Raw genomic sequence first — 57671 nt, 5'->3', positions numbered from 1 at the left:
GCACCACTGCCTCGCCTACACGGCCACGCAGGCCATCGTCGCCGGGGCCGGCGCCCGCGCGCTCGGCATCCGCGTGCACCCGGCCGCCGCCGCGGCCGCGCTCGCCATCTCGTTCGGCACCCACTACGCCGCGGACCGCCGCGTCCCCGGTAAGGGTTTGCTGGAGCGGATCGCCACCAAGACCGGAAAGGGCGGCTTCTACAAGCTCGCCGACTTCGGCATCAACGGGGCGTTCCACCTGGACGGTGCCTGGCATCACGGCTGGGAGACGGCCGCCGCGCTGGTCGCCACCATCGGGGCGAAGACCCGGTGACCGCACGCCCGGGCACGCGCCTGGACCGGGTGCGCGCCTCGCTCGGCATCGCCCAGCTCGCCCTCCAGCAGGCCGAGGACGACCTGAGCGCCGACGACATCGACGCCCCCGAGCTCGCCGCGATCCTGCGCGAGCTCCAGAAGGACATCGACGTCCCCGGCGGCCTCTTCCCCGCGCTCGCCCAGCTCGTCAGCACGGCCGCCCGCCGGGCGGAGCAGTACGAGCCCTACCGCGACGGCGTCGCCTCCCGCTCCCTGCACGAGGCCGCCGCCCTGATCACCGACAACGCCGGGCAGCGCATGACCTGGGCCGCCCGCGCCCTTGAACCGCAAGGAGACGACACGTGAGTCAGACGCACCCGCGGCTTCCGGAGAACGCGCTCGTCGTGCTGATCGGCGCCGGTAAGAGCACCCTGGCCCGCACCTGGCCGGCCTCCCAGGTCCTTTCCCTCGACGCTCTGAGGGGCACGGTCAGCGACGACCCGGGCGACCAGGCCGCCACCGCCGACGCCGCCGATGTCCTCAAGCTCATCCTGGAGCGCCGGATGGCCCGCTGCCTGAACACCGTCGTCGACGCAACCAACGTCGAAGAGGCCGTCAGGGTCGAGCTGGTGATGACGGCCAAGAAGTTCGGCGTGCCGACGGTCGCGGTCGTCGTCTCCACGCCGCTGTCGCTGTGCCTCCAGCGGCAGCAGCCGCGCCCGGCCAACCGGCGCGTGCCCGACGACGTCGTCCGGCGCCAGCACGAGGCGATGACCTTCTCCCACCAGAGCCTCGCCCGGGAGGGCTTCACCCAGGTCCTCTTCGCCCACGACCTGAACCGGCTGGAGCCGTACCTGCGGCACCTGAGCGCGGCCCGGCAGGCCGACCTCGGCCTGGACGGCAGCGACGGCCTGGGCCACTTGCTCCTCGTACGCCGCTTCTTCGGTGAGGAGATCCTGCCGATGTGGCGGTGGAAGGACGACTCCGACATCGTCGGCGGCGACCGCGTCGGCGAGGTCCGCCTCGGCCAGCAGTCCCTGACCCTCGCGCTGCGCCTGGACGTCGACGGTGAGGGCGACATCGGGTTCGACATCGCCGTGCCGTGCCCGTTCGACCCCGAGTGCGGCGGCACCGCCTGGACGCCGGCCTACAGCGTCACCTGCCTGTACCGCGCGCTCACCGGCGACCTGGATCACCGCGACGACATCGTCTGCGACGTCCACGGCGGCTACGGCGACGTCGACCAGGAGGCCGACGCCCACACGGCCGGCATGGACGACGACCCCTACGGCCGCGCCGACCTGGAGGAGCAGCACGCCGCGGCGGTGAGGGAATGAGCCGCGCCGCCGAGGGCCCGCACCCGCACCCCCTCACTCCTGCCGAACTCCCCGAGGGCGACGACTGGCTCCACGGCTGCCCGGACTGCCACCTGCCTATCCAGGGCGGGGGCGCCGGCCTCGCCGCGCACCAGCGCACCGTCCACAACCCCCGCCGCGACTACGGCGACCGCCGCATGCCCATCACAGTCCGGATCGACTTCTAAGGACACGCACTGATGAACATCACGATCAGGAACACGTACGGACCGCGCACCACGTCAGCGAGACCAATCCGGCCCACGTCACCAGCTGCGACCGGTACCGGCTGCTCCTCGTCGGCACTATCGTCCCCGGAAACCCCGGCTACGAGGACATGGTCGAGATGCTTCGGGAGAACAGCCACGACACCCGCCCGAGGGGTATGGGCTGGTCTTCCTGGAGTCCGAGGAGTTCAGCGCCACCTACTTCGGGTCGGTCGAACAGATCGAGCAGTACAAGCGCGAGAACACCGACGGCACGGCGACCTTCGACGCCTCGCAGGGCGTCATGTACGCCCAGTGGCCCCACGGCAAGGGCTGGGACACCTTCATCCCCCGCGTCTTCTGGAACCAGGCACAGCACGGCGCGATCGCGGACGGCGTCGGCCTCGTCACCGCCTTCGCGCACACCGAGATCCCGGGCGCGGAGGTCATCGTCTTCGAGTTCGAAGGCACCTGGCGCCCCGGCGGCGAGCCGGAGCAACTGGTCACCTACCACTGCACCGCCTGCCACCTCGACACCTTCCACGACAGCGGGCACGTCCACGAGAACACCGGCCCCAGCAGCCGCCGCTGGGCCGCCCGCCAGGCCCGCCAGCACATCATCAGCGCCCACCGGCACGGCGTCGGCGACACCAACAGCGCCTGCCGCCCCAACAACGGCGAGATGCTGCGCGCCGTGAACGCGGTCGCCCGCGACATGTGGGGCACCACGGGCAACGCCCTCCCGGACACCGACGACGCGTACTGCGCCACCAAGGGCCCCTGCTCGATCATCCGCGAGCTGCGCGCCGGGGTCCGCCCGCCCGTCTACCGCGCCTGACCGCCGACGTGCGCACCCCGACCAACACCCGGTTATCGAGCGGCCCCGGCCGCCAACACTCCTTCGTGGAGGACCGAATGGCCCGCAAGCCTGTCACCTGGTACATCGCCACCCTCGCCGACGGCATCATCGAGCTGTCCCGGCACGCCGGCACCCCGGTGAACCTCGCCGCCAACGTCGGCCAGGTCGTCGACCACCCCCAGCCCTGCACCAACCTGTGGTTCGACGAGCGCCCCTTCTCGTACTTCCGCATGGTCAAGCGGGTCGGCGAGGCGCTGGAGGACACCGGCATCTGGCCCATCACCTGGCCCGTACGGCTGTGGATCGTGGAGCCGCTGGGCGAGGCCGGCAACTGGGGCCAGCGCCACTACCCCTACCGGCTGCTCTCCCACCGGATCCGCGTCCTCGAGGAGACCGACGCCCACCGCGCGCTCGGCGCCGCCGGCCGCGACGTCCTGGACGTCGTCCAGCAGCAGATCCCCGAGCAGGCCGTCCGCTGGGCTGCGGACTGGGACGCCGACCCCGAGGGCATGCGCCAGCGGCAGTGGAACTGGGCGCAGTGCGGCGGCCGCGCCTGCGGCAGCGGACGGTGGGCGGAGTCGGTGGCCCTCACGACGTCGCACGCCCACCGCGAGTCTGCCGCGCAGACCTGGATCGAGCACCTCGCGCGCCGCGCCGTCGACCAGGCCCTCGAAGACACCAACGCCAGCATGTACGCCTACAGCTACGCCTACGGCCGTGCCACCGGCCATGCGGTCTCCGCCCAGCACCAGGACCGCCTCGATCCGTACGTCCTGGACGCGCTCCGCGGCACCGGCCTCGACTCCTCCACCGCCGACGCGGCCTGACGGGCTCTCCGCGCCGCCCCGGCCCTCCCGCGCCGCGGAGGCCGGGGCGGTCGCGGTGGCCCTTCAAGCACTGGCACGGAGAGGAGATGGGCGTCATGCCGCGCACCGAGTTCTATGAGGTCGACGTCCCGATACACGACACCACCAACCCGGCCCGCAAGGGCGTGCACGTCTTCACCGGCGTCGCGGACTCCCCCGCCGCGGCTCTGCGCCGAGCCCACGAGGTGTACGACGCCGCGCTCGCCGCGCACACGGCCGGACTCGAGATCCCCGGCAGGCAGCCGGACAGCTGGGGAGCGCGCGGGCTGAGGCCCGGCTGGCAGATGGAGTGGACGGCTGCGAAGGCCGGCCTCTGGCACAACCCCGTCAGCTGGACCACCCGCAGCGACTTCGCGCTGTAGCTCTCCCCCGGGACAGGCGCACAACGGCGTCCAAACCAGTCCGCCTGCCCTGGGCCTACCCACCCCGTACGAGACGAGACAGGGAGATCCCAGTATGGACTCCGTCCTGCGCGTGCAGGCCCGAATTGGGCAGCGCGCACTCCTACTGACCACCGCAGCCCTGCCGTTAACCGGCTGGGCCGTGCACGCCGTCGCGTTGCACAGGCAGCTCGCCGCCACCCGGAAGGATCCGCTGACCGGCCTGCTGCGCCGCGACTCCTACACCGCTCGCGCCCTCCGGATCCTGGCCCGCCACGGCGACGACACGGCCGTGGTTCTGGTCGACCAGGACCACTTCAAGGCCGTGAACGACACCATGGGCCACGCGGCCGGGGACGCCGTCCTCGCCGCGACCGCCGCCCGGCTCACCGCGTGGGCGGGCCCGCGTGCCGCAGTAGGCCGCCTTGGAGGCGATGAGTTCGCCGTGGTCCTGGCGCTGCCCGCCGCGCGCCTTGAGCAGCGCCTCGCGCAGCTGGTCCGCATGCTGCACACCCCCGTCGTCCTCGAGGACGGCCGCACCGTCGACGTCGCCGCCTCCGTCGGCGCCGCGACCCCGCACACGGTCGGCTACCGCGACCTGACCGTCCTGCAGCGGGCCGCCGACGCGGCCCTGTACGACGGCAAGCACTCCGGCCGCGCCGCCGTCGCCTCGCCCGCGCACACCACGGCGCCGGCCATCAACGGCCGCCGCCCCGGGCGCCCGGGAACGGCCCTCTGGGGGCGAGCCGCATGAGCATTTCGATCCTCCCGCAGGGCGACTGGATCCGCAGCATCAGCGTCCAGCAGCCGCACGCCACCTGCATCCTGACCGGCCAGAAGGTCATCGAGAACCGGCCCAAGCCCTGGAGCTGGCGCGGTTGGATGCTCCTGCACGCGGGCCAGCGGATCGACCGGCCCGCCCTGCGCGTCCCGCTGATCGCCCGCACAATCCGCGGCCACGAGCTGCCCACCGGAGCCGTGATCGGCATCGCGCGCCTGGTCGACTGTCACCAGGACCCCGACGGAGCACCGCCCTGCTCGCCGTGGGCGCAGGCCGGCACCTGGCATTTGGTCCTCCAGGACGTTCAGGAGCTGCCGCTGCCTGTCCCCGCTGCCGGGCAGCTCGGGCCCTGGAAGCCGACCGAGGACCTGTTGGACCGAGTGCTCCAGCAGCTGCCCGACTTCCGGCCGTGACCCGCAGGGGACGCACGAAGGAGAAGCCGCCGTTCGAGCCGGGCCTGATCCCGGCTCCCGGCGCTCTCCTCGAGTGGCGCGACAGCCGGCACTTCGACTGCTGGCAGTACCTCCCCTGCACGCTGTGCGGCTAGCCCACGCCCATCCGCTCCCACTCCGGCGAGCCCGTAAAGGCATGCGGTCGAGTCCTGGATCGCCGCCAACCCCGTTGAGGCCCGCCTCGGGCGGTTCGCCTCCGACCTCGCGCCGAAGCCCAAGTCCAAGGGCCAAGGCGCCCACGCCTGACCTCCACCTGGAGGACCTTCATGAGCAGCACCGACCGCGACGTCGACCACGCCCTCGCCTACCCCGAGCCGCCCGCCTCCCCGCTCTGGCACCGCCACGGTGCAAAGGCCCGCCCGCTCACGCCTGCCCAGCAGCGGCGCAACCGCGAGCTGCTGGACATCGCCCAGCGCACCACCCGACCCTGCTCCCCTCGCCCCACCGAGACCCTGGCGGAGGCCAGCTGATGGACACCAAGCACTGCGCCGTCGACGGCTGGGTCGACGCGATACCCTCTCCCGGCCCGCGCGGCACCGCCACCTTCGACCTGATCGTCCGACCCGCTGACATCGACGCGCTCCCCGACGACGCCCCCGACACGGTCGTCACCTGCACCAGCGGAGACCCCCGGATCACCCACGAGCTGCTGAACGGCATCCAGCCCGGCGACCTGCTGCGCGTCACCGGCATCCTCGTCCAGCCGCCGGCACCCGGCGAGCTTGCCCGGCTCACCGTCGACGCCCTGGAGGTCCTGGATACCGGACGCATCCCGGTGTTGCGGGACATGGTGATGGACCGCTACGGCGACTACGTCGTCATCTTCGACACCGACACCGACACCGTGCCCGTCTTCAACGCGCACGGGACGTGGGTCGGCTTGGCAGAGAACCCCGACGCCATCGCCATCCTCATCGACATCCACGAGCGTGTGAACGGCGGTGACGCCTGATGGACACCGCCCCCGAACAGGCCCGGACCGTCCTGGAGCGGTTACCCGCTGGAGGGCGCCGCGGCTCCTGGCCTGCCGAAGAGTTCGCTGCCAGCCAGCGCGTCCAGGGCACTACTGCTCAGGTCGTGATGGATCTGCGCACCGACCAGTTCCTCGTGGTCACCGACACCGCCACCCAGTAGCACCGCCCCGGAGCGCCGCGCCCCGCCCTTCCCGGCCGGGCGCGGCGCTCCACACGTTCCCGCCCTTCACTACGAGCAGGAGGCTCCCTTGCGCCCGATCCGTCTGATCTCGTTCGGCTACCTGCACCTGCCCACCGGCCCGGACGGCTCCCCCATCCCGCCCTCCGCCGACCGGATCGAGGACGTTCGCGACCGGCTCCGTGACCCGGCCGCCGCCCGCGACATCCTCGATCTCGACGGCCTCAACCCCCGCGTCCAGGACGTCGTTCTGAACACCCCCGGAGCCCGCGAGCTGCTCGCAAACCTCGCCGATTACGCCGTCCTGCCCGCCGGCCCCCGCCGCATCGCCATCGGATGTGCAGGCGGCAGGCACAGGGCATCCGGACTCACCGAACTTCTTGCCCGCGAACTTCGCACCCGTGGCCGCCAGGTCGACGTCGAACACCTCCACGTCCATCTCCCGCGCGTCCTCAAGGCGGCCAACACTGGCACGGGAGCGAGTGCATGATGACCACCGGCCTGTACGACCTCGTGACGAGCGAGGGTGACGACGGCACCATGCATCCCGCCGAACAGCTCTGGACGCCCGGCTAGGACGCGGTGGAGAACGACAGTGCCAACCCAGCACCCCACCCGCCGGTTCAGACTGCCCTTACAGGTAGGTGTGACTGCCCGTTCGTCTCTCGTCCCGCGCGCGTGTGTGCTGGTAGACAGGGAGGGCGTTCCCTGAAAAGGAGAAACCGGCGTGCGGGCACGGAGAAGTCGGGACAGCGAGCGGGAAACTCTGGCCTCGCCGACGGCAGGCGCGAAGAGGCCGGTGGCGGGTGTGTCCGGGCTCCTCGGGATGCAGCCGACGATCGGCAACGCCGCGGTAGTGCGACTGCTGCAGGGAGCCGGGCACCCCGGGGCGCTGGACCGGCACCGGCACGGACCCAGCTGCGGGCACACCGAGGAGCCGAGGCAATCAGGCCGGTCGAGGCAATCGGAACAGTCCGAGCCGTCGGCGCAGCCGGCAGTGCAGCGTTCGACGGTGCCCGGTGTGCTGCGCGGCGGCGGACGGCCCCTGGACACGACCACCCGTACTGACATGGAGGGCCGCCTCGGCGCCGACTTCTCCGACGTACGGCTGCACACCGGTGCCGAGGCCCGCCGTTCCGCCGCCGAGATCGGTTCGTGTGCCTACACATCCGGCAACCATGTCGTCATCGGCGACGGCGGTGGCGACCGGCACACGCTCGCCCATGAGCTGACCCACGTCATCCAGCAGCGCCAGGGCCCCGTCGCGGGCACCGACAACGGCGACGGGCTGTCCGTCTCTGACCCCGGCGACCGCTTCGAACGGGAGGCTGAGGCCAACGCACGGCGCGCGATGAGCGGTCCTCCCGCCACGCGGCCCGTTGATGCCGACCGCTCCGCGCGCGGAGCGGTCGGCACCGTCGTCCAGCGGATGAAGCGCACCCGCGAGGAGAGCACGGAAGGGGAGATCTCCGAGGACGCGGTCAACCTGATCGCCGCCTCTGCCGGACGGGAGCACACCTACGCGGGCGGGCAGGGGCGCAAGCTCCCCAAGACGCCCGAGGAGGCCGCCTGCTGGGAGTGGGCCGTGCGGGCCGCCGCAGACTCTGGCGGCCTCGACCGGGGTGAGTACTGGAACTACCTCATCGGCCTGAGCGAGGAGGCCGACGTACGGGAGCTGGATCAGGTCGAGCCGGCGGTCAGAGCCGATCTGGACCGGTTGCGGGACGACATCATGGCCGCTGGCATGCGCTTCGACCCCGAAAACTTCGACGCCCAGCACGACGAGGCCGCGATCCGCCCTCTCATGGAACGCGCAGTCCGGACCTTCGTACAGTCCCACGGCCTGCGGATCGACGCCGCTAACCCGGCGGGCTGGATCATGTGCCATTACCGAATGGACGGCGCTTTCGGTGTCCCAGAGCACTTCTGGATTGAACTTCCCGCCCCGGGCGGTAGACGGGTGCTCCTCCAAACCGTCCCCGACATCCCGTACATCGAGGCAGGCGGCACTGATCTGCGCTGGCACGACGAGAACAGCGTGGCAGAACGGCAGGAAGGTCACGCGACCTACCAGACCATCGAGGTGCCAGTCGCGGCGCTCAAGGGCCGTCACTCCGAGATCATCAACGGCATCATGGCAAGGGGCCGACGCACCCGGCGCAAGCCGACGGCGTCCTCCTCCGGAACCTGACCGGCCCTGCGGGCCGGACGCAGTCCGGTCCCCCAGTCCGCATCACTCAGCGTCCCGTCAACCGGGGGTTGAACACTGCTGCGCCTCGGTCCTTACACCCAAGCCCGGCACGCTTCCCAGGGACACCGACCGGCCCACTGCCGCGCTGGTAGAGCGGGAAATCACCGTCGTGCTCAGATTCAGCGTTTCCGCGCGGTTGGGTCGTTCAACGTCAGCGACCACGAGCTGTTCACCGACCCGTATGAGGCTGACGCCGTGACGCTCCTGGCCGGCGCTGCCACGGAGCGAGTACGTGGCCGCCCCGTCCTGTGAGAGGCCGAGACTGACGAGGGTGATGACGGCACGACTACGGTGACGCCGACATCAGGTTGGCGGGCTGGGCGTAGCTCTGAGTCCCACCTGCAGATCGCGGCTGCCTTGGCTGACCTCCTCTGGGAGACGTCGGCCACCTAGGCTCCGAAAGCCGCCCACGCACTGCTGAAACTGAAACCAGCACTCCCCCAGGCCCCGTCTAACCAGGCGGGGCCTGCTGCCCCTACTCCCGCGCTGCAACTACACAAGGACCGCGCCGTGTTCTCCGCCAGAACAATGACGCACGCGAAGCGGCTCCCGCCGCCAGGGATTACATCCGGGCAGCGGGAGCCGCTTCGCCTGTGCGGGGATGGCTGAGGGTCTTCGTGCCGCAGGAGGACGGCCAGAACAGAGAGGCCTGCTCGTAGCACAGGTTGCATGAGGGCCGTGTCGGCGAAGGGGCGCCGGTCATGGCGCTGTTGAACGGCGACGATCTTGGGGTAGTTCTGCGCGAGTGATTCGACGGCTCGGTCGATCCAGAGGCGGTGAGGACTGCAGACCTGGGCATGGTGTGTCGGCATCCGGAGCATGCGCCCTCGTTAGGTGGTGCTGGCCCTGCAAGCGACGCAGCGGCAGCCGCCCCATGGGACAGTTGCCACGAAACGCCCTGTGGGAGGTTTCATGCCTGCCTGCTGCGATATCGACCACGCCCTCGACCACCTTGAGTCGGCAGCCTCGCCGATGACGCGCCGCAGCACAGGCCCGTTGCACCCAACTCGGCCTCGCTCCCCCAAGAGCCTGGAGAAGGCCGACTTCCGTGGAATGGATCAGGCGACACTGTTGTCTTGCCTGACCCACGGCCTCCACCGTCCTGGCGCGGCTGGGAACGGGGCGGGGTTGTTTTGAGTAAACCGCTGCACAGAGCTAGGCCCGGGACCCATGATCCTCAGGTGGTGATTTCATTCCAGCGCAAGGCCAAGGCATCAAAAGGCCGGTACACCCCGAACCTCTGGCCCGTCTGGCTTGTGGCCCCTCTCGCGTTGGTAGCCGCCGGTTGCCTCGGCTACGTCATCTACCGCTACGCCTATCACTACTTCGCACAGGCCGCCGAAGGTCAGTCGCCAGCCAAGCCGGTCAACATCAACGATGTCCTCAAAGCCACCGTTACCGCACTGACCCTGATCGGTGCCGTGCTCGCTGGTCTGTACGCCTACCGGAAACAGCTCCTCTCCGAGGGCGACGCGCACCGCTCCGACGCAAGCCAACTTGCCGACCGCTACACCACTGCGGCCGAACAGCTTGGCCACGACCAGGCCGCAGTGCGCCTCGCTGGCGTCTACGCTCTCGCACGTCTCGCCGATGACTGGGAAGAACAACGCCAGGTCTGCATCGACGTTCTGTGTGCCTACCTGCGCATGCCCTACGAACCAGATCCCGCCGCATCCGATCACAAGGCTGGGGAGCGGCAGGTCCGCCTGACCATCATTAGCGTTATCCGGGACCACTTGCAGGACCCGAATGCGGCCACGGCCTGGTGCAGGCACCGTCTCGACTTCACCGGCGCGACTTTCGATGGAGGCACATTCGGCGGCAGCAACTTCGGAGGACCCGTTTCCTTCGAGGGCGCGGTGTTCGGCGATGGCCGGGTGTCTTTTGAGGGCGCGGTGTTCGACGGTGGCCGGGTGTCTTTTGAGGGCGCGGCGTTTGACGGTGGCCGGGTGTCTTTCGAGGGCGCAGCGTTTGACGGTGGCCGGGTCTCCTTCGACGGCGCGGCGTTCAGACAGGGCCGGGTCTCCTTCGACGGCGCGGCGTTCAGGGAAGGCCGGGTTTCTTTCGCGGAAGCCGTGTTCAGCGGTGGCCGGGTGTCTTTCGAGGGCGCGGCGTTCGACGGTGGCAGGGTCGCCTTCTTCGGTGCGGCGTTCGACGGTGGCACTGTTTCCTTCGCCGGCGCGGGGTTCAGCGACGGCTCGGTCACCTTCCGCCGCGGGACGTTCACCGATGGCATGGTCTCCTTTGTCGCTGCGACGTTCAGCGGTGGCAGGGTCACCTTCGACCACGCGGCATTCAGCGGTGGCGAAGTCTCCCTCGACGACGCTACTTTCGCGGGTGGCACGGTCCTCTTCGATGGCGCGGTGTTCAGCGGCGGCAGGGTCTCCTTCGGAGCCGCGACGATCAACAGCGGAGGCAGAATCGTCTTTCGCCGCGGGACGTTCAGCAGCGGCACGATCTCCTTCAGAGACATGACGATCAGTGGCGGCGCTGTTGACTTCGAAGACTGGACAACCAGCGGCACAGCCTTCAGCTGGGGCTCAGTGCCCGTTCCCTCTGGCGCTTAGTGGATCTTGGACAGCAGACCATCAGAACACTGGCGCCAGGGGGCGCGTGCCACCAGAGGCGTCAGCACGACAACCTGGCCCAGCCCAATTGCTTGAGGTAACTCTCCCCGCCGCAGGCGCCTACAGCCGGGTGATCTCAACGCGATCCCGGTTCATCAGGTCTGCTGCTGTGTCGCGTTCCCGGGGCTTCCTTCGCGTGACGCCGCACGATCCGCGCGCCGTCCGCCCCTCCCCGGGCCTGGCATGCGGGCCGAACTGGGCTGGCGGTCCTGCGAAGCCGCGCTGGCACGGGCCGACCTCCGCGGATTGGCCCCGCCCGGGTGGACGTCACGATCGCTTGCTCGGCTCCGCTGCACCGGTGATTACGTCGTAATCGCCGTGTGAGGGTGAGTCCTCCGGTAGCCGCTTGATTACGGCGTAATCACCTGGGGGGAGCGGCGACCTCTCACCAGCTTGGTCTAACTAACGTGTCGCTGGTGTGATTGATCATGGACGTTAGTATGGTGTCCTTCATGAGTTCGCCAGCCACCTCCAGCGACCGCGAGAAGGTCGTCTCCAAACTGCCGGGATGGCTCCGGCAGAACCTCAAAATCAGAGCCGCTCAGCACGGCATCGAGATCCAGGCCGCCGTCGAACAAGGCATCACCGACTGGTGCAGCCTCGCCGCCACCCCCGCCACCATCGACACTGCCGGCGCCGACTCCTTCTCCACCTTCCTGCCCCCCGGGCAGTGGGAAGAGTTCCGACGGATTGCCGCTGACCGGCGTGTCTCCCTCATCCAAGGCCTCGCGCAGTCCGTCCAGTTGTGGCTCGACGCCAACCCGTCCCCAGACATCGAGCGACCGACGATCACCCGGCGCATCGTCGTCTGCAACCAGAAAGGCGGCGTCGGTAAGACTGCTGTCACGGCCGGGCTCGGCGAGGCCCTGGCGGAAGACCGCAACACCCTGCACCCCGTACGTGTCGCCAAAGCACTCACCAAGGCTCTGCGTGCGAGCGAGGCACACGATGACGCCGAAGTGGTCGCAGACCCGCTCGACATCGAGAACCTCCCCGGCCCGGGACTGCGGGTACTCCTCGTGGACTTCGACCCGCAATGCCACCTCACCAACCAGCTCGGTGGCAGCCCACTGCCGATGAACGGCGACAGCCTCACAAACCACATGGCGGGAGACCCCAAGGGTGACCTGCGCGATCTCATCGTCTCCGTTGATGACGACACGTTCGGCGGCCGCCTTCACCTGCTGCCTGCCTGCAACGACGCCTTCCTCCTCGATGTCCGCCTGTCCGCAGTACGAGCGCGGGAAGCAGCCCTTGAGCGGGCTCTCGCCCCGCTCGAAGCCGATTACGACGTAATCATCGTCGACTGCCCCCCGAGCCTCGGTCTCAGCATGGACGCCGCCGCCTACTACGGCCGGAGGCGCGACGGAGAAAAGCCCGGCCAGTCCGGAGCCCTCATCGTGGTTCAGGCCGAGGACAGTTCCGCCGACGCCTACGAACTGCTCACCACCCAGATCGACGACCTGCGCGGCGACCTTCAGGTCGACATCGACTACCTGGGCATCGTGGTCAACCTCTACGACTCCCGTCGCGGATACATCGCGACTTCCTCCCTGCAGGGTTGGGTGGACATAAAGGATCCGAGGGTCGTGGGACTCATCGGAGACCTCAAGGAACAGAAAGAAGCAGTACGCGTGAAGAAACCCTTGCTCTCCTACGCTCCCAAGTCCCAGCAGGCTGTCGGCATGCGGGCCCTGGCAAGGGAGGTGCTGTGAGCAAGGCTGATCAGCTGGGCTCCGGCCGGTTCGGCGGGGGAGTGCGTACGGTCAGCGCACGCCGTCAGGCCGTCGCCGCCGCCACGGGCGTCCCCACTGAGGGAATCGCCCCACCCACAGAACTCCCCGTCAACCGAATCAGCCTCAACCCGGACAACCCCCGCTCCAGTCTCGGGGACCTCACTGACCTTGCAGGCAGTCTGAAGACCCACGGTCAGAAGCAGGCCATCACGGTGATGAACCGCGACGCCTACGTCAAGGCCAACCCAGAACGCGAAGCTGACCTCGAGCCGGATACCACCCACGTCGTTGTCGACGGCAGCAGCCGCCTCGCCGCAGCCCGCGAGGCCGGCCTCGACAAGCTCGCAGTCATGGTCAGCGACAACCAGGGCTCGACCCCCGAAGAGCTCCTCGAATCCGCCCTCGTGGCCAACATCCACCGCCAGGCCCTCGAAGAACTCGACGAAGCCCGCGCCCTTCAGCGGCTGCTGGAAATCCACGGCAGCCAGCGAGCCCTCGCCAAGCGCCTGCACCGCTCCCAAGGCTGGGTCTCCCAGCGCCTTGCCCTGCTCAACCTGACCCCGGAACTCCAGGCCCGCATCGGGCAGGAACCCATCGACCTCCTGCGCGCAGTCGGCAACAAGCCTGTCGAACAGCAGGAAGCAGCCCTGGAAGAGCTCAAGGCTGAACGAACGGCCAAGGAGGCGGCACGCACGCCGAGCCGCCGTGCGACGCGACGGACATCAACTGCTGACGAGACCACAACCGATAGCCCTGCCGGTGATTACGACGTAATCACCGGCTCCGTGGAAGAGAACTCGAAAAGCGAGGGCGACGAGTCGACTCGCGAGGCGGCGACTGGAAGCTCGGCAGCAGCAGAGCACTTCCCTGAGCCGCGCGCCGACTCCTCCCCCAACCACAGGGACGCGAGTCCCGAACAGCAAGCTCGCCGGGTGCCGTTCGACAAGCCCGGCGAACTCGCGTTGCTGCTGGACGTAAGGGTCAAGGACAACGACGCCTTCTTCACCCTTCTGGAACTGCTCAACAGCAAGGCACTCGACAGAGACCCAGCGCGGGCCAGCGAGCTGGCACGATCCTTCACCGAGGAAGCCGCCACACGCATCGGCTGACTCGGATGCGCCTCAACCACGCCGTGGGCCCATCAAGCTGTGGATGGGCCCACGGCCGTGCTGGTCGTCTGCCTGTAACCCGGCCCGGTCCTGTGAGAGGCATACCACTTCGGCTTCGCACGGTCGGATAGCGGGCTTGAAGGGGCGGCCGGCGACTCTGGGTGGCGCAAAGGCGCAGGGTGGCCGTGCAGAAGGGCGCGGAGGGAGCAATCCGTTAGACAAGGCTGACACCCCAGCAGCGCCCGCCTTCAGGAGCGGCTTGCGGCGCCCGCAGCTCCCGCCGCGACGTCATCGAGCGCACGATCGGGGGCGACAACACGGCCACGGCGGCCATCACCGAACTGCCGGTGACGCTCATCAGCGAGAACCCCGACAACCCGCGCAACCACCTGCGCAACCTCGACGAGACCGTGGACTCCGTCCGCGAAGTCGGAGTCATCCTGCCCATGGTCGTGGCCACCACCGACGCCTACCTCCGCGACCGCCCCGACCCGCGCCGACGACCTCGACGAAGGAACGTAGTACATCGCCGTCGACGGCCACTGGCGCCTCGAAGCAGCCCGCCGCGTGGGCCTGGCCACCATCCCGGTTCGCGTCGACGACGCGCGAGTCAGCACCGACGAGACCCTCCTCGAGGCCGCGTTCGTCGCGAACTACCACAGCGACGACATGACCGACCTCGAGGAAGCCCACGCCCTCCAGCAACTGGTGGAGTACTACGGCTCGCAGACCAAGGCCGCCAAACGCCTCGGCATCCCCCAGGCCACGATCTCCAGCAAACTGCCCTGCTCAAGTTCGTGGTTGTCGTCGCGGATCTCCCACCGGATCCGCAGGCGGCGGAACCAGTACAGATGGGCAAGGTGCGCTCTACGACTTAGCGTTGGGCGCCGAGCCCGGTGCCGTGCTCGGTATCCCGGCGGGCAAATCAGAGGCTTCACGCCGAGATCCCAAACCAAGCGCCGGTACTTGTCGTGGTCGTAGCCGCGGTCGGACCGTCCCGCCCAGCAACCTCAACCGGGACGACACGGGTGCGACCAAGACGGCCGTCTACGGCGGCGTTCCCCGCGCCCGTGTCTCCAGCCAGGCGTGGAAGCGGGCCATCCGCACATGCTTCAAGGACGAGCACCTGCTCGACCCCGCCGAGCTGAGAGTGCGGACCAAGAAGATCGTGCGGCTCCTGACCGACCGGAACACCGACCTCGACCAGTCCGTCGGAGGGCCCGAATTGACCAACAGGACCGGGCCTCTCGTTTGTGGCGTGGTGGGGAACGAGGCTTCTCCATCGGAGGGACGCAGGCACCAGGTGAGGGCTAGGCGGTTTCGTTTGGATCATCGGGTGGACCAGAGGAAGATGCCTGCGATGTGGAGTCCGGCCAAGTAGATGGTGGCGGTCTTCTCGTAGCGGGTGGCGATGCCGCGCTACTGCTTGAGGCGGTTGATGGACCGTTCGACGGTGTTGCGTTGTTTGTATGCCTCCCGGTCGAAGGCCGGTGGTCTGCCGTCGGCCTGTCCGCGCCGTTTCCGGTTGGCCTGCTGGTCGGCCCGTTCCGGGATCACCGCGCGGATGCCGCGTTTGCGCACGTGGTCACGGATCTCGCGGGAGGAGTACGCCTTGTCGGCCAGGACCAGGTCCGGCCTGGTGCGAGGCCCTCCACGAGGTCGGGGAACGCGCGAGCGGGCCATGACGTCCGTGAAGGCGGGAGCGTCGCCGGCTTGGCCGGCGGTGAGAACGAACGCGAGTGGTCGGCACCGGCCGTCGGCCACGAGGTGGATGTTCGTGGTCAGTCCGCCGCGGGATCGGCCGATGGCATGGTCACCCGGCTCGCCGGCCGGGGCCCCTTTTTGCGGGCCCCCGCCGCATGCTGGTGAGCCCGCACGATCGTGGAGTCCACCGAGACGGCCCAGTCCAGGTCCTCGTCCGCGTCGGCCTGGGCGACCAGGGCGGTGAACACCCGCTCCCAGGTGCCGTCGACGGCCCACATCGGCAGCCGGTTGTAGACACCCCGCCAGTTGCCGTACTTCTCCGGCAGGTGCACCCACTGCGTCCCGGTCTGGAACTTGTAGGCGATCGCGTCGATCACCTCACGGTGGTCCCGCCAGCGACCACCACGCTTCGGTGTCCGGTCCGGGAGCAACGGCTCGATCCGCGCCCACTGCGCATCAGTCAACGGCACACCCGGACCAACGACCGACTGATCCAAACGAAACTGCCTAGGCGCCCACGACCTGTACGCCGACCCCGGTGCCTTCTCCGGAATGCCGACGGTGCGGACTTGCTTGAGCTTGGAGATTTCGTCCAGCAGCGAGTTGAGGCTGACGTTGCCCGGATGGGCCTTGATGTCCGAGAGCACCGACTCCACGTCGTCTTCGTCGTCCTGCGCGGTCGCATCACTCTGGGCGGGGCCGTCGCCGGTCAGGTCGGTGAAGCCCAGCGCGTCCAGGCCGCGGGTGCAGCCCTCGGCCGGCACTAGGCGGGCGGCGACCTCGGCGACAGCGCGCTCGTCGGCCTGGTGCAGCTCCAAGTGCCAGCGCGAACTGATCGTGGCGAACGAGAATCTCGAACGCCAGGAAAAATTCCGCCACAGCCGAGCGGACGGCGCCCAGGCCGCAGGGCTTCACGATGTCGCGGCCGAGCCGGACAGCGATCTCCGATTCGATCCTCGGGTTCATAAAGTCGACCGACCGCAGCCGGCCCCGCTGGGTGCGACCATCTCGTGGAAGACGAAGCTGGAGTCGGGCTCGTGAATGCCCATCTGCTCCTGCATGGCGGCCAAGGTGAGCCCGATCTTGTGACCGGCCACCCGGGCCCCCGCCGCTACCCGCGCCCGCACGTTGATCTGCTGGATGCGGGAGGCGCCCTGCAGAGTCAGGCCCGGGAAGCGCTCGGACAGTAATCGGACGGGGGCACGGGTACGGGCGGCTCTAGACAGTTCCTGGGCCAGGCCTGCGAGAACTACCTCGTTCACCTCGGAGCCGGTCATCCCTCCAGCCGGATGCTGCTTGACGCTCCTGGGCCTGCCGTCATCGGCTACCTCCGCGCGTGGGTCTGATCGGTTGGGTCGCTCGCGGCGTGGCGGGCAGCGAGCACCGACAGGAAGTCGGCGCTGCGGCCGCCGAGGCCCGCAACGTCAGCGTCCGACCGGATGAACGTGATGCGGTCCAGCTCCGGGGTGCGGCCCTGGGCACTCTCGGCGGCAACGAGTGCCGAGTACCGCTCGGCAAGCACGTCGGCCGGGCAAACCGGTGCACGGAAGTGCACACCCACGTTGCCCTTGTCGCCTCGGGTCACCGCCCACAACTCCAAGTCGCTGCAAGGGACATCGTGCCCGACCTCCTCGGCGAACGATCCACAGAGCCAGGTGCGGGTTGCCGGATCTGCTGAGCATAGCCGTCTTCCCCCCAGCCACGCAGAGTGGCAACTCCGCCTGATGCCGCCTCGGTGGAGGCCTGCCTGGAGGTCTGCCTGCCGCAGCTACGTGAGCGCGGACTGGTCATTTGAAGCTCCACCGCGAGCAGCAGAACGCGAACAGGAAGCCGCAGGCACCACGTGGCAGGACAGCGGGCACGTGTTCACCACCGCGCAGGGCGGAGCGATCGACCCGACCAACCTCACCCGCGCCTTCACCACGCTCCTCCGCAGTGCTGGCCTCCGCCGCATCCGCTTTCACGACCTCCGCCACTCCACCGCCACCCTGCTCGTGGAGCAGGGAGTCGAACTCGTCGTGATCAAGGAGCTCCTCAGCCACGCCCACATCGGCGTCACCGCCACCGTCTACGCCCACGTACGCATCCGCCTCCAACGCGAAGCCCTGACTGCCCTCGGCAACGCTCTCAACCGCCCCTGACCCACGCACGGCAACGGCGGCGAACATCCAGAGTGTTCGCCGCCGTTGCCGTCAACTACTGCCGTCAGGGCAGGATGTAAGGCCTCCTACCGGTCATGAAGCGGCCCTGCCTCTTCGCCTGAGCGAAGAGGCAGGGCCACCCCTGTGGATGATCAGGCGATTGGCTCGCCCGCCACTCCGCTAAATCCAACGAGTCCGTTCCTCTTCGCCATGTCGAGAATCTCCGGGAGATAGTCAAGCTGGCGAACCGAAAGGGTCAGGAGGACGTACTTGGATGCATCGTCAGGCTCCTCCTCCAGGTCAAACTGAGACGGCTCCAGAACGTCGTTCATGTCCGGCCACCTAGCCAGCAATTCTTCCCGAAAACGCAACACGTCGGGGCTTACGGCGAGGGCGCTAGTGTCACCTTCAGCGAGGGCGTCAAAGACTTCCTCGGGGTCCCCGACGCAACGCTTCCAGAAGCCGAAGTCGCTACTCACTGGCCATCCTCTCAGGTTAGGGGTTGCAGATCGGACACTCTGTACTGCGACGGACTACCGAAGTTTCAAACCCGTACGTCTTCGCTAGCCATTCGTCCTTCCTTCGCTGGCCCCTTGTGTAGTTCGATTTATTCACCTTCACCTCGTAAAGGTGAAGACTGCCGTTTGGCTGCCTGACCGCGATATCCACTTGACGAACGCCATAGGGAGTCCAGAGTTCGAGCCCGTTCCCGTAGCTCTCGCTGTATATATCGGACTTCTTGTAGAACTTCTCAAACGTCGCCGTCATTTCATCAACACCGGCGGCACCCCTGGCTTTGTCGTGCTTACGGACGCCACAGTTGCTGTTGTGAACGAGTACCGGCGTCTGCCCCGCCAGCACATAGTACGTGTGCAGGTCTTCGACTGTGAGGTTGTACGTCCGGGCGTGCTTGGTGTATGCCCGGTTGCTGATGATACGGACGGTGGTGCCGTCGGGAGTTCTGAGCGTCTGGCCGGCGGCGAGGTTGCGGGCCTCGACCCAGGCGCCGATCTCGGGAACCCAGAAGGGGTGTTCGTGTGTAGCGGTGAGCTTCTCAGGTCCGCCGGGTGTTTCGATGGTCAGTTCGTTGAAGTGCTTGTCGTCTTCGGTGACGATCAGGCGGGTGACCTTCCGGAGGCGGGTCTCCCCTGTTTCCGGGTCTGTGGCAACAACCTCGTCGCCGACCTCGATCTTCTCGATTTCCTTGGTCTTGCCGTCGGCCATGAGGACTTGGGTGCCGGCAAGGAAGCACTTACATCCTGATGCGTACTTCCTGAGCCATTCTTCGACTGCACCTTTACCCTTTTTCGCAACCGAATCGGGTACCAGCTTCAAAGCCTTCACGAAGGGGATATCCGATGCGACGCCAAGGTAGTCCCAGCCGTCTGCCTCTCCAGAAATCACCTTTTTCCATGACTCAACATCAGGGACGACGAGGGAGGCCACGAATTTGAGTGATTTCTTCTGGGCTGCCAGGTCATACGGCTTGATGACGGTCTTTGTGCCCAGCTGCGGATGGTGACTGCCGAATCGGTTGACGCTGTGAAGGTCACCCTCCACGTCATAGGTGTAAGTGGCGCCTTCGTAACGGTAAGACCAACCTCCGTTACCGTTAGGGACCATCCAGTCCCGGTAGGTGTGATTGCCGTCCTGGCAGCCTCTGTAGCAATCGGTGACCGGCTTCAGGCCGTCGGGATCGCTGGTGCTGATGGGGCTGTTCCTGGCGTAGGAGTAGCCGTTCATCTGCAACGGGTCTGTGATGTCCAGCAGGGGATCCGCGCTGATGAATCGGCCGTTGACCTGGTCGTACTCGCGTGCGCCGATGTGCGTCAGTCCGGTGGCGGTGTCGTCGATGCCGACGCCCAGGTAGCTGCGCTTGTCCGGCCAGGCGGTCGGCTTGGGGCCGCGGGCTTCGCCGAAGGGCTTGAAGGCCCGCCTGGTCACCGGCTGGTTGGCGGCCATCTGGATGGTGGTGTTGGCGGTACCCAGATGGTCGGCGAGTTGGATGTTGAGGGTGTGGCCGGTGCTGGTGCCGTTTGAGGTGCGGACGACTGTGGGGGCGCCGGGGTGGGCGTAGTTGCGGGTCGCCTTGGTGATCTTTCCGGTGGCGTCAGTGGTGAGTTCGCCGCCGGGAAGGTAAAGGGTGGAGCCTTCGCTGGAGTTTTCCAGCAGGCGTTGGCCGCCGGTGTCGTAGGTGTAGTTGACGGTGGTGGCGCCGGTGGTCACGGTGGCCGGCTTGTTCTCGGCGGTCCAGGTGAGGCTTTGGGTGTCGTCGGGGAGGTCGCGCTTGGTGGTGTTGCCGGCCGGGTCGTAGGTGTAGGCGCTGCCGGAGCCGGTGGGGGTGGTGGAGACCCAGGCCAGGGTGTGGGGCTGGGGGGTGACTGGTTCGGTGGCGCCGTTTCCGGCGGTGGTGCCGTAGCCGGAGTGATAGGTGATGTTCTTGGTGGGGTCGGTGACGTTGTGCTCGGTGAGGGTGGAGCGGTTGCCGATCCAGTCGTAGGTGAATGCCTGGCGGTAGGCGGTGGCGGAAGTCGCCACCGTGCCGGCGGCCGGGGCGGCTGCGGCGAGCGTGTTGGTCAGCGAGGCGTCCGGGCTGGAGGTGTCGGTGGCCTCGTTCGGGGCGTCCGCGACGGGGCCGGACGAGGTGGCGTAGTCGGTGCGGTAGCCGAAGGTGGCACCGTTGGCGGTTTTGCAGCCGTTGCCTGTGCTGGTGGGGGTGATGGTGGAGGTCCAGGCGTGGACGAGTTCACCAAGGGCGTCGTAGGTGTAGCACTGGGTGTCCCAGGTGGAGCCTGAGGCTTCGCTCAGCTTGCGGGAATTCGAGGTGATGGTGCCGGAGGCGTCGTAGGAGTAGTAGCTGTCGGTGATGCGGTGAGGTGAGGCGGTCTCGCGGTCGGCGACGGTGCGCTGGAGGCGTTTGGTGCGCGGGTCGATGAAGTTCGTGGTCCACACGCGGTAGGGCTGGGAGCCGGAGATGGTGCGGAGGACTTCGCCGAACGGGGAGTAGGTGACGTCGGCGGTGTACCAGCTGGAGCCGGACGTGGACTCGGGCAGGCCGTCCTCGCTGTAGCGGGTGACCACCTTCTCGGAGGAGATGCCGCCCTTTGACGGGTAGGTCACCGAGAGGGGCTTGCCGGTCGGCGTGTAGCCGTAGGTGTAGCTGTAGGTGCCGGAAAGCCCGGTGGTCTTGGTGTTGGCGGGGATGGTGATGTCCTGCCCGGTGGGCTGGTAGTCGGTGGTGTAGCCGGTGATCTTGGTGACGTAGTCGCCGTCCGCGGTGTGGCGGGTCGAGGCGACCGGCAGGCCGAGGGCGCCGACGGCGTCGAAGGTGAAGGATTTGATCGGGCTGGCCGTGGCTGAACCCTCGCGGACAGCCGTCACTCGTCCGAGCACGTCGTAGGTCGTGTGCAGGGTCTTGCCGTTGGCGTCGACGGTGGTGAGGGGGCGATCGGCGCCGTCGTACGCGGTGGTCTTGGTGGTGCCGGTGTCCGGGTCGGTGGCTTCGACTATGCGGCTGCGTACGTCGTACTTGTAGGTCCACTTGTTGCCGGCCGGGTCGGTGACTTCCGAGCGGTTGCCGCGGACGTCGTAGGCGTAGCGGGTCGATCGGGTGGTGGACTGGCCGGCGTCGGTGTACTGCTCGATCTCGGTGACCCGGCCGAGGGCGTCGGTGGTGGTCCATGTTGCCGGAGTGGTGTTGCCCGGGGGGTTCACGTGCACCGTGTTTGGCCCGTACGACGTGAAGGTCTCGTGCTGGAAGTCACCGTCGTGGTAGGTCGCTTGGCGGACGGTGCGGCCCATGCCGTCGTACTGGGTCTTTACGTAGCTGGGGATGAGTGTCGTGGACTTGGGTGCGAACAGCGCTGTGGTCGGCTGGCCTGCGGCGAGGTAGCCGCTGGTGACGATGCTGGGCCGGCCGTGGTCGTCGTAGGAGGTGTCGGTGATGATGCGGCCGGGGCCGTGGGCCTCGTTCTGGGTCTGGACCGGGCGGAGCAGGCCGTCGTAGATGGTGACCGAGGAGGTGTAGCTGCCGTCGTCCTTGATCGTCTTGGTGGTGACGGCAGCAGGGCTGGTCCTGGAGGGGGTGGCGGTGGCCTGTTGGTAGCTGATCTGGACGTCGGGGGTCTGGGTGCCGCTGGAGCGGATCGGGGACCAGCCCTTGACCAGGCGGCCGAGGTCGTCGTACTCGTACCGGGTCACGCGGCCGTTGGGGTCGGTGACGGTGAGGGGGAGGGAGCGGCCGGGGTCGAACGTGGTCGTGGTGGCGTGCCCGAGGGCGTTGACGGTTTTGAGGCCGGTGAGCGGGCCTCCGGTGTCGGCGGGCGTGTAGACGTTCTCGGTGGTGCCCTGATCCGGCCTGGTGACCTTGCGGATACGGCCGAGCGGATCATACGTGGTGGTGGTGATGACGCTGTGTGCGTTGCCCGCGCCGTTGGATTCGGCGACGGTGGTGGGCAGGCCCTTGAGCGGTGTGGCGGCGTAGGCGAGGGTGTCGTAGCTGGTGCGGACCGATTTCAGCAGGTGCGTGGCGTAGTTCGCGCCGTCGTACCGGGAGCAGGGCACGGCGATCGTCCGGCTCTGGGAGATCAGGCCGATCAGGTGCGCGTCGGTGTTGTGGACGTAGGTGTTGCGGGTGCACTCCTGCTCGGAGAGTGTTTCGCCGCCGGTGCCGTCGGGCTTGACGACGAAGCTCTCGACCTCGGTGGCCAGGCCGTAGGTGTCGTCGACGGTGGTGAGGGTGCGCTTGGACTGCCATCCGTCGTCGAGGGACTGGATGTCGTCGGTGCGCTTGATGCCGACGCGGTGGGCGAGGAGCGGTTCCATGGCCGAGCCGTCCTCCGCCTCCCGGGAGCGGGAGGCGGTCTGCTTGGACCAGGGGAAGTTCAGGGTGCGCTGGAGGAGTTGCTTGTTGGAGTCCTTGTAGGTGAGGACCTCGGCGGCCAGGCCCGCGTACTGGCGGGCGTCGTCGCTGACCAGGGTGTGGGTGCCGGTGGTGTCCTTGACCTCGCCGCCGGTGCCGAGGAAGTAGCGCGTCTCGGAGTACGACTGCGACTGCGGGTCGTCGTTGCCGGTCTTGCTGGACGTGGTCTTGCTGCCCTGGGTCACGGAGACCTGGCGGTATCCCTGCCAGTCGCTGTATGTACGCAGGGCGGGGCGCTGGAACTCGTCGTCGGACTTGGCCCAGGCCGGGCCGGTGTACTTGTACTTGGTGACGATCGGCACGCCGTGGTTGGTGACCTTGTCGGTCTCCACGACGGAGGCGACGACGTACTTGTTGAACCACTGCTTGGGTGGGGTCCGCTCGTCGCCGTCCGGGGACCAGCGGACCGGGTAGCAGGTTCCGTTCGCCTTCTCCTTGTCCTCGGACGGCGGGGTGGCGCATCCGCCGGTGTACTCGACCTCGATGTCGGCGCCGGCCTCGGTGGCGACGGTTCCGATGCGGGGGCGGGTGAAGGCGGGGCGCTGGTCCTTGGGGCCGGTGCGGACGAGGTTGGGGAGCTGGCGGTCACGCAGGCGGGACTGGAGCGGAGAGGAGGAGCCGACCCGGTACTCGGCGAAGCTCACGCCGTCTTTGGACTGGATGGTGCCGGTGGTGTCGCCAGGGCCGTATCCGGTGCGGGTGATCGAGTTGAGCCAGAGTCCCGGAGAGGTGTCGTACCAGTCGTCGGGAAACGACTGGTGGAGGGCGTAGACGTCGACCTTGCCCAGGCCGGTCACGCCGGGGCGGGCACCGAGGGTGGTGATGGTGTCCAGGCGCATCTGTGTCCAGAAGGACGGGAAGCCGGGGCAGAGCTTGGACGTTGATTTGCAGTTGAGGTTTCCGGGGGTGTCCCACCAGGGGCGGTAGGCGCCGGGGTCGTCGGTCTTGGCGAAGTTCGCCGCGTCGCAGGCGGTGGCGGACTTCAGGCAGCGCTGCTTGACGCCGAAGCTGACCTGCGCGGAAGGATTGGACAGGTCGTCCGAGCGCATTCCGTAGTCGATGGTGGTGGGGTAGGCGAAGCGCTCGTAGGCTTCCGGGGTCTTGCGCTTGTCCCGGACGGCGTAGTAGTTCGTCTCCTGCTTCCAGTTGACAACCATCACGTTGCCGTGGACATCGGTGACCTTGTCCAGGCCCCAGCGCCAGGCCTGCTGCTTGCCCGCGCCGCAGCGGGAGTCGGCGAAGGCGGTTGCATGGCAGGGCTCACCGGGATGGTTGCCGAAGACGGGAACCGTGGAGACCGAGCTGGTGTTGGCGTGGCCGCCGCCGACCTCGTGACGGCCGAAGGTGTAGACGGTTCCGTCGGTGGTGGTCACCTCCCAGTACTCGCCGTCGTTGTCGCCGTTCGTCGCACCGGTCTTGAGCGTGACCTGGGTACCGTCGTCGGACGCGAGGCGGTAGGTGTCGGTGGTGCCGACGCGGACCAGCTCGGTGGTCCGGCCGGCGAGGGACATCACCGCATTGTGCGAGACCCAGCACAGGTCGGAGGTCTTGTTGGTCTTGGCGGTGTTGTTGGGGGCGCCGGCGTCAAGGGTCTTCCGGTCGTCCTTGCAGCTGCGGTAGCGGCGCTCGATGTGGCCGGGGTCGTAGTCCCAGCCCTCTCCGATCCAGGAGGCCTGAGGGGAGGAGACGGCGGTGCGGCCGTCCACGGACTGCGAGTTGTAGGTGAGCGCGATCGTCGGAGTGGGGCCGGCCGGGGGCGCCGGAACGGTCAGCGGGTAGGACCAGACGAAGGCGCCGGAGCTGCCGGCGTGCGACCAGGATCCGGTCGAGGCAAGGGGGGTCGCCTTGAACGAGCCGCCGGGGCCGGCTCCGGAATCGACCGCGCCGATCACGGTGGAGTCGCCGCTGCCTTCCGCGTCCAGCAGGCGGGAGCCCGCCGACTGGGTGGTGGGGCCTTCGGACGCCGTGGTGACGGGGTCGTCGGCGGCCGGGTCGATGGTCGCGGAGACTGTGTTGGCGTCCGGGTCGTTGACCGTCTCCAGCTCCGTGTATGCCTGGCACTCCTCGACGTCGGGGGTGATCAGGTAGCACGCCGGGAACTGGACCAGACGCAGGCGGGAGCCCCAGTCGGCGCCGTAGAGGTTCTCGAAGGTGCCGTAGTCCAGCGAGAGCGAGACCGGCACCGCGCCCGTGTCCGGCGGGTCGACGCGGATGACCGCACCGTCCACGCCCTGTGTGGTGACTTCGGTGCGGGCGTCCACGGTCACGCCCCACGCACCGGTGGGGGCGGGCTGCCCCTCGGCCGGGGCGAGCGTAACCGGCACTTCACCCAGCGACTGGGACTCGACGGCGGCAGACGAGCTCCGTGCGGCACTGGACGGAAACGTGACCGTTGTGGTGGACGCGGGAAGCGGAGTGTCGGTGCCGGGCGGCGCCGCCTCCATCTCCTGCGGAACATCGGTCTTCAGGCTCTCGACGTCCTGGTTGACCGGGGCGCCGTCGGCAGGGACGACTTTGGCGAGCGACTCGAGAGTCAGGGCCTCGCGCCCCGGTTCATCGGCCGGCGGAACCGGCGGCACAGCCATCGCCGCCGTGGGCAGCAGACCGACGAGCACCGCGGCACCAGCTGCGGCGACAACCGCTCTGCGCACCCGCAGGCTTCGGGAAATGCGAGTTCGACCGAACACGGAGGGTCCCCCCGGACACCACTTGGAGCGGGGCCGGAAACAGACCTCGCGCAGGACGAAACAGATCGGGCGAATTCTGTGAGAGCGATGTGAAGAAACGCTAGAGGTTCAGACCACTAGTGATCATTGTCACGCCTCGTAACGAGAAAATCACTCACAGAGGACGCCGATCAGGCGGCACCCCTCCGAGGAGGAATACATTCCGACGTGAGTCCAATTTCGCCCCATAATATCTGATGGACAATCAAATGCCGTAAATCATGGGGCACTTCGTGCCGATATGAGACCTCTCTCGGTGCGGTGGACACTCGCCAGCCTCAGCGGGGCAGCCTCCGGGAGAAACGGAGACCACCCGGCCCAAGTCCCAGGCATGACAATTCACAGGGTGACGACAGGCGGCTCATAAGTCATCATCAGCTCGCCCTGCCATGCCCGCGCCCCCGTACGGAACGGTCCGCTTCGCCATGGCCGGCCACATCGTTCCGGAGGAGCCCGCACACGTCGATCCGTGTGCCGGGCATGGGGAAAGGGACCTCTCACGATGCCAACCATTCAGCCCCGCAGGCCCGGACGCCGCACCCTGGCGTTCGCCCTCGCCACGGCGGTCGCAGCGACCGGCATCGCTTATGCCGGGTACACGAGCTCCGACGGACAACAGCAGACCGAACCCCAGCGGGCAAAGGCGGTCACCGAAAGCGCCGCCTTCGTCCAGGCCGCCCGCACAGGCAAGCAGGTCGAGGTCACCGCGGACCGCACCGAGCGCTCCACCACCTGGGCCCGTCCCGACGGCCAGCTCGCCAAAAGGTTCCACGCCTCACCGATCCGGGTCCACAAGGACGGCGAATGGCGCGCGATCAACACGGACCTGCGGCGCAGCAAAGCCGGCTGGGAGACCACGGCCACCAGCGCCCGCATAGTGTTCACCGCAGGCTCGGGCAAGCAGAACCCGGAGCGGGCCTCCCGCGCCGGGGGCCAGCGTGTGTCACTGGTAAAAAACGCTCCCGCCGCAGCCGAAGCGAGCAACCTAGTCACGCTTTATGTGGGCGATGCCGGTGAGTACGCCATCCAGCTCACCTGGCCGGGACCGGTCCCCGCCCCCATCATCGACGGCTCACGCGCCCTGTACCCGGAGATCTTCCCCGGCGCCGACCTGGTCCTCACGGCGGACAACGACGGCTTCGCCCAGCTCCTCGTCCTGAAGAACCGGGCGGCCGCGGCCAACCCGCTGGTACGGCAGCTCTCGTACGGCATCACCTCCGAAGACCTGACCTTCCGCCTCGACCCGCTGTCCGGCGTCCTCACCGCCGAGACCTTCTACGGCAACGAAGTGGCCAGCTCCGGCACCCCGCTGATGTGGGACTCCACCGGCCAGCCCGCCATCACCGACGGACAGGTCGGAGCCACTGCCCAGCCGACCGGCTCGGAGAGCCCCGAACCCAGCAACTCGGCGTCCTGGACACCGGAAGCGGTGCCGCCCGAGGAGGCGACGAACGACGCCGAGTCGGACGAGCAGACCGACCGGGAATCCGAGGCCGCGAGCCTGCCCACCCCCACCGACGACCCTGAGGTCACCCCCTCGGAGACCGCCACACTCACCGCTCCCGCCGAACCCACCCCAGACCCGTCGCAGAGCGGATCAGCGGCAACCCTCTCGCTTCCGCTGCTTGACGGGCCATCACCGGACTCCCTGGGCAATACCGTGGAGTCCGACCTCTCGGGCGACAACTGGGTCATCACCCCGGACCTGGACTTCCTCAACGCTCCGGAAACGACCTACCCGGTCTTCATCGACCCGTCCGTCACCAAGCACATGGACAACTGGACGACCGCCTACAGCCGGCACCCCAACGCCACCTTCTACAACGGCAAGGGCTTCAACAAGGGCGGCACCCACGAGGCCCGGGTCGGCTTCGAGTCTGACACCTGGGGCACTTCGCGTTCCTTCTTCAACATGGACTTCGACAAGAACCTCAAGGGCGCGAAGATCAGCAGCGCCAAGCTGCGCCTCCTGGAGACGTACTCCTGGTCCTGCAGCGCCCGCTCGATGAGCGTCCACGTCACCGGAGCGGTCAGCAAGAAGACCAACTGGAAGAACGCCCCGAAACTCACCGACGGCAACAAGCTGCAGACCCGCAGCTTCGCGCACGGCTACAAGTCCGGTTGTCGCGACGCCTACGAGACCTTCGACGTGAAGAAGGCCGCACAGAACTACGCCGACCTCGGCCGCTCCAAAATCACCTTCGGTCTGCGTGCCCGGGACGAGAAATCCCAGTACTCCTGGAAAAAGTTCCAGGCCAACGGCGACAACGGCCCGGCACTCGAACTCGTCTACAACCGCCGTCCTTCGTCCCCCACCAACCTCGACCTGTCCCCCGACGCCAAGTGCACCACCACCGAGCCGTACGTCCGGATGGGCGCGGGCAGCGTCACCTTCACCGCGCGAGGGAAAGACAAGGACAACAACCTCGACTACCTGGACTTCGACCTCTGGCCCACCGGCAAGTGGGGCACCACCGGCGACATACTCGGCTCCACAGGCAAGGTTTCCACCGGCAGTGACGGCGGCGACGCCCTGCGCTCCACACCCGCCTTCTCCACCAGCAAACTGACCAACGGCACCCTCTACTCCTGGCGGGTCCGCGGCATCGACGACAAGGGCGCCACATCCGGATACTCGCCGGCCAAGACGCCCTGCCGGTTCATCCTGGACACCACCGCCCCCAAACGCCCCAAAGTCACCTCCACCGACTTCCCCAACGCCGACGGCTCGGAGAACGGCTTCGGGAACGACGCCGAGGACGCCAACTGGTCGAAGCTAAAGTTCGGTACAGCAGGGTCCTTCACCGTCTACGCTGGCTCCACCGACACCGTCCGCTTCGAGTACTCCTTCAACGGTTCCAACTACAACTTCTCCAAGAGCCGCACCGCCGGGACGGCCGTCACCACACCGACGACCATCACCGATGCCAAGCCCCCGACAGCCGGCCCCAACGTCCTGTACATCCGTGCTGTCGACTCGGCGGGCAACCCCTCAGACCCGGCCCTCTACTTCTTCTACGTCAGCCCGCGCGACGAAGCCGACAGCGCCGGCGACTTCACGGGCGACGACCTCGCCGACCTCATGGCCGTGACTGCCGGGGGCAATCTCGCTCTCTACCCGTCCCAGGCCACACCCGACCTCACCCGCGCCAGCGGTGACCTCGACTACTCCATGTCTGGCGCCTACCGCGCCAATCCGGCCAAGGACCCAGGCTCCGAGGACGGTCTGCCACCGTTCGTCGCCGCGCCCGCCGGTCACTTCAAGGACTCCCTGATCACCCACAACGGTGACATCTATGGAGGTGACGGCCTCCAGGACCTGGTCGTCCGCGTCGGAGGCAAGCTCTGGGTCTACCCCGGTGACGGCTACGGCGCGGTCAACATCGACCGACGGGTGGAGATCCTCCTGCCGTCCAACGCGCCCAGCCCCGCCTCCCTCACTCAGATCGTCTCGGCGGGCGACGCCACCGGAGACGGCCGCACGGACTTCTTCGCCACCCGTGGCGAGGAGATCTGGGCCTTCATCGGCTACCACGGCGCGACCATCGACAAGGCGATCCGACTGTCCTCCACACCCTGGGCTGACCGCGACATCGTCACCGCGGCCGACATCAGTGGCGACGGGGTCACGGACCTGGTCTACCGCAGCGACGCCTCCGGCCGGCTCCTCTTCCGCAAGGGCATCAAGGCCGCCGAAGGCGGAACCGACCTCACCTCCCTGGCCTCCGCCGCCAACTCCGCCGACGGCACCGACGCCGTCTACGGCTCCTCCGGCTGGTCCAGCACCAGCATCCCGCTGCTGATCGGAACCCCCGACGCCAACGGCGACGCCATTCCTGACATCTGGACCGTACGCTCCGACGGATCCGTACGCTTCTATGCAGGCGGCAAGACCGTCCTGTCCGGCTCCGGCACAGAGATCATCGGACAGAACAGTTACTGGAAAACCCGCATCGCCATCGGATGACCTGCTGGCTCCGAGTGCCCGGACCCGCTTCCTTAGGAAGGCGGGTCCGGGCGCGCTGAGCGAGGGAGAGATCGAGGCCCCGGGTGCGACTGAAGGTCGACCGGCAGGCGCTGCTGACGCGGACGACCGATCCGCTGTCGATGAGGCTCGTACTGAGCGAAACTGCGCTGTGCCGGCAGACCGGCGGGCATGACGTGATGGCGGCCGGACAGATGGCACCGTGAGGCCGTCGCGGCCCTGCTGAGGCCAGAGATGGCACAGGCTCGAACACGGCCGCCGACCACATCAGTGCCGCCCGCCTCGCCACATGGCGAGGGCATCTGACCGGAGCCAGCGGTGCCGACTGCGCTCCTCGAGCCTCATAGCCACTGGTTGCCCCGCGCCGCCGACCGGCGAGCCGCGCGCCCGCGCCGACAGGGCCGGTCGGTCGGGCAAGCCGCCGCAGTCTCCTGCCGCCGGCGCTTGCGATCCCACTTCCATGCCCGGCACGAGAGAAGACCGCATTTCCCCTGCCCTTACGGCTTTCCGGGGCTTCGGTGCCTCGTCACAACCCTCTTCTCTCCTCCTCTCACTGACCAAGCCCTGGAAATAGGTGAGGGTGGGGTGTCAGGGGTGGAAAGATCGGATGGCTTCGCTGCGCGGGGTGAACGCGGCGCATCTGGTCCTCGCCGACGTCGACCTGTCGGAGTGCCTGTTCATCGGGACGGTGCACCTGGCCTAGGTGCAGATGGAGGGCGACTTTTCGTCGACACGGTGTCAAGGCCCTACTGGCGTGGAAAGGCGACCCTGGCCTGCAAAGCATTCGGCTCACTCTCTTTGGTCGAGCTGTCATCTGGAGGCTGGGGTGGGTTGTGACATCAAGGCCGGGGCTTGTGATGGGGGGAGACCCGTACCTGGTACTTGGATCTCCCCCCACTGCGTGGTCAGCCAGTCATGCCTGTGCATCTACTTCTACCCCTGTGGCCAGACCAAGGTCCGGATGCCCTTCTGGGCGTAGGTGCCCCAGATGTGCTCCACGAACCCTGAGATAACGCTGCCCTTCGCGCCGTAGCTCGGCTTGCCCCAGGCGTGGACGTTCAAGACCAGTTCGTTTCCGGTGATGGCGAGACTGAACTTGATGTACCGGCCCTCACCTTCAGGATGCCCGGGAAGTGACTTCAACTGGAAGTAGTCCTTGCCGATGGCGACGACCTTCACCGGTGCGTTGCCAGGCTGGAGACGGCAGATCTGACCGACGGTGAGAACTTGGCCGCATCCGCCGAAGGGGAAGCGGTCGGAGAATTGGCTGATGGCCTGTGCGAACACCGCGTCCTTCAAGGTCTCCGCGCTGGGGACTGGGTTGACGGTGACGACGCGGAAGGCGCACTTGTAGGCATAGTTCGTGTCTGTGTCAGCTGCTTCCCAACATGAGTTGGGGGCGTCGGGTGAGGGTGCCGGCTGCTCAGCAGGCGGTGCCGCGGTCAGTGCCCCCCAAGTCTTCGGCCCGACGATGCCGTCGGCTACCAGTTGCTCGTCCGTCTGGAAGGCCCTGACGGCCTTCTCGGTGTGGGGGCCGAACAGTCCGTCCACGGCCGTGCTGTGGCCGTGCCGGGTAAGGAGGCGTTGCAGCTCCCGTACGGCCGTCCCGCTGCTGCCACTGCTGAGAGTCGGCCGGGCCGTGGGATCGGGGTTGGCGCGTTCCGCCGGTTCCCGTGATTGCGCGTCGGGTGCGTCGGTACGGCTCGGTATGGCTTCGCGTGCAGCGTTGCCTCGGCCATCGGGTACGGAGGAATCGGTTCGTTCGGCTGCTTCGCTGTTGGTGGATTGGGTGGTCAGCGAGATGCCTGCGGTGCTGGGGGAGCCGGTGGCAAGGCTCAAGCCGGCAGTCAGGGCGAAGACCACTGCCGTACCGATACGGAGGGACAAGGGAGTACGCAGAGCGGTTCACTCCTCAAGGTAAGCCGGAGATTGCGGCGCCGTTGTCGCTGAATCAACGATCTTCCTGGCATCTGCGTTCCCGGAAGTGCAGCCCATCTGCGGGCAGATGGGCGGTGGGCGACGCTCAGTTCGTCGGACGCGACCCTGCCGCCCGCCGCCGTAGGTGAGTCCGAGGGCATCAGGGATTCAAGATCTTCGCTTTGCCCATTGGGCGCGTATCCTCTCCATCCCCGAACATGCCCAGGGCACAGCGAGCCACTGGTAGGTGGAGAATCTCGGTCATTTGCGGATGGCAAATCAGGCAGTTCTCTGCAGCAGCGGCGTGTCCTTGAACCGGCACCGTGATGATCGGCGGCGCCAATCTGGTTCAACCACAACTTTTCGGAGGCAGCCGCCTGTGACGGAGTCCATCACCCTCGCCGACGATCCCGACCTCGCCCACCTGATCGACTTGCTTGACATGCTGAGGGGACCAGAAGTCACCTCTCTGTGGGGTGAGGGCGACTACAGCATCGGGAAGAAGTTCGCCTACCGGATCACGGCCATCCTCAACGGCCAGGGCGATGCGGCGGACGTTGATTATCTCGCGGTGTACGTCCTCAAGTACCTCGGAAAGGGCAACACGTACATCCCGGAAGAGCAGATCACCAAGTGGCTGCGTGGAGTGGGCGGCTTGCCTGCGGCGGGACACGCATGGGTGGAGGACGCCACGAAGACCGCGTGGACCCTGGTGACTCGGTACAGCCTGCCCCGCTGGCGCGGCAGCGATCGTCGGGGTACACCCGGGGAGCACTGGCTGATGGCCCAGTAATCAGCGCCCTACCAGGCAGCCCCGAACCTGCGCAAGGTCGGGGCCGCCACGGCCTGCTAGCAGATCAACTCGCAGCGGACTTCCGCTCGGCTAGCTGGGCATCAACGCCCGTCACATTTGGGCGCGCCTGGAGGAACGCGGCGCCCACATTGAGGACCTGCAGCACGCCCTGGCGGCGCTGGTCCCGGCACCGGATCCGGCGCCCATGCTCCGCCCCGCTAGCGCCCGTGGGAGGCCGAGTACGCCTCGGAAACGGGCAGGCGGCGCCGCTGGTGGTTTCGCTGGGACTGGCAGCACGGGGTTCGAGGCTCCCGCCGACAACTGCTGCGACGCTACCCGTGAACGCGGCCACTCTGCTGGGCTCAGAGGTCGTTCTCTTTCCGAACCTCATGTGTGATTTCTGCTGGTCAGGCGTGAGATCGCGGTTGTCACGGGAGTCTGGTTCTGTTGCCGGCCGAGATGTCGTGGGGGTGCCAGGTGCCATCGATGCGGGCGGTTCTGGAGACGCGGCGGAAGGCCGCGGTGGTGCGGGTGGAGGAACTCGAAGCCGAGCTGGAGCGGGTGCGGGCGGCTCTGGCGGAGGCGGAAGAGGTGCTCCGGCATCGAGTGATCGGCCTGGAGCAGTATCTGGAGGCGCTGGGCGAGGCGGACGCGCCCGCTGTGGTGGCTGGCGGATCCTCGCAGAAAAAGCCGGTGGGACCGCGCCGGGCGGTGCCGCACCGCCAGGACGCGGCCGACACCGAGGTGCTGTCGGTGGACTACCAGGCGTTGATGGCCGCCGCCCTGGAGGCGGGAGTCGGCGGGCTGGGTGCCCGGCGGGCGGCGGTGGTGCTGGGCTGGGACAGTGCGTCCGCCTCCCGCGTCGAGGGAGCGAGGGCCCGGCTGAAACGTCTGGTGGAACGGGGCTGGCTGGTGGAGGAGAAGCCGGGCCGGTTCACGCTGCCCGCACCGGAACAGGCCGGTGCCGGGCGGCCAGACGGCGGCTCATGAGCATGGTCATCGACCACAGGACGATGCTCTGGCTGGTGTCGGGGCGTCGTTCGTAGTCACGGACCAGGCGCCGGCTTCGCAGGAGCCAGGCGAAGGACCTCTCGACGACCCAGCGGCGGGGCAGGACCTGGAAACCCTGGACGTCATCGCTGCGGCGGACGATGTCCAGGACGATTCCGAGGTGCTGGAGGGTCCAGTCGGTGAGGTGGCCGGTATAGCCACCGTCGGCCCAGATGCGGGCCAGCCGCCGGAAGCGATCCTTTGCTGCGGGCAGCAGGCTCCGGGCGGCGTCACGGTCGGTCGTGGAGGCCGGCGTGACCAGCACGCCCAGGAGAAGTCCGAGGGTGTCGGTGAGCAGGTGCCGCTTGCGACCGTTGACCTTCTTCCTCGCGTCGAATCCCCGTGTGGTGTGGGCGACGGTGGCGTCCGCCTTCACCGACTGCGAGTCCACGATGGCCGCGCTCGGTTCCCCGTCGCGGCCTTCCGAGCGGCGGACGGCCTCGCGCAGCCGGTCGTGCAGCTCGGCCACCAGCCCCGTATCCCGCCAGCGGGCGAAGAAGGCATTCACCCGCGGCCAGGGCGGGAAGTCGCAGGGCATCGCGCGCCACTTGATGCCGTTGTCGACGAGGTAGCGCACCGCGTCGATCATCTGCCGGTGGCAGTAGCCCTCCGGCCTGCCGCCCCGGCCCGCCAACCAGGTCGGCACCGGCAGCAGCTCCCGCACCCGTGACCACTCCGCGTCGCTTATGTCCGAGTCGTACCGGGGTCGGCGCTCCGGCCGGTCGACTGCGTTCCCGAACCGATGGGCGAGACAGTCACACCCAGGAGTGGGCGAACTGGACTCGGCGACCACGACCGCGCGACACTTCGACAACAGGGCCTCTTGCTCCTCGCTGGATTCGACAACCGCGAGCTACCAAGAGGCCCTTCTTCTATGCACCCACACCGGCTGACTCACCCGGACCAGGGACCTGTTCGATCCCGATCGACTCCACGAGCGGATAGAGAACAGCCAGTCAGAAAGCCAGCGAAGAGCTCGCCCACGGTCACCGGTTCCGAGGCCACCGACCGCCAACGAGCTCCTCGCCCACGGGAAGCACCCTCACGAAAGAGCATCCCCAATGCCAAAGCGTACGCCCCGCACTGACCGCACCGCCCCGTCCAAGAAGAAAGACACCCACCAGCAACAGGCCCGGCGCAACGCCGCCGCCCCCCGCCCCACCGAGGGCGGCCGCGGGAAGCGGCGCCTGCTGCCGCTGAACCCGCGCAAGGGGCGACGCAGTAAGCGACAACGCCGAGACCTGATGCACCACCTGCTCCGCGGGGCCGCCTACAGCACCGGCGCCGGCACCATCGGACTCCTCTTCTGGTGGATCCGTCTCCAAATGCTGTAGCGACGCACCCATGCGGGTCTTGCGCAGCCCTGACTGCACGGGGCTGCGCAGTCATGACCTGGGGTTGCGCCTAACCGTTGCGCTGGAGGTTGCGCCCCAGGGTCGCGCCTACTGTTGCGCGACCCGACGGACAACCCAACATTCGCGCTGTCACCACGCCGTTTTGCCGTGGTCGCCTTGCGGCTGCTCTGCCCATGTCCCTTGGCTGGAGTGAAGGCGGAAGGGACGGGCGGGATGGGCGACGCGGCCGCGGCCGGGGATCGGGGCGCTCAGCGGGTTGCGCGTCGGCCGAAGCCTCCGCGCGTGCCGCCGTCGTGTGGCGAAGCTGTCAGGCGGGGAACGTCAGTGAGGGAGAGGTCGGGGCGGGCGCGGTGCCAGCGCGCAGGATGGCGCCACCGGCCGGAGGCATCACGGGCGACATCAACGCCGACTTCCACCACCAGCCCGGGTTCGACCAACGTGACATCCAGTTGCTCCCGGCTGCCCCATCCGGCGGAGAACGACCAGCCCGTCCACGGATGCACGCGCCGTCCCGCCTCGAGCAGTTCGGCGACCGCGGTGCCTGCCGCTCGGGCGAGGGTCGTGGTGCGACCGACGTACTGGAGGCGGCCTTCAGCGTCGTACCTGCCGAGCAGCAGCGTCCGGGGCTGGGTCAGGGAGCCGGTGACCGCGCCGACGATCGCCTCACTCGTCTCAAGGACCTACTGGTGAAAATGCAGTGTTCCGTCCATGCACTATTCGCGGTAACTGACCACGATCTCAGGTCGTGCAACAGACCGGGGCGAGGCGATCTCGGGGTGCAAGGCGGAGCTGGAACACGTGGCTGTCGTGGACGTGCGGCGGTGGGCCTAACCACGCAAGCCACTCGCGTACACCGCAAGGGCGACAGCAGCCGCAGCGCAGAAGACGACGACAAGGCGGCCTGTCCAGGTGTCCCTTTCGATGGCCAGCTGGATCGTCCGCCAGAACTGCCTGCTCATTCGCGCCTCCTTGGCACCGTCCGAACATCATCGGCCGGTGACCAGTCGGCTCACTTTCCACTGCTTCACGAGCGGCGGAAGTGTCACACCGGCGAGAGCGCCAGGTCCTACGTCATTCTGGCCGCAACCGGCTCAGCGCAGTGCCCGTGTGCCTCGCCGACCACGCTTCTCTTGGCTATGCGGAGCGATATGGGCTGCGCCGTCCCGAAGCCCGCTCGCCGGCATGCGGTGGCCTCCAGGCGTCAGCGGTCAGGGCATGACTTGCGTCACCCTGCGCGAACCCGTCACACAGCCTCCACCCGCATCCTCGCCCGCTACAGCGTCAACGCATGGCGCATGCTCGCCCCAGAGGTCCACCCGGCGCCGAAGTCCACCAAACACTGCGGCCGCGCCCAAGTCGTCATCGGCGGCTCTGCCCGCGAGACCCAAGTGCTGTTCTTCACCGAGACCGAAGCCCGCGAGTGGGCCACCACCGGCAAGAAGGCCGCCGACCGCCCGAACCCGCAGCCCTCCCCACGCAGGCCAGCCCGGTGCGGATGCAGAAGCCGCGCACACCCGACACTCAGCCCGCCGCCGCGCCCGCGGACTCGTTCGCCGACGCCTGGAGCACCACGCCGACCACGGCGGCGCCCGACCAGGTCCCGGCTCCGGCCGCCGACCCAGCGGCGACGTCGCCGACGGCCCCGGTCGATGACGACCAGGCGGTGGGGCTGCGCGAGGCCGCCGAACACCACCTCCCTACACCCTCGCCGCGCTGCGCTAAGCCCGCGCCAACGACCGCACGTTCCCCGACCCGGTCGACAAGAGCGGCGCCGAACTCCTCTACCGCGTCGGCGACTTCAAGAAGTGGGCCCGCAACCGGCCCCGCGCCGCGTCCGGAACCACCGACTCGACTGACCACCCCAGCCCGCCGGCGGCCGCGAACCCGGGACCTGTCCGGTCCGGCCGACACGATCCCCCAGCACTGGTGAACACCCCGTTCAACAGGCACAGCACAGAGAAGCACCTGCGACTACCTGGAAGCCGTCGCGACCGAACTCAACGGCCGTCCACGCAGAACGCTCGGCTGGGACACCCCGGCCGAGCGCCTGTATCGACTTCTCACGGCGAGTGGAGGAGGACGCCGGTAACCCCACCTACTCCTTGTCGTCCGGCTCCTCCGGCAAGTCGCGGACGGCCTCCGCGATCCGGTCATTCAGCTCGCGGGATGCTGCGCTGTTGTCGAGGACGCTGCGGATCGCCTCCTCGACCGGCGACAGGTCTGGACCGAGCTGCTCCACGAGGCGGGTCAGGGTGACCTGCATAGCCGGAGTGTTCATCAACGCGGCAAGGTGCGCTCTACCCAAGCGCGTCAGGCGTTCCTCCGTCGCTTGGGGAAGCATCGGCACGTTGGGGACGTCCTCGGCCGAGATCGGGCCCGGCCGCCGGAAGTCGAGGACCGTCATGGCCTGGTCCGCCGCTGTGCTCAGCAGGACCCGAGTCTCCCAGGCATACGCCCGCTCGTGCGTTTCGCCCCGGATCATCCTGTCGTCCCTGAGCAGCCACCGCACCCAGGCCGTAAACCAGTGGTGACTGCCGACCTCGTGGCCGCTCACCTCAAGCACCTTGTCCAGCGCCACCGCCGTCGGGGACCAGTTGGGAGTGGCCCCGGGGAGCCTCCGCCCGTCGCCGTTGAAGGCCGAGGCCGAGGGCATCGGAGTGCCGGTGACCATCCGGTAGCGCCTTGATGCGGTTCTCGTCGCGGCCAGGACCGTCGCGTAGTTTTCCTGGGTGTCCAGCAACTCTCGTACGTCCTCGGTGCTGGCCTCCACCGCCGTGGCAAACTTGATGACCACACCGTCGAGTGACGTGAACAGGTGAAACCGGTGCTCCATGCCGGCGATGTCCTTCTGCATTTCCGGCAGGAAGTGCCCGTCCTCGGACATGTCCGAGTCGTTGCTGACGAAGTACACGGTCTCGTCCTCGTGTGCCTTCGCGTACTCGACCGCCGTCAGCCAGATCGCGGCGTCCCGGGCCCCGGTCTTGTAGGTGCCGCTGCTGACCGTCTTGCACGGGGCGATCTGGTTCGTCTCCCGGAACATGGACTGCTGGTAGGCAGTGTGGGATGTCTCCAGGACTTCCGTGATGGACGAGTACCGCTCCCGCCAGTGCCTACGCACGTGCTCGGCCGGCCACCGCTTGGGGTGGTTGACGTGCTCCCAGGGGGTGGCCTTCCGGAGGTCGTCCACCGCGTCCATGGCCGCCTGGTGCTTCTCCGCGTAGGACAGGGCCTGCTGCGCGGCGATCTCCTCGATGGCGATCCACGGTGTGGCCACTCGTTCGACTCCTGCGGCTCGGATGGCGCGGAGTACGTCCGCGACGGGACCGCGAAGAGAGGTCCCCTTAATGATGTTCGCGTCCAGGATGATCAATGCGAGGCGCTCCATCTTCCTTGGCTCCCAGCCGTACGGACCTATCCTTTCAACTTCTGATCACTGGAGCGGGGGCATTTCAGTGCTGACTCAGGGAGCAACCCCGCGTTCCCGGTGTCTACACGCACTCGAGTGCGATGCCACAGGCCCGGGACAGTGAAGGACGTCGGGCGCACACAGCGGTCGGGGTCCACTGACAGCCTCAGGATGCTGTTCAGTTGAGTCCGACGTCGGCGAGTTGCTGTGTGGGCGTGGTGTTTCTGAGGTTCAGCATGACCGGCATTCCCTCGTGCACATACGAGTGGTGCTTCGATGACGGATGCCTCCACAGCTTCCCCGGCGGTGAAGAGCCGTGGTGCGCTGCGGCGTGGGTGTCCCGTTCGCCGTAGCCACGGCCGACCATGCCATCGAGGCCGAGCAGACCGCCTGCGGTGAGGCCCGGTTCCTCGAGGGCGGGCACTGTCACGTTGACTGACCGGGTGGGATGATCTTCTGGTTGGTCATGCGGGGAGGGGTCGTCCGTGGACAGCGCGCCGCCGTCGTACAAGGGGCACCGATACCCGGTGGAGATCATCGCGCACTGCGTGTGGCTGTACTTTCGCTTCCCGCTCAGCTTTCGCGAGGTCGTGGAACTGATGCTGGAGCGCGGCGTGCTCGTCTCCTATGAGACGGTCCGCCGCTGGTGCGCCAAGTTCGGGCAGACCTACGCCGGCGCGCTGCGCCGTCGGCGGCCCCGCCCCCGGACACAACTGCCGCCGCCCAACACTCCGCCAACGCCGCACCACGCCTCTCCCGCCACACTGTCCCCTCCACACCGACAGGCCACGACCAGGCCACCGCTGCGGCGCTTCACCCAGGCCCCACCGCTCACGGCAGGACGACGGGCGCCTGACGAGCTGCCGCGGCACGCTTGCGGCCAAAGCAGGTCCTCGGCTCCATCGAAGCTGTACTCGTCGACCGGAACCAACAGTTCGCCGCCCGGAAGACAGCCCGGTCCCGCGCCCGCTCCAGCCGCCCCCGCCCATAATCCAGGCCCAGGGTGACGGTAGGCGCGATGTGGGCAGCACTCACCCAGACCAGGAAAGACCGCGCTGCCGTCCGGCAGCGCGGCTACTGCAGAACCCCGCCAGTGCGGGGACGACCGGCGCGCATCCGAACAGTGAGTGCGCGGTGGGCTGGCGCGCACCGGATGAGTCAGTGCGCGACGTGGTGTTCGCAGGGTTCCGCCAGATCGGGCAGGGCAGGGCTGGGCAGTCAGCGTTTGACGCGGTTGCGGACGGCGAGAACTGCCAGGCCCAGCAGGACGGGTTCGGTCAGGCGGGAGGTCATCTCGATGTAGGTGCCGGTGGTGGTCAGGTCCTGGCCGGAGGAGCGGAATACCACCGAGTTGAGGGTGACACTCAGGGCTTTCTCGAAGCGCTTTCCGGTGAACCGGTTGCCGGTGGGGTTCTGGGGATCGTCCTTGTCGATCTCGAAGGTGACCTTGCCCCCGCCGACCGGGACGGTGCCGGTCGCGGTCTGCTTCGGGGTGTCCTGAGCGAGGCCGAAGGCCATCAGCAGGACGATGGTGAGGAGCATGGCCGCCCCGAGCCAGGCCAGGGCCCGCGAGGCTCGCAGGCCGTAGCCGGACAGTGACCAGTACGCGGTCAGCAGCCCCCGTTCACTGCGGGGGATGTCGTCGGCGTGGCGGCGCATCTCCATCTCCCCGTAGTAGAAGTCCGCAGCCCCCGGCTCGTGCTTTCCGTCCTCGAAGGCCTTGCGCAGAGCCCGGTACACCGGAGCCAGCTGCAACGGCCCCGCCCGCCCGGCGCCGAGGACCGCCACGTTCCAGCCCCGCACTGCCCCCGGCTGGCTGGCGCGCCAGTGGTGTTCCTCGGCCAGAACGCGGCGCTCGGTGAACCGCACAGGCGGCCAGCGCCGCCAGTGCGCGGCCGGCGGTGCCGTGTCGAAAGTGCAGGCCCCCTCCAGACGGAGTTGGTCCAGGTGGACCGTGCCGGCGAACAGACATCCCGACAGATCGAGGTCGGCCAGGACCAGATGAGCCGCGTCCACCCCACGCAGCGACGCCACCCGCACCCGGGGGTCGGGCGCGCTCGGAAAGGGATCTTCGGCGAGCTGTCGGCCGTCGGTGAGCACGAACGGATCCGGCTCGGCGGCGATCGTGAGGGGGTATTCGAACACCGCATGAGCGAAGTCCACCGTGGCATAGCGCAGACGGATCTCCGCTGTCGATGACCAGCGAGCGCGCCGGCACTCCAGACGGCGCGCAGCGAACGAGAGAGTCACCGGGCCGCCGAACTTAGCACCGGACAGCACAATTTGCTCAGCGCACACCAAAGGCCCGAACTGGTCAGCCTCCACGAAGGTCGCCGACTCGAACCAGGCGTCGCCCTCGAAGATCGCCAACTCGAACTCGGCGCGGCCCTCGAAGATCGCCGACTCGAACTCGGCGCGGCGCTCGAAGGTCGCCGACCGGAACCAGGCGTCGCCCTCGAAGGTCGCCGACTCGAATACGGCGTAGCCCTTGAAGGTCGCCGACCGGAACACGGCGTGGCCTTTGAAGGTCGCCGACCGGAACCAGGCGTCGTCCTCGAAGGTCGCCGACTCGAACTCGGCGCGGCGCTCGAAGGTCGCCGACCAGAACCAGGCGCGGCGCTCGAAGGTCGCCGACCGGAACACGGCGTGGTTCTTGAAGGTCGCCGACTCGAACTCGGCGTGGTTCTTGAAGGTCGCCGAATCGAACACGGCGTCGCCCTTGAAGGTGGCCGACTTGAAACCGGCTTCTCCCTCGAAGATCGCCAACTCGAACACGGCGTCGCCCTCGAAGGTTGCCGCCCCGAACACGCCGGTGCCTAAGCGGGCGTTACCGGTTGCGGGGTCACGGAGGGCGTTGAGTAAGGCGATGAGGAGGGAATCGGTGAAGGTGGTGCCCCGGTGGTCGATGCTGGCGCCGGGAGTCAGGCCGGCTAGGTAGGCGTCGCGGTCGGCGTCGGCAAGGTGGGCGAGGCACGCGGTGTGGCCGGGAACGTGGATGCCGCGGCACCCAACGGGGTTGGCAGCAGGGTCTGCACCGTGTGCGCAGTGCGGCCAGGTTGGCGGTGCGGATGTGCTCATAGTGCGGCGGCTCCACGGTGTCAGGGTGCCCGTATGGACGCCCTGGGGACAGGAACGGTTCAGGCTCGACGATGAAGGGCAGTGTCGGGGAGGCTCCCACGTCGCGAAGATGCCGTACGTGCCTGAACAACCCGTAGATATCCGTCAGACACGGAGCTCTGAGGGACACATGCCTCACGTGCCGGTCACTCACGCGACACCTGGGCAGAGGCCAGCCCGGACGCCTGGACGCAGGACGCGCTCGCCGCCGTGGCCACCCCTGCACGGCCGCAACACGCCGCGTTCCATACCAGCGTCGGGGGGCCGGGCTCGCAGTCTCCCCGGAGGGCAGGGCCAGACCTAGCGGGCCGGTGTCTGCCAGTCGTGCAGGTAGAGGTCGGTGTCCGCCGTGGCGATGACGTTCGCCGTGGCTGTCAGGTTGGCTCCGGTGAGCTGTGCCCGGGTCATGCCGGTTGCGGACATGAGGTCGAAGGTGGCCACAGGCACGAGTATCTGGCCAGCGGCGTACGTCGGGACGGAGACGTGTGTGGTGTGCGGGCCCACCCGCACGACGCGGACCCGGATCCGCTGGTACTTGGCGGTCACGCAGCCGTTTCTACGTCACCCCGGCCGAGAGGGACAGCGCCTTCGGCGTACTTGAGCGCCTGGCGGGCGGCGGCCATGTCCGCGCCCTTGATGCCCTCGGCCGCGCAGCGCTCCCACCACGGGTGGCACTGCACCTGTGCTGTGGCGGTGCGTAGCTCGTCGAGGAGCCGGTCGAACTCGGCGGCCTCGGCGGCCTCGGCGGCCTCGGCGGCCGTCCAGCCGGGGGTGGCGGGCCGACCGGGGTGCTCCCTGCTCCGCTCCGTCTCCTCGGGCCAGCCGTCGTGCGGCTCGCGGGACCAGGGTAGCGTGGCCTGGTGGGCGCGCAGGGCGGCGATCAGGTCGGCGGGGAAGGCGTGCGGATCGAACGGGGCCGAGTCGGGGGCGGGGGTGCTCATGCCTGTGAGCCTAATTCGCGCGGCGGACAATGCCCGGGTGTGCTGGAGGAGTTGAAGGGGGCGGTGTCGTCGGGGGTGAGGTCGGGGCGTGTGCGGTGCAGGCGTGCGGGGTGCCGCCATCGGCCGGCTGCGTCGCGGGCGACGTCGACCTCGACCTCCACGACGAGGTCGGGCCGGACGAGGTGAACGGAGAGCGCCTCACGCGTGCCCCATCTTGCGGTGAATGTCTGCCCTGTCCATGGATGTGCTGCTTCGGTGGAGGTGAGCAGCTCGGCGAGTGCGGTCCCGGTGGTGCGGGGCAGAGTGGTGGTCCGGCCGGTGTACCGCAGTCGGCCAGCGGTGTCGTAGCGGCCGAGCAGCAGGGTGCGCGGCGCGGTGACGGGGCCGGTGACAGCGCCCACGACGGCGTCCTCGGTGGCCCGCACCTTGTACTTGCCCCACGCTCTGGCGCCCGCCCGGTAGGGGGCCCGGAGCGGTTTGAAACAGAGGCCTTCCAGCCCGGCCGACGTCCAGGTCAACCATTCGCGGGCGGTGTCCGGGTCGGTGGTCGACGGGCACAGCGTGAGCGGTGCGGTCAGCCGGCGTTCGGCGAACAATTCCTCGAGCGCGGCTCGGCGCCGGCTGTAGGGACAGGGTGTGAGGTCTGTGCTGCCCCGGCGCATCAGGTCGAAGACGACGAGGTGAGCGGGCCGGGCGCGCGCGGCCGCCAAGGCGCCGGTACCGCGGCGGCGGGCGAGGCGTTGCTGGAGCCGCTCGAAGGCGAGGCGGCCGGATTCCCACACGACTAGCTCGCCGTCCAGGAACGCGGTGTCGTGGGGCAGTTGGGCGACGGCTGCGTCCCGGATCTCTGGGAACGCGGCGGTCAGGTCCGTGCCGTTGCGTGAGTGCAGCAGCACCTGGCCGCCCGGATACACGGCGAGCTGGGCGCGGTAGCCGTCCCATTTCGGTTCGGCCGCGTACCCCGGTGGCAGGTCGGGCCGGGGTGTGGGAGTGGTCAGCATCGGTGCCGGCAGCGTCCACGTCATGCCTCATGCCTCCGCTGGATCGGCCCGTCGGCCGGGTGCCGTCGTCACGCGGTGGCGGCCAGGTCCCCGGCTTCGTGGGGTCAGTGGCGGGTGCTGTTGTAGCGCACGCCCGGGCCCCACTTGTCTTGTGCTGCGGCCATGCACCAGCCGCAGAGGGGGCTGCCTCCGGTGCCGTATCTGTGGGTTTTGCGCTGGCAGGTGGCGCAGGGGCCGACCTTGTCGCCGGGACACGTCAGGGCGGAGGGGTCTGGTTCGGTGACAGGTGGGGGAAGGGGCATGGGCAGAGATTCCCATTCCAGGTAATTTGATTGATTTGCTGCTATTGCAGGATATTGGCCGGAAGGTAGGGGTGTTCGTTCAGTGTGCTGCGGCTGCAGCGGCGGCGGACGGGGCGGGGCGAGGGGATAAGTTGGTGATGCCGAGCCGGCTGTCGGGCCGGCAGTGGCTGCATGTCTTCAGTCCTGCGGCGATCAGGCCGCGGGCTTCCTCCCGGTCGACGGGCCGGCGCCGCTTGCCGGCCATGTAGCAGTCGCCGGCGTGGACCTGCAGCGGCGGACGGCGTTCTGCACGCGATGCGCTGGCCGGACGAAATCCGTGACCCGTCCGAGCTGCTGCCGCCTGCGGTGGAGCTGAGCGACGACGAGATCGACGGCGCGCTGGCACTGATGGACACCATGTCCCGTGAGGATCTGGAGGGGGAGGAGTTCCGCGATACCTACACCGAGGCCCTGCAGGAGATCATCGAGGCGAAGCGGGAGCATCACGAGCTACCCGAGGCACCGGAGCCGGCCGAACCGGGCCGGGTGGTGGACCTGATGGCTGCCCTGCAGGAGTCCGTCCAGAAGGCAAAAGCCTCACGAGGTGAGGACGCCGACGTGCACGACCTGCCCAAGACCCAGGACAAGACTGCCAAGAAGACACCCTCCAGGCCACAGGCCGGCACCCGGAAGAAGACCACCGCAAAGGCTGCCGGCCGCAAGACACGTCGCAGCGCGTAACACCTCCGTCCGGCGTTGGGAGGTGTGAGGGGATGAGCGGGCCCCTGCGTCCCACACCTCGAGCCGGGGAGCGGGAAGGGCCGACAGTGTGCGGGAGGCGGGGAACAACCGGGAGCCGGGTGTGGTTGTGGAAGGCGTGGTTGTGAAGGGGACAGTGTCCCCGGGCCTCACCTATTGCCTGCAGGGACGATCGTTCGGCTGAAGCCCTGCAGAGCCTTTCGCCGCGTAGGCGACCGCCCTTCACGATCACGCAGCTGATCCAGTCCCGCCCGGGTTCTTACCTCCACGCGTGCCGCGCTTGAGGCGGCCCGCGCGCGGGACTGACTGCTGTACGGCGTGAGTGTTCAGGCGGCCGGCTCGTAGGTGACGGTCTGGTCCGGGCAGGCGGCGGCCAGGTCGCTGAGGGCGGCGAGTTCGGCGGTGTCGGCGGTCAGGGCCCAGCGGAGTTTGGTGCCGACCCATTCAGCGGCGTAACGGCAATGGGCACCGGCGGCGGGCGGCAGCCACTGGGCAGGGTCCTGGTCGGCCTTGCTCCGGTTGGAGCGCGCGGTGACCGCGACCAGGCTGGTCGCGGCGCCCTGATCGTTGGCGTAGGCCTCCCGGCGCTGCGCGGTCCAGGCGGAGGCGCCGGAGTCCCAGGCTTCGGCCAGCGGGACCATATGGTCGATGTCCAGGCCGGAGGCCATAGTGACCCAGGTGGCGTCGTAGTAGGACCACCAGCGTCCGCCGCTCAGGCGGCAGCCGGCAGTGATGGCGGGGGGATCGACGGCTTCGGCGATGAGGACCTCGGCGCGGGTGTTGCAGCCGTCGGCCGGGTCGTCGCCGGTGTTCCAGTGACGGAACCTGTCGCGGCTGTAACCGTCGCGGGACTCGGTACCCGCGGGCAGCCGGCTCACAGCTTCGGCCAGGTACAGGGTCTCTTGCGCGGCGTGCGCGGAGGCGGGGAAACGGCGAAGGACAAGACGACGAGCACCGCGGCGACGAGGCCGCGCAACACATAGGTGGCTCCTGTTGATAGCGGCCGCTGGGAGGTGAAGCGGGCTTCGGCCCAGGAGACCACCCGAGTGAGTGCAATGGTCGTACCGGCAAGACGCGGCCAACGCATCTTGGCAACCGCGAAGTTACTGACACCTCAGGCTGCTGCCGGCATCAGTGGGCGTGGGCTCACGCAAGGCAGGTCGTCGGCCGGGTACCACCGTCGGCTTGGGGCCGGGAACCGGACCTTCGGCCCCGGCGCTGGCAGGGTGGATGGTCAGCCACAGTCGTTGCGGGTGATCTTCAACGAGCGGGTCTGGTCGTTGAGGTTGTAGCCGCGCAGGTCGTGGATGGAGCCGCCGCTGCGGGTGACGCACACCCACCGCCCGGAGTGGTTGCGCTTCTCGTACACGCGGGCGGTGCGGTCGGAGTTGTTGCGGATGGAGCTGCCGCGGTCACGGATAGCGGAGGGCAAATCCTTCACGCTGCCGTCCGAGGCCCGCCGCACCCACGGCTGGCCGCCGAAGTTGATCTCCGGGTAGATACACACGTACCCGGACGGGCAGTCGATCGCCGCCCGTGCCGGGCCCCTCTCGCTGGAAGCGGAGGCCGGGGCGGCCAGCGAGCAGAGGGCCAGAGCGGCGACGGCCGCAGCACGCATCACGTTTTTGATCACAGCACTACACATACGGGGCATCAGGTACTGGCCGGGACGGTTCACCCGAGAGGTCACCCATGCGGCGGAGCAAAGGCGTCCACACGGCGAGCCCAACGCCCCACACAACGTCACTTTACGAGCGGGCTGCGCAGACAGGTGGCGGAAAGCCGAGGCTGCCACGTGTGTTCAGGCGGAAGGACAGCGACGCGAAGGCGTCCACGATGTGCGGTGCCGGCATTGTCTGCGCTAGAGTCGATCATGAAGACGAGCGGTCCGCATCAGCGGCTGCTGTCTGTGCGTTGGTCGTCTAAGGAAAGATTCCCCGCTTCCTGCGGGGAGATGCAGGTGCAAGGCCTGCCCGGCGCTCCATACGAGGAACCCCGTACCTGCAGCAGGCAGGAACGGGGTTCACTGCTGTTCGGTGCCCGGCAGTGGCCGCTCGAACGGGTGACAGGCCCGTTTCCTGTGCAACCAGGGCGGCTGCTCGCTGGTCCTCCCCACGCAACACCGTTCGTTTCAATTGTGGGGGAGCAACCTCTTGCGTACGCGCACCATCCTGGCCGCAGCCGTCACCGCCGGCACCCTGGCCGCCCTCGTTCCCGCCGTCTCGGCTCAGGCTGCCGAATACAGCTCAGCCCTGAAGATCCGCGGCATCCAGTACGACGCCCCCGGCCGGGACTCCAACAACTGCTCCACGGGCAACACCGACGAGGAATACTGACGATCAGGAACTACTCGTCCTCGGCGACGGTCAACCTCAAGGGCTACATCGTCAAGGACGCCGCCGGCAACCGCTTCACCTTCACCGCCACCCACTACCTGCAGCCCGGCGACTCCATCAAGCTGCGCGGACTCCGACGCCAACAACGTGGTCTACCGCGACAACTGCAACTTCCTGTGGAACAACGACAAGGACACCATCTACCTCTACAAGCCCTCCGGCAGCCGCGCGGACGCGCACTCCTACACCAAGCGCGACAACGACCGCGACGGCAACGGCTACATCAGCTACCACGGCTGACACCCGAAACCACTCGCCAGCCGGCCGTGACCTGCCCGACCGTCTCGCCGCCCACTCCGCAGCTCCCCGTGCACGCAAGGAGCACCCCCTCGTCGGAGGGGAGGACAGGGAGTGGAGGAGGTCGTAGTCCTCGGCGAACGGAACACCCCCGCTTTCGGCGAGGAGGACGTTGTCGGAGGACGTTGTCTCGACGACGTTGAGGCGCCTTTCGGAGGACCCCGCGTCGGCGGTGAGGGCGTGAGCCGGGGGCTTGTCCGTGATCTCGACGGCCGGAAACCCCCGCATCGCGACAAGAGATACGACAAAACCTATGTCGGGGCACCCCCACGTCCGCGATGGGTGCTCCGCCCCAGGCCCGGGTCCAGCGCTTGCGGAATTGGTCCTCCCCGCCGACGTGGGGGTGTTCCGCTGTCCTGGCGTCGGATCGCCGACGCGGTCCTGTCCTCCGCCGACGTAGGGGTCTTCCGGTCATGAAGCAGCACCTCGCCGCGCACCCTGAGTCCTCCCGCCGACGTGGGGACACCGGCTGCGGGGCCGGTGCGGACTCACCGGCTGGACCCTCGCTGGACGATGCCGACCACGGTGGCGACCAGTACGGCGGCGCCAGCCAGCGCGACGGTGAGCGGCGTGCCGAGGGCCGGGTGACGGTAGACGATGTAGGCCAGGCCGCCGACGAAGCCGAGGCCGACCCAGAATCAGGAGCAGCAGGACGAGCAGCGTGGTCTTGGACACGAGGTCCCTGGCTTTGTAAGTGAGTTTCGAGAACGTCTGTTGCTCAGTGGTGCGAACGCCTGGTTCCACGGGAGAGTGATGTCGCTGAGTTTCGAGAACGCCCAGGTGCTTGCCTCGGGACCATGGTTGTGCTCTGCACGACGAGGGGGCCCGGGTGCCTTCCTCCAAGGTCGATCTGTACGCGGCGATCCGCCGTGATGCCAGGACCGGCATGTCGACGCGCGTGCTCATGCGGAAGTACGGCGTCGGCTTCAACACCGTGCGGAGGGCTCTGACCTCGGCCCTGCCGGAGCCGCGCAAGTAGATGAGGCCACGGGCAACGCGCCTGGACACCTACAAGCCGGTGATCGACGCCATCCTGAGGGCGGACCTGACCGCGCCGCGGAAGCAGCGCCACACGGTCAAGCGGATCTACGACCGGCTGCTGGACGAGCACGAAGCTGTCGACGTTTCCTACCAGATGGTCCGCGCCTACGTCGCCGCCCGCCGTGAGGAGATCCGTCTCAGGCCGGCAAGGGGGTGGTGGAGGCGTTCGTCCCGCAGACCCACCGGCCCGGGGCGGAGGCCGAGGTCGACTTCGGCGACGTCACAGTGAGGCTGGCCAGCGAGCTGGTGATCTGCTACCTGTTCGCGTTCCGGCTGTCGTACTCGGGAAAGGCCGTGCACCGCATCTTCGCCTCGGCCGGCAGGAAGCGTTCTTCGAGGGCCACGTCCACGCTCTCAACGTGCTGGGCGGAGTGCCGACCGGGAAGGTCCGCTACGACAACCTTAGAGCCGCAGTCGCCCAGGTGCTTGGCCTCTCCCGTCGCCGGGTGGAAGCCGAACGTTGGACCGCCTTCCGCTCCCACTACGGCATCGACGCCCTCTACTGCCAGCCCGGCATCCGCGGCGCCCACGAGAAGGGCGGCGTCGAGGGCCAGATCGGCTGGTTCCGCCGCAACCACCTCGTCCCCGTCCCCGAAGTGGCCACACTCGCCGAGCTCAACGCGATGATCGACCGGTGGGACCAGGAGGACGACGCCCGCCGCATCCGCTCCCGCCCGCGCACGATCGGCGAGTACTTCGCGGCCGAGCAGCCGCTGCTCGCGCCACTGCCGGAGAGCAGTTCGAGACCGGCCGACTGTCCACACCGCGGGTCGACCGCTACAGCCAGATCTGCGTCCGGATGAACCGCTACTCGGTGCCGGTGCGGCTGATCGGCCGCACCGTCCGCGTCATGCTCCACGCCTCCGAGCTCGTGGTCTACGACGGCCGCGAGGAAGTCGCCCGGCACGAGCGGCTCATCGCCCGCAATGGATCCCGCCTCGAACTCGACCACTACTTGGAGGCGCTGATCCGCAAGCCTGGTGCCCTGCCTGGCGCCGCCGCCCTCGACCAGGCCCGGGCCGCCGGCCGGTTCACTCCCATGCACGACGCCTGGTGGGAAGCCGCCGTCAAAGCGCACGGTGAACGCGACGGCACCCGGGCCCTGATCGAGGTCCTCCTCCTCAGCCGCCACCTGCCCCACGAACACCTCGTCACCGGCCTCGCCGCAGCCCTGAAGACCGGTGCCCTCACCGCCGATGCCGTGGCTCTCGAAGCCCGCAGGGCAGCCGACGCCGACACCGGCCCCGAAGAACCCCCGCAGCCGGCCTCCACCACCAGCCAGACCGCCATCGCCTCGCTGCCCGCGGCCGTCAGGGCTAACTGCCACCCGACAAGCGGCCTCTGCCCTCCGTCGCCCCCCTACGACCAGCTCCTGCGGCTCCGCCGACCCGACCACCCCACCCCGTGAAAGGAGGAGAACGCCGTGTCCCTTCCCCGCCAGCGAGGACTCACCGAGCAGGCCGCCACCACCGCCGTCGACCAGGCATGCCGCATGCTCCGGCTGCCTACCATCCGTTCGCAGTTCCCCGACCTCGCCGAGACCGCGAGCCGCGAGCAGATGTCCTACCTCGGCTTCCTCGCCGAGCTCCTCCTGGCCGAGTGCGACGACCGGGCCCGCCGCCGCTCCGAGCGACGCATCAAGGCGGCAGGCTTCCCCCGCGACAAGTCGCTGCGCAAGTTCGACTTCGAGGCCAACCCCAACATCGACGCGGCCATGATCCACACCCTCGCCAAGTGCGAATGGATCAAGAAGGGCCTGCCCCTCTGTCTCATCGGCGACTCCGGCACGGGCAAGTCGCATCTGCTGATCGCACTGGGCACCGAGGCCGCGATGGCCGGCTACCGAGTCAAGTACGTCCTGGCGACCAAGCTGGTCAACGAGCTGGTCGAAGCCGCGGACGAGAAGCAGCTGACCAAGACCATCGCCCACTACGGCCGCGTCGACCTCCTCTGCATCGACGAACTCGGCTACATGGAACTCGACCGCCGCGGCGCCGAACTCCTCTTGACGAGGATGTGCAGCCGGACGTCGGGTTGGCAGTGGCTACACGCGCGCACACCGCTGCTGAGCAGGCGGCGGGCTTCGTCCCGGTCGACGGCACGCCAGCGGGGCCCGGTCATGTGGCAGCCCCCGGCGTGGACCTCGGCGGGCTCGCGGCCGGCGCCGATGCCGAAGGCGGCGACCCAGTCGGGCGGCGCGGGCCGCAGCCGACGCCCCCGCTCTGCTTCGGCTTGTCGCTGCTCGACTGCGGCGATCTTGCGGTCGATGCGCTCCAGCCACATCGCGTGCCACACCCGCAGGGTGAGCAGGCGCTCAAGATCAGGCGGCAGGTCATCGAACACGTTTTGACTCTAGCTCCAAGATCAGCCTTATGGCCTCGCGTGTTCGATTTTCCGTTCGATAACGTAGGTGGTGGAGGAGGTGAGCGGTGATAAGCCCGGAGACGCAGGTCCACCGGTACGCGGTGGTGATGCACGTGCGCTGCCCCGATCGCCTGCCGGAGGAGACCTACCGCCAGATCCTGGAGGAGCTGGCCGGTCTCTCGCCGGTGGTGCAGGCGCTGCCGCCCACGGCCGCGCTGGTCGACCTGACCGGTGCCCTGCGCTACCACGGCACTACCCCGTACCGCCTCGGCGAGGTGCTGCGGATCCGTACGATCCCTCGTCTGGGTGTGGACGTCCGGGTGGGTATCGGTCCGTCCATCACCGTCGCCGCCACCGCCTCCGCCCAGGTCTCTCCGCCCGGCGGCGTCCTCACCATCAGTCCCGACCAGGTGACGGACTGGCTCGCCCAGCTCCCGGTCGACGCCCTGCACGGCCTCGGACCCCGCCAGGCCGCGACCTTGCGGGACTACGGCATCCACAGCGTCGGCCTGCTCGCCGCCGTCCCGCCCGCCACCGTTCAGCGCCTCCTCGGGGGTCGCGCCGGCCGCCTCGCCACCGACCACGCCCGCGGCATCGATCCCCGCCCGGTCGTTCCCCGTGCCCTGCCCGCCTCTGCCGCGGTGCGCTGCTCTTTCGACCGGTACACGCTGGACGGCGCTGCCGTCCGCGCCGCGCTCCTCGACCTGGTCGTACGGCTCGGCGTGCGGCTGCGCCGCCGCGGCCAGGCCGCCCGCGCCCTCACACTCACGCTGAAGTTCGCGGGCGGCACCTCGTGGGAGAAGACCCGCCGCCTGGCCGAGCCGTCCGCCCACGACGACGACCTGCGTCAGCTCGCCTACCAGCTGATGGATGCCGCCGGCCTGCAGCGCGGCCGCCTCACCGGCATCGCCCTGCGCGGCGAAGACCTCATCGACGCCGACCGGGTCGCCCGGCAGATCAGTCTTGACGACACGCGCGAGGACCGGCTGCTGGCCGAGCAGGCCATGGACCGTATCCGTGACAAGTTCGGCCCCCACGCCATCGGGCCGGCGGCCGTCCTTCGCCGTGCCTCCTGACCGGCAGCCCGGCCTTGACTGCCCGTCGGCCGGGCGGGCCGGTCCTGTCCGCGCGGGCTGCGCCCAGGGCGCAGTTCAGGGTGTGAGGGCGTCTTCCAGGATGGGGTGCTAGGGGAGGATGGCGTCGAGGCCGACGATGCGCAGCAGGTCGAGCACGGGGGCGGGGGTGTGGGCCAGGCGCAGCCATCCGCCGCGGCCACGGGCGACATTATTGGGTGTGTGGGTCTCTGGCGGCGCGTCGGGGCGGGGTAGAGGCCGGGTTCCGGGCCGGTGCTCAGGCCTTTGGCGGATTGGCCGGCGGCGCCGGTGATCTGGTCCCAGGTGGCGAAGCGGATGGTCATCTCGGCGCGGTAGTCGGGGGCGGTCATCAGGTGGCGGCGGGGCTGGAAGTGGGGTGAGATGCCGGTGAACGCGGCCAGGAACCGCTGGCTTCCGCCAACGCTACGGAAGCCTTTCATGGCGCGTTCGCGCTGCCGGGTGGGCTGGTGGCTGTTCTCGGCTCGGTTGTTCAGGCCCTTGTGCGAGCGGTGCTCGACCGAGGGCATGACCTCGCGGTGGGCCGCTCGGTAGGAGCGCAGCTTGTCGGTGACGATCACCCGGGGCATCGTGCAGGTCGTCTTCAGCAGGCGGCGGAAGAAACGCCGGGCCGCGGCTTGTCCCGCCGGTTCTGCACGAGGATGCCAAGGACGGCGCCGTCGGCGTCGACGGCCCGCCACAGGTACTTCACCTCACCGTTGATTTTCACGAAGACCTCGTCCAGGTGCCATTTGTCGCCCGGCCGGGGCCGTCGGCGGCGCAGGCCGGGCGCGTAGATCTGCCCGATCTTCGCGCACCAGCGCCGGACCGTCTCGTGGGAGACGAGCACACCGCGCTCGAGCATGAGCTCCTCGACCTCGCGGAAGTTGAGCGGGAAACGGAAGTACAGCCACACGCAGCTCGCGATCACCCCGACTGGGTACCGGTGCCCCTTGTACGACGGCGACGCAGACGACACGAGCGAACCCGCCCTCGGCACAACCAACTCCAAGATCATCTCAGGCCACCCTTCCTCACGCACGCCGCGGCCGTGTTGTGTCCCTGCTCTGTGGCCCCACGTCGACCTCGCCCCCTGCCAAGTCAGTCTGCAAATAACACAGTTGACGGGCCGATACCGAGGTCCTTCGCTGATGTCGGAACTACCTTGGTTGCGTGCGCTTGCCTCACTATCGCCGAGCACGCAACGGTGGACAGCGCACCACCTCAAAGCAATGGGTTGGGACGTACCGGGAAGCCTCTCGCGGCCCGACCGCGCGTGCGTGTCGCGACGGCCCGCGAAGGTCGCGAACGCCGTCGAAAGGAGAATCCCGATGTGCGACGACCCGTGCGTGGACGACAGGGAAGACGAGGCGGCGGGCGAGAGGCTCGCGCCTGCGCCCTCCCGGTCGTCGCGAAGGTGGTGGCCGTTTGTGGGTGCTTCACGGCACGTGTGGTGGGAAGGGGTGCGTACCGTGCTCGGCGTTGTCGAGGCGATCGCGATCCTGACTGACGCACAGGCCCTCGCCGTTGCGGCGAGGGCGCTCACTGCGGTGGTTGGCACGGTCGTCGACGCCGGCAAGCCCGAGCGACCGTGACGTCTGGGTCCGGCCGCCGTTGGGCGGCCGGACCCTCCTGCCGTTTTCCTGCGCACTCCTTCCAGGTAACAGCATCCGGAGGCGAGCGCCAAGGGACCTTTGACCAGTCGTCCCAATGAGAAGCACGAAATTCGTTTCGTGCTGTCGTGAAAAGGGGTTGTTCTTGTCCGCCCAGACCGACGCGTGCCGCGCTTGCGGTCGTGCGCTGCCTCCGGCCCGGAAGGCGGGGCGCCCCCGGCAGTACTGCTCAAGCACCTGCCGCTCAAGCGGGCGCCGTGCCCGGGCACGCGAGGCCGCTCGCCTGGCGCGGCAAGGCGGGCCCTGCGAGACCAAGCTGGCGGGTCAGCACTGTCCTCGCCCTGCCGAGCACACGCTGCTGGTGTGCGGGATGCCGTTCCGGCTCTGCTCCGCCTGCCATACGATGACGACCCAGTATTTGCTGGAGCAGCAGGTACCGGCCACCGATGTCGCAATGCCTCTGCCGACGCCTGCACGTGAGGTCTCCCCTGCGAAGCCGGCCGCCCCCGCCCACCCGGAGATAAGAGCCGCCCGGCCGACGCAAGTGCTGCTGGTCGAGGACGACGATGCAATCCGCCTGGGTGTGGGCCTCGCGCTCACGCGCTACGGCTACACGGTCTTCGCCGAAGACACAGGGCAGGCCGGCCTGCGCAGCGCCTACCTCCGGAGCCCCGAACTCGTCCTGCTGGATGTGATGCTGCCCGACATCGATGGATACGAGGTGCTGCGCCGCCTGCGAACGGTCAGCGACGTCCCGGTCATCTTCCTGACGGCCCGCAGCGAAAGCGTCGATGTGGTCCTCGGCCTCTCCAGCGGAGCGGATGACTACATCGTCAAACCCTGCCAAGCCGTCGAGCTCGTCGCCCGCATCGAGCGGGTACTGCACCGCTACAGGACCGCTGAACGCCAGCACGAGGCCCTCTACGACGACGGGCTGTTACGCCTGGACTCCCAGCGGCAACAGGCATGGGTGGCAAGCGCCCCACTGCCCCTCTCAGCGACGGAGTTCCGGGTTCTCGACCGCCTCGTACGCCATGCGAATGTGGTGCAGCACTTCGCGACGCTCCTGAAAACTGGCCGGGACGCTCCGGCCCCGGCCGCACGCGACCGGGTCAAGTTCACGGTGTCCCGGCTGCGCAGCAAACTCGACGGCACGCCCGTGGGTGCCGACTCCATCGTCTCGGTCCGCGGTATCGGCTACCTCTACCGCTCTCCCACCACACCTCCGCTCCCTCCTCACAGGCGCACCTCCCCAGCAGGCGGCTACGGTCACGGGCATACCCTGTAAAGCCTGTAACGGTATTTAGTCGGTCGTCCCCTGCTCGACGTACTTGGCTTACTGGCCCCTGGTGACCTACCGGCTGCTCTTCGGACGTCGACCTGCGCAATCTCGCCGTAAGCGGCGGTTATGGGCGAGAGGGCCGGGCGCAGGGTGCGGCGCCGGGCCCTCGCCATGTCCGCCTGCCTTTCGCACGGCCGCGCGCCCTCGAGGACCGCCGTCGGCGCTGTCACATTATTGGGTGTGTGGGTCTCTGGCGGTCGCGTCGGGGCGGGGTAGGGGCCGGGTTCCGGGCCGGTGCTCAGGCCTTGGCGGATTGGCCGGCGCCGGTGATCTGGTCTCAGATACGGAAGTACAGCCACACGCAGTGCGCGATCACCCCGACTGGGTACCGGTGCCCCTTGCACGACGGCGACGCAGACGAAACGAGCGACCCCTCCCCCGGCACAACCGTCCGGGCCCGGTTCGGCTTCACCGCCGCGCCCGGCACCACCGACGACGCACGGATGCGTCACCTCACCATCACACTGCCCCCGCAGTACGCGGCCCGCCTCTTCGACGCCCAGGACGTCGGCGCCGGCGAGCAGCAGCTGCGCGCCATCGCAGCCGAAGGCCTCGGCGAGATGTACTTCCGCGACGGAGACCGCCGCGCCCACGGCCTCGAGGTGGAGTTCACCGACCTGGAGCACCTGGAGTTCGACCTGTAGGCGATGCAGGTGGAGCCGATGCCCGCCCAAAGAGGGAGGGCAATCGGCTTCACATAGGCCGGGTGCGCCAACACCTGGCCCGTTATCCCCGGTGCGCCGGTTGGAGCCAGTAGCAATCAGGGACGGCGACGACCATCTTTATTGAGGTGCGTGCCTGTGATGAGAAGTCTGCCTCCAGAATCATGATCATCTAGCGGGGAGAAGGTACGAATCTGAGTCAACGCAGGTCAGCGCCTTGCCGCTATAGATGTCATGACAATGAAGTAAGGGCCCCTGGTAGAGGGTCTGACACGGCAGTGTCACACCCTTTGACCTGCAGATTTTCCCTCTAAATGCAGGATGGCGCAGTTGTCGGGGCCTCATGGTAGAGCGCCTGGCAGCGCTGTGACCTGCACGGAAGACGATCGCCGCGCCTCATACCGAGCTCTGTCGACGGACACATCGTGGCCGACCTACACGCTGTTCTTCACTAAGGCTCCTTTGGCGCATCCGTGAGGCAATCGCCTGACTGCCCCTCAGAAGGGGCGTAGGTGCTGGAAAACTGGGTCCCAGCAGTCCACCTGTGCGCAGGGAGCGCCAACTCCCTAAGACCGCGCAGAGGACTCCCCGGTTGGAGCCAAGTAGCACCGTCCAGCGATCTCACTGTCGCCGGACGGTAGTTAGGAGACCCCTGTGGGCAAGAAGCCCATCATCGCGGCGAGCGTCGCAAACATTGATTCGGCGCCGTCCGACACCATCACCATGAACGGCCGGTTCGGCATGCCGCACGCGCTGGTGATCATCGCGGTCATCATCACTGCCGCGGTCCTCGCCCCGGACGGTATGAGTGTCCAGGACGTGCTGTGGCTCCTGGCAGGCGCCGGCGGCATCGGCGCCGCGGTCGTAGCCCTGGCCGCGAGCGGAGGGCACGGCGGGGGCCGACTCGGCCGACTCATCCGCGCGTACTTCCACACCGGGAACTGAGGTGGCTGCCATGGGACGCCCCGAGAACTCCGTAGACCGCACCGTCCCGGCACGCGCCCAGCTCGCGGACTTCCTCCGCGAACGCAGGAACGCGGCTGGCCTTACCTACAGCCAGATGGCCAAGACTGTAGGCATCCAGCCCTCCGCGGCCACCTTCGAGCGCGCCGCCTCCGGCACTATCGTGCCCTCCCTGGACACCGTCCAGGACTTCATCGTCACGACCACCACCGAGAAGGAGAGCTTCGGCCCGGGACCTGCTCTTGCCAAGGGCCGCGAACTTTGGCTTCGAGCACGGCGGGCCACCCGCGCGCCGTACTACGTGCGCAAGGCGCCCGACCCGACTCTGATCTCCGACACGGCGGGGTTCCTGAAGGCTCTGCGGCACCAGCATGTGTGGATCGGCTACCCGACCCCTGGCGAGATGGAGCGGATGTTCGGGCCGGGTGTACTGCCGAGGACGACCACCCGACGCATCATCGATGGTGAGGCACTCCCCGTTGACCCCCAGCAGGCTATTGCCTTCCTGAAGGCCTGCTATGTGATCGATGAAGCAGAACTCGGACGGTGGCTTGCTGCCGCGGTTCGGTCCTTCCAGGACGACCCGATAAGGTCGAGGAATATTGGCCAGTGGGTCAAGGCTCATAAGGAAATTACCTTGCAGGCTAAAAAAAAGGAGCTTGCTATGGTTACTTCCCTGCGTGAAGAAAATAGCCAAAAGGCAGCGTAACATTGGAGAGTGTAAGGACTGCGGCCAGTTAATTTGGCCGCAGTGCTGGGGAGCACCGCTCAACGAGCCAGATCAGGAAGAGTCCCGGCGCGGTGGCCTGGTGCGCACACCCCCGCACGGCGATGCTCCCCGGCCGAGCCTCCCATGACAATGATGCGGCACTCTGGCGGGAGAGTTCGTAGGTATTCCTGGGTGTCCGCCAGCACCTTGACGGACACCAGGGCGGCTTAGCTGGCTGACTAGGCACGCATGTTGGATGTCAGTGGCGCACAGTAACCTCACTCTCACATCACCCGCGCAGCTTCGCAGAAGGGGCCAGAACCATGACAGACATCTACACAGTGGCCGGTAGGAATATTCGGAGGCTTACAGCACAGTGGCTCTCCGAGATAGAAAACCCTGCCCCTTCACGCAGCACGCTGCTTGACTATGCAAACCATGAAGATGATCCCGACCGAAACTTCTTCGGGGCAAGCTATGTCATGCAGAACATCGCGCCACGTGTCTGGGGAGAAGATGGAAGCGATGATGAACTTCTCCTCTTCGCGGTCATCATGTCTTACGGATTGGCGCGCCCTGAACCGGAGTGGAAGGACTGCGCGACTTACGTTAAAGAGGCTTTCGAGTACGTTCATGGAATAGGAGAAAAAGAAGCAGCCCGTCGTATCCGAGAGAGGGTGATGCGGGAAGCTACCAGGGAAAGAGATCACGCTGATCAAATGGTTGAAGAGCTCAGAAGAAGTTCTCTCAAAAACGACCCGGGGCGAATCGCTGCACATGAAAGAGAACTGGCTAAGGGGAACCACCGTGACCTGAGGGCAGCTAAAGCATTGGATCCGGACGGAGAAATAGATTTCTGGTAGCCTAGAGGAGGGCTCTGATTTCAGATTCAATACTTTCCAAAGTTCGAAGCAGGGGGTGGGGTGCTTTTGCCAAAGCTACATGGTGCATCACTTGATGCAGAGTCACCGGCCCCGGCCACCCCTCTCCTTGCTGCTGCTCGGGCCGCAGGCCCGTTGGCCGTCCCG

The 57671-nt window shown here is 68.0% G+C and carries 46 protein-coding genes and 13 pseudogenes (1 of these 59 running past the window's edge); 39 read left to right on the top strand and 20 right to left on the bottom strand.

All coding sequences use genetic code 11. The annotated features are described in order from the left end of the window. From FGW31_RS34570 to FGW31_RS36370, 19 genes and pseudogenes are all read left to right on the top strand, one after another. Window positions 1-313, top strand: the 3' portion of a protein-coding gene (locus FGW31_RS34570; RefSeq protein ID WP_233452632.1) for a hypothetical protein. Its footprint begins 122 nt before the window's first position; only the last 313 of its 435 coding nucleotides appear in the window; the start codon falls outside the window, past its left edge; it ends in the stop codon at window positions 311-313. Then, window positions 310-660 (top strand): hypothetical protein, encoded by a 351-nt coding sequence (locus FGW31_RS35215; RefSeq protein ID WP_182675337.1) that lies wholly within the window; start codon window positions 310-312, stop codon window positions 658-660. Before FGW31_RS34570 ends, FGW31_RS35215 begins: the two co-directional genes overlap by 4 nt. Next, window positions 657-1631 carry an ATP-binding protein gene (locus FGW31_RS34565; protein WP_142197557.1) on the top strand — a complete coding sequence of 325 codons (975 nt, stop codon included), beginning with the start codon at window positions 657-659 and terminating at the stop codon, window positions 1629-1631. Before FGW31_RS35215 ends, FGW31_RS34565 begins: the two co-directional genes overlap by 4 nt. Beyond that, complete coding sequence (locus FGW31_RS34560; RefSeq protein ID WP_142197556.1) at window positions 1628-1837, top strand: hypothetical protein; 210 nt, start codon at window positions 1628-1630, stop codon at window positions 1835-1837. The genes FGW31_RS34565 and FGW31_RS34560 overlap by 4 nt, the downstream gene beginning before the upstream one ends. 322 nt (window positions 1838-2159) lie before the next feature. After that, the gene (locus FGW31_RS34555; RefSeq protein ID WP_142197555.1) at window positions 2160-2693 is read left to right on the top strand and encodes a hypothetical protein; all 534 of its coding nucleotides are present in this window, start codon (window positions 2160-2162) and stop codon (window positions 2691-2693) included. A 77-nt stretch (window positions 2694-2770) separates the two neighbouring features. Then, on the top strand, window positions 2771-3541 hold the full coding sequence (locus FGW31_RS34550; protein ID WP_142197554.1) for a hypothetical protein: 771 nt from the start codon (window positions 2771-2773) through the stop codon (window positions 3539-3541). Between the two features lie 95 nt (window positions 3542-3636). Continuing rightward, window positions 3637-3942, top strand: a complete 306-nt coding sequence (locus FGW31_RS34545; protein ID WP_233452631.1) for a hypothetical protein — start codon at window positions 3637-3639, stop codon at window positions 3940-3942. Window positions 3943-4036: 94 nt separating this feature from the next. Then, on the top strand, window positions 4037-4714 hold the full coding sequence (locus FGW31_RS34540; protein ID WP_142197552.1) for a diguanylate cyclase domain-containing protein: 678 nt from the start codon (window positions 4037-4039) through the stop codon (window positions 4712-4714). Continuing rightward, on the top strand, window positions 4711-5154 hold the full coding sequence (locus FGW31_RS34535) for an ASCH domain-containing protein (protein WP_142197551.1): 444 nt from the start codon (window positions 4711-4713) through the stop codon (window positions 5152-5154). Before FGW31_RS34540 ends, FGW31_RS34535 begins: the two co-directional genes overlap by 4 nt. After that, a complete protein-coding gene (locus FGW31_RS35870) occupies window positions 5151-5288 on the top strand; it encodes a hypothetical protein (protein WP_233452630.1) in 138 nt (45 codons plus the stop codon). Before FGW31_RS34535 ends, FGW31_RS35870 begins: the two co-directional genes overlap by 4 nt. A gap of 171 nt (window positions 5289-5459) precedes the next feature. Beyond that, window positions 5460-5663, top strand: coding sequence for a hypothetical protein (locus FGW31_RS34525; RefSeq protein ID WP_142197550.1), 204 nt, complete (start codon window positions 5460-5462; stop codon window positions 5661-5663). Continuing rightward, window positions 5663-6145, top strand: coding sequence for a hypothetical protein (locus tag FGW31_RS34520; protein ID WP_142197549.1), 483 nt, complete (start codon window positions 5663-5665; stop codon window positions 6143-6145). The genes FGW31_RS34525 and FGW31_RS34520 overlap by 1 nt, the downstream gene beginning before the upstream one ends. After that, entirely contained in the window at window positions 6145-6327 is a 183-nt protein-coding gene (locus FGW31_RS34515) for a hypothetical protein (RefSeq protein ID WP_142197548.1), read from the top strand. The genes FGW31_RS34520 and FGW31_RS34515 overlap by 1 nt, the downstream gene beginning before the upstream one ends. Window positions 6328-6415: 88 nt before the next feature. After that, entirely contained in the window at window positions 6416-6835 is a 420-nt protein-coding gene (locus tag FGW31_RS34510) for a RapZ C-terminal domain-containing protein (RefSeq protein WP_142197547.1), read from the top strand. Window positions 6836-7171: 336 nt separating this feature from the next. Beyond that, entirely contained in the window at window positions 7172-8536 is a 1365-nt protein-coding gene (locus tag FGW31_RS36330) for an eCIS core domain-containing protein (RefSeq protein WP_142197546.1), read from the top strand. 1241 nt (window positions 8537-9777) lie between these two features. Then, entirely contained in the window at window positions 9778-11163 is a 1386-nt protein-coding gene (locus FGW31_RS34495) for a pentapeptide repeat-containing protein (RefSeq protein ID WP_142197545.1), read from the top strand. A gap of 512 nt (window positions 11164-11675) precedes the next feature. Continuing rightward, the gene (locus FGW31_RS34490) at window positions 11676-12938 is read left to right on the top strand and encodes a ParA family protein (RefSeq protein WP_142197544.1); all 1263 of its coding nucleotides are present in this window, start codon (window positions 11676-11678) and stop codon (window positions 12936-12938) included. Next, window positions 12935-14068 carry a ParB/RepB/Spo0J family partition protein gene (locus tag FGW31_RS34485; protein ID WP_142197543.1) on the top strand — a complete coding sequence of 378 codons (1134 nt, stop codon included), beginning with the start codon at window positions 12935-12937 and terminating at the stop codon, window positions 14066-14068. The genes FGW31_RS34490 and FGW31_RS34485 overlap by 4 nt, the downstream gene beginning before the upstream one ends. 669 nt (window positions 14069-14737) lie before the next feature. Further along, window positions 14738-14881: pseudogene (locus FGW31_RS36370) on the top strand (hypothetical protein); the annotation flags it as partial. Here the strand turns inward: FGW31_RS36370 and FGW31_RS35855 are convergent. After that, window positions 14863-15060 (bottom strand): annotated as a pseudogene (locus FGW31_RS35855) (IS5/IS1182 family transposase); the annotation flags it as partial. The pseudogenes FGW31_RS36370 and FGW31_RS35855 overlap by 19 nt on opposite strands. Here FGW31_RS35855 and FGW31_RS34475 point away from each other — a divergent pair. After that, a pseudogene (locus FGW31_RS34475) lies at window positions 15057-15281 on the top strand (type I-E CRISPR-associated protein Cas7/Cse4/CasC); the annotation flags it as partial. The pseudogenes FGW31_RS35855 and FGW31_RS34475 overlap by 4 nt on opposite strands. 116 nt (window positions 15282-15397) lie before the next feature. Here FGW31_RS34475 and FGW31_RS34470 read toward each other — a convergent pair. From FGW31_RS34470 to FGW31_RS34460, 3 genes and pseudogenes are all read right to left on the bottom strand, one after another. Next, window positions 15398-16269, bottom strand: a pseudogene (locus FGW31_RS34470) (IS5 family transposase). A gap of 465 nt (window positions 16270-16734) precedes the next feature. Then, window positions 16735-17034, bottom strand: coding sequence for a hypothetical protein (locus tag FGW31_RS34465; RefSeq protein WP_142197542.1), 300 nt, complete (start codon window positions 17032-17034; stop codon window positions 16735-16737). 62 nt (window positions 17035-17096) lie between these two features. Further along, on the bottom strand, window positions 17097-17357 hold the full coding sequence (locus FGW31_RS34460; protein ID WP_233452629.1) for a hypothetical protein: 261 nt from the start codon (window positions 17355-17357) through the stop codon (window positions 17097-17099). 206 nt (window positions 17358-17563) lie between these two features. Between FGW31_RS34460 and FGW31_RS34455 the strand changes: the two are divergent. Continuing rightward, a pseudogene (locus tag FGW31_RS34455) lies at window positions 17564-17913 on the top strand (tyrosine-type recombinase/integrase); the annotation flags it as partial. Between the two features lie 152 nt (window positions 17914-18065). Here the strand turns inward: FGW31_RS34455 and FGW31_RS34450 are convergent. Then, window positions 18066-18392, bottom strand: coding sequence for a hypothetical protein (locus FGW31_RS34450; protein ID WP_142197541.1), 327 nt, complete (start codon window positions 18390-18392; stop codon window positions 18066-18068). A gap of 16 nt (window positions 18393-18408) precedes the next feature. After that, window positions 18409-25521 (bottom strand): polymorphic toxin-type HINT domain-containing protein, encoded by a 7113-nt coding sequence (locus FGW31_RS34445; protein WP_411757122.1) that lies wholly within the window; start codon window positions 25519-25521, stop codon window positions 18409-18411. Window positions 25522-26062: 541 nt separating this feature from the next. Here FGW31_RS34445 and FGW31_RS34440 point away from each other — a divergent pair. Both FGW31_RS34440 and FGW31_RS35210 read left to right on the top strand, forming a co-directional pair. Beyond that, the gene (locus tag FGW31_RS34440) at window positions 26063-29527 is read left to right on the top strand and encodes a DNRLRE domain-containing protein (RefSeq protein WP_142197540.1); all 3465 of its coding nucleotides are present in this window, start codon (window positions 26063-26065) and stop codon (window positions 29525-29527) included. Window positions 29528-29604: 77 nt separating this feature from the next. Continuing rightward, window positions 29605-29751: pseudogene (locus tag FGW31_RS35210) on the top strand (Scr1 family TA system antitoxin-like transcriptional regulator); the annotation flags it as partial. A 727-nt stretch (window positions 29752-30478) separates the two neighbouring features. On the opposite strand, the gene FGW31_RS35850 reads toward FGW31_RS35210, so the two are convergent. Beyond that, window positions 30479-31408 (bottom strand): peptidoglycan-binding domain-containing protein, encoded by a 930-nt coding sequence (locus FGW31_RS35850; protein WP_233452628.1) that lies wholly within the window; start codon window positions 31406-31408, stop codon window positions 30479-30481. 433 nt (window positions 31409-31841) lie between these two features. Here FGW31_RS35850 and FGW31_RS34425 point away from each other — a divergent pair, with 433 nt between their 5' ends. Continuing rightward, window positions 31842-32255 (top strand): hypothetical protein, encoded by a 414-nt coding sequence (locus FGW31_RS34425; protein ID WP_142197539.1) that lies wholly within the window; start codon window positions 31842-31844, stop codon window positions 32253-32255. Between the two features lie 486 nt (window positions 32256-32741). Further along, the gene (locus FGW31_RS34420; protein ID WP_142197538.1) at window positions 32742-33245 is read left to right on the top strand and encodes a hypothetical protein; all 504 of its coding nucleotides are present in this window, start codon (window positions 32742-32744) and stop codon (window positions 33243-33245) included. Here the strand turns inward: FGW31_RS34420 and FGW31_RS34415 are convergent. Next, window positions 33190-34098, bottom strand: a complete 909-nt coding sequence (locus FGW31_RS34415; RefSeq protein WP_267905364.1) for an IS5 family transposase — start codon at window positions 34096-34098, stop codon at window positions 33190-33192. The genes FGW31_RS34420 and FGW31_RS34415 overlap by 56 nt on opposite strands. Window positions 34099-34366: 268 nt before the next feature. Here FGW31_RS34415 and FGW31_RS34405 point away from each other — a divergent pair, with 268 nt between their 5' ends. Then, entirely contained in the window at window positions 34367-34639 is a 273-nt protein-coding gene (locus tag FGW31_RS34405; RefSeq protein WP_142197537.1) for a hypothetical protein, read from the top strand. A 269-nt stretch (window positions 34640-34908) separates the two neighbouring features. Here the strand turns inward: FGW31_RS34405 and FGW31_RS36140 are convergent, their stop codons facing one another. The 3 genes from FGW31_RS36140 to FGW31_RS34390 form a co-directional block, all read right to left on the bottom strand. Beyond that, entirely contained in the window at window positions 34909-35274 is a 366-nt protein-coding gene (locus FGW31_RS36140; RefSeq protein WP_325053532.1) for an ATP dependent DNA ligase, read from the bottom strand. Window positions 35275-36755: 1481 nt separating this feature from the next. Then, window positions 36756-38045, bottom strand: coding sequence for a PIN domain-containing protein (locus FGW31_RS34395; RefSeq protein WP_142197536.1), 1290 nt, complete (start codon window positions 38043-38045; stop codon window positions 36756-36758). 199 nt (window positions 38046-38244) lie between these two features. Beyond that, complete coding sequence (locus FGW31_RS34390) at window positions 38245-38604, bottom strand: hypothetical protein (protein ID WP_182675350.1); 360 nt, start codon at window positions 38602-38604, stop codon at window positions 38245-38247. Between FGW31_RS34390 and FGW31_RS35845 the strand changes: the two are divergent. Then, window positions 38552-38764, top strand: a pseudogene (locus FGW31_RS35845) (IS6 family transposase); the annotation flags it as partial. The gene FGW31_RS34390 and the pseudogene FGW31_RS35845 sit on opposite strands and share 53 nt — an antisense overlap. Window positions 38765-39284: 520 nt before the next feature. On the opposite strand, the gene FGW31_RS34380 reads toward FGW31_RS35845, so the two are convergent. From FGW31_RS34380 to FGW31_RS35840, 5 genes are all read right to left on the bottom strand, one after another. Continuing rightward, on the bottom strand, window positions 39285-41144 hold the full coding sequence (locus tag FGW31_RS34380) for a pentapeptide repeat-containing protein (RefSeq protein ID WP_142197534.1): 1860 nt from the start codon (window positions 41142-41144) through the stop codon (window positions 39285-39287). A 339-nt stretch (window positions 41145-41483) separates the two neighbouring features. Continuing rightward, a complete protein-coding gene (locus FGW31_RS34375) occupies window positions 41484-41729 on the bottom strand; it encodes a hypothetical protein (protein ID WP_142197533.1) in 246 nt (81 codons plus the stop codon). Further along, window positions 41726-42124 (bottom strand): hypothetical protein, encoded by a 399-nt coding sequence (locus FGW31_RS34370; protein ID WP_142197532.1) that lies wholly within the window; start codon window positions 42122-42124, stop codon window positions 41726-41728. The genes FGW31_RS34375 and FGW31_RS34370 overlap by 4 nt, the downstream gene beginning before the upstream one ends. Continuing rightward, window positions 42121-43149, bottom strand: coding sequence for an ATP-dependent DNA ligase (locus FGW31_RS34365; RefSeq protein WP_142197531.1), 1029 nt, complete (start codon window positions 43147-43149; stop codon window positions 42121-42123). Before FGW31_RS34365 ends, FGW31_RS34370 begins: the two co-directional genes overlap by 4 nt. Before the next feature lie 357 nt (window positions 43150-43506). Then, window positions 43507-43671: a DUF6233 domain-containing protein gene (locus tag FGW31_RS35840; protein ID WP_233452626.1), complete on the bottom strand. Its 165-nt coding sequence runs from the start codon at window positions 43669-43671 to the stop codon at window positions 43507-43509. Window positions 43672-43721: 50 nt separating this feature from the next. On the opposite strand from FGW31_RS35840, the gene FGW31_RS34350 reads away from it, so the two are divergent. After that, window positions 43722-44147 carry a Ku family protein gene (locus tag FGW31_RS34350; protein ID WP_233452625.1) on the top strand — a complete coding sequence of 142 codons (426 nt, stop codon included), beginning with the start codon at window positions 43722-43724 and terminating at the stop codon, window positions 44145-44147. A 344-nt stretch (window positions 44148-44491) separates the two neighbouring features. Here FGW31_RS34350 and FGW31_RS34345 read toward each other — a convergent pair. Together FGW31_RS34345 and FGW31_RS34340 are read right to left on the bottom strand one after the other, a co-directional pair. Continuing rightward, window positions 44492-45144, bottom strand: a pseudogene (locus FGW31_RS34345) (HNH endonuclease family protein). Between the two features lie 255 nt (window positions 45145-45399). Further along, complete coding sequence (locus FGW31_RS34340) at window positions 45400-45783, bottom strand: peptidase inhibitor family I36 protein (protein WP_182675349.1); 384 nt, start codon at window positions 45781-45783, stop codon at window positions 45400-45402. Window positions 45784-46318: 535 nt separating this feature from the next. Here FGW31_RS34340 and FGW31_RS34335 point away from each other — a divergent pair. The 4 genes and pseudogenes from FGW31_RS34335 to FGW31_RS34320 form a co-directional block, all read left to right on the top strand. After that, window positions 46319-46801, top strand: a pseudogene (locus FGW31_RS34335) (lamin tail domain-containing protein). An 886-nt stretch (window positions 46802-47687) separates the two neighbouring features. Then, a complete protein-coding gene (locus FGW31_RS36325; protein ID WP_411757121.1) occupies window positions 47688-47837 on the top strand; it encodes a hypothetical protein in 150 nt (49 codons plus the stop codon). A gap of 30 nt (window positions 47838-47867) precedes the next feature. Then, a pseudogene (istA, locus tag FGW31_RS34325) lies at window positions 47868-49307 on the top strand (IS21 family transposase); the annotation flags it as partial. 15 nt (window positions 49308-49322) lie between these two features. Continuing rightward, a pseudogene (locus FGW31_RS34320) lies at window positions 49323-49925 on the top strand (ATP-binding protein); the annotation flags it as partial. Here FGW31_RS34320 and FGW31_RS35835 read toward each other — a convergent pair. Continuing rightward, window positions 49868-50182, bottom strand: a complete 315-nt coding sequence (locus FGW31_RS35835) for a DUF6233 domain-containing protein (protein WP_220511467.1) — start codon at window positions 50180-50182, stop codon at window positions 49868-49870. The pseudogene FGW31_RS34320 and the gene FGW31_RS35835 sit on opposite strands and share 58 nt — an antisense overlap. Before the next feature lie 188 nt (window positions 50183-50370). Between FGW31_RS35835 and FGW31_RS34310 the strand changes: the two genes are divergently transcribed. Continuing rightward, window positions 50371-51339, top strand: coding sequence for a DNA polymerase Y family protein (locus tag FGW31_RS34310; protein WP_142197594.1), 969 nt, complete (start codon window positions 50371-50373; stop codon window positions 51337-51339). Window positions 51340-51635: 296 nt separating this feature from the next. Here the strand turns inward: FGW31_RS34310 and FGW31_RS34305 are convergent. Beyond that, a pseudogene (locus FGW31_RS34305) lies at window positions 51636-52372 on the bottom strand (IS6 family transposase); the annotation flags it as partial. 313 nt (window positions 52373-52685) lie between these two features. Here FGW31_RS34305 and FGW31_RS34300 point away from each other — a divergent pair. The 6 genes and pseudogenes from FGW31_RS34300 to FGW31_RS34270 all read left to right on the top strand — a co-directional run bounded on the left by FGW31_RS34300 (window position 52686) and on the right by FGW31_RS34270 (window position 57506). Next, complete coding sequence (locus FGW31_RS34300) at window positions 52686-52949, top strand: hypothetical protein (RefSeq protein ID WP_142197529.1); 264 nt, start codon at window positions 52686-52688, stop codon at window positions 52947-52949. Between the two features lie 421 nt (window positions 52950-53370). After that, complete coding sequence (locus tag FGW31_RS34295; RefSeq protein WP_182675347.1) at window positions 53371-54255, top strand: response regulator transcription factor; 885 nt, start codon at window positions 53371-53373, stop codon at window positions 54253-54255. A 446-nt stretch (window positions 54256-54701) separates the two neighbouring features. Then, window positions 54702-54953 (top strand): annotated as a pseudogene (gene tpg / locus FGW31_RS34285) (telomere-protecting terminal protein Tpg); the annotation flags it as partial. A 672-nt stretch (window positions 54954-55625) separates the two neighbouring features. Further along, on the top strand, window positions 55626-55916 hold the full coding sequence (locus FGW31_RS34280) for a hypothetical protein (RefSeq protein ID WP_142197527.1): 291 nt from the start codon (window positions 55626-55628) through the stop codon (window positions 55914-55916). A gap of 10 nt (window positions 55917-55926) precedes the next feature. Further along, complete coding sequence (locus FGW31_RS34275; RefSeq protein ID WP_142197526.1) at window positions 55927-56643, top strand: helix-turn-helix domain-containing protein; 717 nt, start codon at window positions 55927-55929, stop codon at window positions 56641-56643. A gap of 323 nt (window positions 56644-56966) precedes the next feature. Continuing rightward, window positions 56967-57506 carry a hypothetical protein gene (locus FGW31_RS34270; RefSeq protein WP_142197525.1) on the top strand — a complete coding sequence of 180 codons (540 nt, stop codon included), beginning with the start codon at window positions 56967-56969 and terminating at the stop codon, window positions 57504-57506. The last annotated feature ends 165 nt before the right edge of the window (window positions 57507-57671 follow it).

The organism is Streptomyces calvus (genome assembly GCF_006782915.1).
In the GTDB taxonomy this organism is placed as follows: domain Bacteria; phylum Actinomycetota; class Actinomycetes; order Streptomycetales; family Streptomycetaceae; genus Streptomyces; species Streptomyces calvus.
Note: the sequence above shows the minus strand (reverse complement) of the source record. Positions and strands in the feature narration are given on the sequence as shown.

Coding starts and splice junctions, on each gene's coding strand:
- FGW31_RS34560 (WP_142197556.1), top strand. CDS start 1,628: ATGAGCCGCGCCGCCGAGGGCCCGCACCCGCACCCCCTCACTCCTGCC.
- FGW31_RS34555 (WP_142197555.1), top strand. CDS start 2,160: ATGTACGCCCAGTGGCCCCACGGCAAGGGCTGGGACACCTTCATCCCC.
- FGW31_RS34550 (WP_142197554.1), top strand. CDS start 2,771: ATGGCCCGCAAGCCTGTCACCTGGTACATCGCCACCCTCGCCGACGGC.
- FGW31_RS34545 (WP_233452631.1), top strand. CDS start 3,637: ATGCCGCGCACCGAGTTCTATGAGGTCGACGTCCCGATACACGACACC.
- FGW31_RS34540 (WP_142197552.1), top strand. CDS start 4,037: ATGGACTCCGTCCTGCGCGTGCAGGCCCGAATTGGGCAGCGCGCACTC.
- FGW31_RS34535 (WP_142197551.1), top strand. CDS start 4,711: ATGAGCATTTCGATCCTCCCGCAGGGCGACTGGATCCGCAGCATCAGC.
- FGW31_RS34525 (WP_142197550.1), top strand. CDS start 5,460: ATGAGCAGCACCGACCGCGACGTCGACCACGCCCTCGCCTACCCCGAG.
- FGW31_RS34520 (WP_142197549.1), top strand. CDS start 5,663: ATGGACACCAAGCACTGCGCCGTCGACGGCTGGGTCGACGCGATACCC.
- FGW31_RS34515 (WP_142197548.1), top strand. CDS start 6,145: ATGGACACCGCCCCCGAACAGGCCCGGACCGTCCTGGAGCGGTTACCC.
- FGW31_RS36330 (WP_142197546.1), top strand. CDS start 7,172: ATGCAGCCGACGATCGGCAACGCCGCGGTAGTGCGACTGCTGCAGGGA.
- FGW31_RS34490 (WP_142197544.1), top strand. CDS start 11,676: ATGAGTTCGCCAGCCACCTCCAGCGACCGCGAGAAGGTCGTCTCCAAA.
- FGW31_RS34440 (WP_142197540.1), top strand. CDS start 26,063: ATGCCAACCATTCAGCCCCGCAGGCCCGGACGCCGCACCCTGGCGTTC.
- FGW31_RS34420 (WP_142197538.1), top strand. CDS start 32,742: ATGCGGGCGGTTCTGGAGACGCGGCGGAAGGCCGCGGTGGTGCGGGTG.
- FGW31_RS34405 (WP_142197537.1), top strand. CDS start 34,367: ATGCCAAAGCGTACGCCCCGCACTGACCGCACCGCCCCGTCCAAGAAG.
- FGW31_RS34395 (WP_142197536.1), bottom strand. CDS start 38,045: ATGGAGCGCCTCGCATTGATCATCCTGGACGCGAACATCATTAAGGGG.
- FGW31_RS34390 (WP_182675350.1), bottom strand. CDS start 38,604: ATGATCTCCACCGGGTATCGGTGCCCCTTGTACGACGGCGGCGCGCTG.
- FGW31_RS34380 (WP_142197534.1), bottom strand. CDS start 41,144: ATGAGCACATCCGCACCGCCAACCTGGCCGCACTGCGCACACGGTGCA.
- FGW31_RS34370 (WP_142197532.1), bottom strand. CDS start 42,124: ATGAGCACCCCCGCCCCCGACTCGGCCCCGTTCGATCCGCACGCCTTC.
- FGW31_RS34365 (WP_142197531.1), bottom strand. CDS start 43,149: ATGACGTGGACGCTGCCGGCACCGATGCTGACCACTCCCACACCCCGG.
- FGW31_RS35840 (WP_233452626.1), bottom strand. CDS start 43,671: ATGGCCGGCAAGCGGCGCCGGCCCGTCGACCGGGAGGAAGCCCGCGGC.
- FGW31_RS34350 (WP_233452625.1), top strand. CDS start 43,722: ATGCGCTGGCCGGACGAAATCCGTGACCCGTCCGAGCTGCTGCCGCCT.
- FGW31_RS34340 (WP_182675349.1), bottom strand. CDS start 45,783: ATGCGTGCTGCGGCCGTCGCCGCTCTGGCCCTCTGCTCGCTGGCCGCC.
- FGW31_RS35835 (WP_220511467.1), bottom strand. CDS start 50,182: ATGTGGCTGGAGCGCATCGACCGCAAGATCGCCGCAGTCGAGCAGCGA.
- FGW31_RS34310 (WP_142197594.1), top strand. CDS start 50,371: ATGCACGTGCGCTGCCCCGATCGCCTGCCGGAGGAGACCTACCGCCAG.
- FGW31_RS34300 (WP_142197529.1), top strand. CDS start 52,686: ATGTGCGACGACCCGTGCGTGGACGACAGGGAAGACGAGGCGGCGGGC.
- FGW31_RS34295 (WP_182675347.1), top strand. CDS start 53,371: ATGACGACCCAGTATTTGCTGGAGCAGCAGGTACCGGCCACCGATGTC.
- FGW31_RS34275 (WP_142197526.1), top strand. CDS start 55,927: ATGGGACGCCCCGAGAACTCCGTAGACCGCACCGTCCCGGCACGCGCC.
- FGW31_RS34270 (WP_142197525.1), top strand. CDS start 56,967: ATGACAGACATCTACACAGTGGCCGGTAGGAATATTCGGAGGCTTACA.